The organism is Paenibacillus sp. NPDC057967, from assembly GCF_042887015.1.
Taxonomy (GTDB): Bacteria; Bacillota; Bacilli; order Paenibacillales; family Paenibacillaceae; genus Pristimantibacillus.
On the sequence record NZ_JBHVQB010000005.1, the window covers coordinates 1 to 56,097 of the forward strand.

The following is a 56,097-nucleotide window of genomic DNA, read 5'->3' on the forward strand; positions in this document are numbered from 1 at the left end:
TCGACGGGGCTCCGTTATTCCATACGGGCGGTATCGTTGGACAACGCAGCTTCTCCGCAGGCGACATGCTTATGCCGGACGAGATTACGGCGATTCTGAGGCAAGGTGAAGTTGTGCTTACTCCGCAGCAAATTGCGGGTATTGTCGGAGGCCGCAGCGGTGGAACGACGGTTAATATCGAAAAACTCGTCGGCGTGGAGATGAACGATACTACGCTAGAGGACGAAATCGATGTACGCGCGATTGGCCGGACCGGCGTCGATATGGCTACGGAAATGGCACGGAATCAATTTATGGGAGGTGGCGGATAGTGGACTACGGCTTTACGTATAAAGGACGGCATTGTTCGGAGCTAGGCGTCCGCCTCCTCCGGTATACCGTTAATAGTCCGGACTTGCGAGAGTACGAGGACGAGCCAGCCGGAACGCCCGGCGTAATCGATTACGGGACCGAACTCGGTAAGCGCGAAATCGAGATAACGGTCGATATCGTCCCTGACTCTCGCATGTTTAAACGGAGGCAATCCGAGATATTATCGTGGCTTAAGCCGACAACAGCGGCGGGTATGCTCGTTTTTGACGATGTGCCTGACCGCTTTTTTACCGCCAAATTATCGGGCAACTTGACGCCGGAGCAGATTGGTAAATACGGCGAGCTACGTTTTGCGATGAAGTGTACGGACCCGTATTCCCGGTCGGCTACGTTGTCCGATAACGTTATACTCGATTCTACTATCGTACTAGACACGGAAATTCGTTTAGATGATACGTGGAGTTACCGTATTGACGGGACGCAAACCGTTGAGGTAAACAATTGGGGATACGAAGACGTTACCCCTACGATTACCATTACAGGGAGCTGCGCAAACCTCTCCATTTCCGCAGGCGACAAAACGTTCGTGTACAGCGGTACGTTAAACAACGAAACCTTAATCGTTGACGGCGAACGAATGACCGTCAAAAAGGGCGGGTCGAGTACGCTTCAATATTCGGACGTTGAGTTTATAACGCTAGAACCCGGCATTAATTACGTGACTATACAAGGGACACCGCTTAGTTGCGATGTCTCTTTTTCATTTCGCGCAAAATATCTATAAGGAGGTACGCCCATGGCAGACTTAAAACCGATTGATGGTTCGATGACACTCGAAGAGGCGTGGCCGAAAATTCGCGACAATAATACAGCGGTAAATGAGGAAATCGTCGAACACAAGTCCTCGACAGAAGCTCACGAAGCCGAAAACATCACATATGACGGAGCCGTTGCCGGGGCTAGCACGGTCAAGGATGCAATCGATACGCAAAATCAACGTATTGACAACATCGTGGCTAGCTCCGGCGATAGTAACACGGAAATAGTAGACGCGAGACAGCCCGAAGGCGGAGCCGCATACTCAACGTTAAAAGGTCGATTAGACGCGGCAGATGGTGTCGTTACTGAAGGCGGATTAGATCGCATTGGGGCTACGTCAAAGTTTGTATCGACGATGCTTTCGTGGATAGGGATCGTTAACACGAAGTTTTCCGACTCCGCGACGAGGTTTTACGTGCTGGCGAAAGGCAAAGTAACGACGGGTGTCGGCGGGTGTATAAAACTATTTGCGGATGCTTATCACTTGGGACAGGCTTACCGTGACCTCGGAATCTACTTTCACGCGGATCAAGAGGGAGATAAAGGGTATTATGGCCAGGGTGTGTGGTGGTTTAATAGTAAAGTTCTAGAAGGTAGCGAATACGACAACAAGAACCCCGACCTCGGTTTTTCATTCCAGGATGGAAGGGTAGTAGGCGGCCGCTGGGTTGCTTTCTTCAACTCGGTAGCCCGCGCAGTATTAATGATTGGCCCAGGACTGCCACAACATGCGCCGTCTAATACGGAAATTGGGTTGGAATCTTCAAAAGCAATTGCGTTACATCACGAACAAAAGCTCTATATGTATACGGATTCGCCGGGCGTAATGAACAGCGTCCGTACACAAGGTAAAAAAGTGCTACACTCGCTTGCTGCGGCCGGCGGCGAAGAAAAGTATATCGCAGGCGATAAGAAAACCGATCTCACCGAGCAGACGTACGAAGTGAGGAATGCATTCGTTACGTCCAGCAGACGTAATATACTGAGTAATACGTCAACAATCGATGCAACCTCCGTTAATCGCGTTGTAATGAATCAACCGGATGCAAATACGATTACGGCCATTACGGGCGTTGACGGGCAAGTAGTTACGATTCTTAACGTTGCCGGTAACGCGAGTCCACAGAAAACTACGATTGCAAATAATGCTTCTATCGTACTTAAAGGCGGAGCTGATTTGCCGCTGGCGTACAATCAGACGATAAAACTAGAAAAGATAGGGGCATCTTGGTATGAAGTGTAAAATAGAAAAATATTGATAGTTTTATGGAATAGGGGTACAGTAGAGGAAAAACAAAGGAGATTAACATGATTAAGAAGTTAACCCTAGTTATTGCTCTACTGCTTGCTTTTCCATTGATGGTTAATGCGTCAGGACCTCAAATGCTGCTAAACAGTAAGATGATTACTAGCCCGGAAAATAGTTATTTGGGACTTGAAAATACACTATATAGCGGTGATAATGGCACACGTTTTTATTTATTGCCTAAAGACCGTGTAACGACGGGAATCGGCGGTGCGTTTAAAGTTTTTGGCGATGCTTACCATAAAGGACCGTCAAGTTATCGAGACTTAGGTATATACTTCCACGCAGACCAAAACGGAGATAAAGGTACGAATGGTAATGGAGTTTTTTGGATTAACTCCAAATCACACGGACCGCTTTATAACGAAAAGGCTTCCGATATCGCGTTCGGATTTCAAGATGGTCGGTTTGTCGCAGGACGGTATAGTCTTACGAGTTCGGGAACGGTCTTTACAATCGGTAAAGGTAACCCAACCGTCGCTAAGCTAAATCCAAACATACGGGCCGAGGTACAAGGCAACTTAGCGTTTCGCAATAACGATTATATCCAATGGGCGAGCGTAGATGGTTCGAGACTTTTCGGCATCACTGGCGACGAGAAAAACAAGCTGAAGATATCGTCCATAAACGGACTTTCATATTTTAACAACGGAGTCCTAATGCTAGATTCGGACGCTACAAAAACGGACTTCAAGCACGCACTGGTAACGAGCAAAGTTAATACGGTGGCTACCGCTACTGCCGACGCTACGGGTGCCAATCGCGTAAAGTTAACGACTGGTAACCTGATTACGTCGATTAAAGGCGTTGACGGTCAGAAGGTCACGGTATTATTCGCACACGCCAGCGCTACAGTGCAAAATAACAAAAGTATTAAACTGCAAGGCGGCAAAAACTTTAAGGGTGGCGTATCATCAACGCTAGTCATCGAAAATATCGAAGGTGTTTGGTACGAACTATCTCGAAGTATCAACAATTAACGCCAACAAAACGGTGTGTCCTCGTGACATGCCGTTTTTATTTTGCGCGAAAGGAGGTATGCGACATTACGACGAAGTTTAGAAGCCGATTACAGCTACGGGCGATAGTCGGAGAAAACGCCGTGCATTATCTTCCGACCGCAGCCGAAGTAACCGTAAAGGAGTCGCTGAATGGTCCGTTCTACGTAACGTTCACGTACCCGAAGCTGCCGGACGACAAAGAACGCTACGACGCGATAATCGAACGTAACGAGGTCCGCTTTCCTAGCGATCTATCTGACGTTGGGCTCGCTGGGCAGGTATTCGTGATTAAGCGGGTGGACGAGGAGCGGCGCGGCCTCCGGATTTATAAACGTGTCGAGGCGCATCACGTCGCGTTTGAACTTAACCGTTACTATCTCGATGATTACGTAGACTTTACGGCTAACGTGTCGCCTACGTATCAGCTCGGACTTATCGGTAATAATACGCCCTTCGCCTTCGCGGTGGAGGGCTCTTTTAATTCTACGGATGTATTTGAGTTTGGCGAAAAACGGAAACACGAACTCCTTAACGAAGTCCGAACGCTTTATAACGGCGATTTATCATATGACAATACGAGTATAACGTTGACCACGCGCAAAGGAGCGAACAACGGTGTCGTAATTCGTTATCGTAAAAACCTAACGGGGATCGTACGTAAGAGTCACGACATGGAACGTATTACGCGGCTGTATGGTTACGGGAAGAACGGGCTTACAATCGAAGGTTTGCCGGGCCACTCCGTTAAGTATATCGATAGTCAATATATCGACGTCAACCATATATTCGAAGGGTCTATCGACTTCCCGGAAATCGAGGATCAAAGCCGTTTGTTGGCGGAGATGCAACGATATATCACAACGGTTGAGCTACCGAAAGTATCGTACGAAATTGACTTCGTCGAACTCGAAAAGGTTGACGCAGAGTTTCAGTCGGAGGCGATCCGCGAAGTAGGCGATACGATTACGGTCATTGATGAGTCTATGGGATATCGGTTTGACGCGAGGATAATGGAGTATGAGCGTTACCCATTTGAACCGAAACGTGGCCGGGTTGTGCTGGCCAATTTCCGAGAGATGAAAACGTCCGATTACATCTTCCAAGCAACCGTCGGATCACGGAAGGCCATGGTATACACGTCCGAAAACGCCGTACTAAAGGGCATCAAATACGACGACTCTATAACGTTAGTCGACGGCTTGGGCATGGCGGTATCCGACGAACTCAATCGCGTGCGCGTCCGGCTGGGCCAAGTTGAACCAGGCAACTACGGATTCGCGGCGTACAATAAAGCGGGCAAAAAAACGTTATGGCTCGATGCGGATACGGGAGACGCGCAATTCAGCGGTAATATTATCGCATCCAATTTCCGGACGAATCCCACCGGGTTCCCATTCGTGGAGTTGTCGTCGGATACCAACGTCTTTAGAGCGGCAAAGTCGGAAACGAGCTATATCGAGATCGAGGCGAATCCGACCTCGTATGCGTCTCCGATACTCAAACATATTAGCGGGAGTACGGCGGTTTATAGCGGGATACAGAGCGGCGGCTACTTTACGCTGGTATCCGGTGGGGATTACGATATTGGCGCGAATGACGGGGCGGTGAGGATTAACGGCGGGAACGTACAGATTACCGGAAGTCCTATAACGTTAATAGGTAACGTTCAATTACTATCTCCTTACAATCTTACGCTACCCGGAGTAAGTAATATATTTTTTGGTACTATGTCCCTTGGTAGCATCCTTTCCGGGATTTATAGTAGACTTTCGGCGCTGGAAAATCCGTAAATGCAACTTTATGTTATAATTTGCGTAATTGTATTTATAACATAAAGGAGGATGGATTTTTATGAAAAAGGCACTAACCTTATGTTTACTAATCTTGCTATTAAGTAGTACCGCAGTAATATACGCAGACTCTAAAAGTCTAATTGGACGCACAATAAAGTCTGAGGCAGCCGTCACGCTTAACGGTAAGGATATTGGGCAAGCGTTGATTATCGACGGTGTATCATATGCGCCTGTAAGGGTAATTGCGGAAGCTTCCGGGCTTGAAGTCGGATATAAAAAGGGTGAGGTTATCTTGACGACAGAAACGGATGTAACAATCGATAAGCAGGCTGCGGATATTGAGCCTGTATCGATCGAAGCGATGCAAAAAGAGAAGAAGCGTCTAGAAATTGAATCTCAAACGTTATCTAACTACATTAATGATGCGGATAAGGTAATCGCTATCCATAAGGACGCGTTAAGTAAGGTTGACGATACTCTAAAAGAGACATACGAAGAAATGATAGATAAAGCGGAAGAGGAAAAGGCCGGATACCAACGCAGGCTGGCCGAAATCGAAAGTAGACTGGCCAAAATAGAAGTAGCCTTGTCTGCCTCAAATAAATAACCCGAATAAACAACGTAAGCCCTAGCCGTAAATGGCCGGGGCTTTTTTGCGTTCAAATTTAATCACACGGAGGTATCACGTTACATGGCGAAAGTCACGCACAAACTCGAATTTCTCGTTAACGCAGCCGAACCGGTTCCGGAAATAAACAACGTCATCCTAGCGTTCCTACAGCTTCATCCCGGTAAGGAGTCGCAGATTCTAGCGGAGTTGCAAACGGAAATCGGCAAGGCTCTTGTTCACTATAATGCAGACGGTGATCCGGCTGTGACGGCAATTAAACATTATTCCACGGAGGCGGATGCGTAATGAATCTCGTAACTATTAACGGTATTACAGGGGCGGTGGCGAGTGCAGCCGGAGCAGTTATCGGATTTGCATTCGGGCATTGGACGGAAGCGCTGACGTTCCTATTAATCGCTATCGCAGCGGATATTATAACAGGCACGTACGCGTCCGTTAAAGAGGGTCGTGGGCTTAACTCGGCGGTCGGTTCGGTCGGGCTGGCGAAGAAGGGATTAATGTTCCTCGTTATCCTACTTGCACATCGAATGGACGTGTTGCTAGATATGCAGGCAGTTACAATGTCGACGGTGGTTTATTTTTACATCGCTAACGAAATGGTTTCGTTCGTCGAGAATATTGGCCGGGCAGGTCTTCCATTGCCAGGTGCAATTAAAAAGCTGATTGAAGTTCTTAAAGATAAAGGCGGAGTCGAGGATAATAAAAAGGGGAGTAACGTATGAAGATCGTAATTGACGCAGGACACGGCCTAACTACGGCCGGTAAACGTTGCCCGGACGATTCTATGCGCGAGTTCCATTTTAACTCCGCAGTCGCCCGATATATCCGCGAAGAGTTGGCGGGATACACAACGGTCACTGGCGGGGATTTGACCGTTAAGTTCGTACATGACGAAGCCGGTAACGTCGACGTTTCGCTGTCTCAGCGCGTGGCGACCGCGAACGGTTGGAATGCGGACGTTTACGTATCGATTCATGCTAACGCATTCGGCTCCGGATGGAATGACGCAAACGGTATCGAGACTTTTGCGGCAACGGTAGCGAGTCAAACGTCCGTCAAACTGGCGCAGGCCGTACAGCGTCAACTAATCATTAAGACCGGTCGAAAAGACAGATCCGTCAAGCGTGCGGACTTTACCGTTATCGCGAAAACGACCATGCCCGCTATACTCGTCGAAGCCGGTTTTATGACGCACCGCGAAGAGGCCGCGTTGCTGAAGACGGACGCCTATAGGCGCAAGGTCGCGTCAGCTATCGTTGAAGGGCTGGCGGAGGTTTACGGGCTGAAGCGGAATGTTGTAACGGAGCCGACAAAACCGACCGAACCGTCCACGCCAGTTAATACGAAAACTGCTACGTTGTCGCCCGTAAACGTCATCGTCAATGGTACGAAGCTAAACGACGGTCATATTACGAATAGTACAACGTACGTTCCCGCCCGGGAAATTGCGGCGGCGATCGGCGGTATGTGCGGCGTAGACGTTAAGGTGACGTGGGATGCCGCGACGAGGACGGTTAGTATAACGAAATGAATATGAAGCCCGGCCTTAACGGCTAAAAGCCCGTCATTATTTCGGATCGATTCCGAGTAATGGCGGGCAATTTTTTTGTGCCTTGAAACGGTGCCGTTCGATAGTGTAAAATGGGAACAAACGTTCTTATTCGGAGGTGTTCGAAATGTTAGACGATACAGCACGGAAGCTGCACCGTATATTCTTCAACTTATACCGGTCGGCATCGGCAAGGGTGGACGTTAATCGGTTGGCGCGACTATCCGGCCGGACGCCGGGGCAGATTACGGCAGCGATGCGAGAGTTGGCGGACGAGCGTTACATAACGTGGGATGAACGGACAGGGATCGTTCAGGTGGTTGAGCCGAATGAGCGACGGGTGTATGCGATGGTGGGACGGAGTAGGGCGGGTTGATTATACGTAAGTAATTCGCTATATTGCGAATTACTCTCCGCAATGGTAGAATGACCGTAGTGGTTATAAGGTACGCTTTTCACGAAATATACGAACTCAGGCGCGTAAATATCGTAAGCCAACGATAAGCCAGCGTATAAGCTAACGGAAAAGTGTTATACGAGTCATACCGAATATTACGTACTGGCCCGGACAGGTAACGCCATACGACGCTAGGCATAGACGCTTTTAAGCCTCCGTCGTAATACTTAAAATCCTGCGGTGGGTGACCACCGTACGGGTTCGATTCCCGTCCTCGGCACCACATAAGTATTGCGAAATCCCTTGATATGAGAGGGATTTTTTGTTTGTCTTTTTTTGACACTCATGAGGAAGGAGTGTCTTTTTTTCTTTTTGGGGACGGAGTGGGGACAAACCTTTAGCTTGAAATGTAATCATTCTTAAAAATGTAAATGAAGCACTTCCTTTCAGATGATTAATCCGAAGTGCATCAGTATGCACATATGGAATTGCTGTTCGCCACAGAAACGCTGCTTGCTTACTATGTGGCAGGTAAATAAAGAAAAATTACGAGATTTGTCCGTCTGAAATTGCTATTAACTTTCGAATAGTATAGAAGGCACACAACTGAAACCAACAGGAAGGGATTGAGCGGGAATGGAACGCCTTATCATTTCAGAAGATGATATGGTGCAGGAATCGATAGAATTCGCTAATGTATACCCGATTTTGATAAGTGAAATTGATCATATTGAAGCCGTGCGGGGCAAGCTGAACGACTTTCAGCTGATGCTGGCCGTATCTCGGGCCAAGGATGCGGTGGGGATTCTGGGCTGGGAGCGTCGGCTTACCGTAAACGCGGCATTGGAAAAATACGCAAGCATCTATCGGGAATTCGGCAGGGAAGAAGCGGATGACTGGGTTGCTGGAACGTTCGGTTTTATGATTAACTGGAGCCAGACCACCGAACAGGCAATACCCGAGGAGCAGCAGCCATCCTCGAATGCGGATGTCGATGCGTTGTCGAACGACGGAACCTTCGAGCCTGCTGGACCTCGTCTGGAAGAAATCTCCGAGAGGATCGCGGAGAAAGAAACGGAGCTGCTGCAGCTTTACCGGGAGTATTATCGGCTTGCCAATCAAGATTCATAAGAGACGATAGGAGAGAGTAGGCAACGTAATGGTGGCTTTTCTCTATGTTTGAATTGAGGTAAAAGCCAATGCTTAAGCCAACGTATACGTAGGCACCGTAAAACTAAGCTTCAATCCATAGAGAAATTGTCCGATTGTACGATCCGAGTATAACACGTCAGTTTAATGAAACAGCGATAGCCTAGGACTTTATTTTCACGTCCTCTGCTATCGCTGTTACAATTACTAAGGTGAGTCTAAACCCTATGTCGTCGTAGCGTGTACGGCAGTCAGCGCCGTCTACAGACGGTAAAACTGGTGGTTCGACTTGATATAAGTGACATCGTTGTCGCAGGTTACGGAGTGCTCGCCGTGGGTGACGATCCGAATATTGGCGTCCAACAGTTCTTTGTCACGGTACACGGCGATAAGCTGGGAGAAGACGCGCATTCTCTCGAAATCTTGATCCGATACGAGTTGACGATTTACTTGTTTCATAACTTGGCCCCTTTATTGGTAAATGGGTTGGAAAAAAGATATAAGTCATATTTATTGTAACAGCTCACCCGTCTAATGAAAATAAACTATCATTTTTCCGCCATTGTGCCCCATTTCCGTAAAAACGCACATATTCCCCTTAATATCGCCAATCATTGCGACCGGGATCTTATCCTATAATGAGGTTAACTCACAAAATAGGAGGTCTTGGAAAATGTTGATGCTACGTAGCAGAAAACCGATATCGCTACTGCTGGCGATTGTAATGCTGCTGTCTACGCTGGTTGCCGGACCGATGTAAGCTCGCATTGGGCGATTGAAGACGTAATAAATGGAAACGCTTCCAATTTCATTCGCGCCAATCGACAGGACAGTACATATCGGCCGCGGACATTGCCGGACGCAGCAGCGCGCTGAAGCTGACGGACAAATAGACGCTTCTGGTCGGCCAAAGCTAGAGTGAATGACAAAAAGAAACGGCGTCTGAACCCTAAGAGGTTCGGACGCCGTTTTGCTGTGTTCGACTTTCGGCTGGAAGCTGTAACATGATATACCTGCTGCACGCTCGAGGAGAGATCTGGAGGTGGCCTTCATATACAATCTCCTGAACGCAGAGTTCATGGAACATAAAAAAGTTCCTTTAACCCGCATGCTTAAAGGACTCCCTCTCCAATTTGCTTGACCAAGAAGATGGTGTATGAAGACCGTTGCAAAATTTATAATCCTGCGGTGGGTGACCACCGTACGGGTTCGATTCTCGTCCTCGGCACCACATAAAAATGAAAAATCCCTTGATATGGAAGGCTCTTTTATTTATGACACTCTTGAGGAAGAGTGTTTTTTGTTTTGTTAGAGCTGCTCTCTAAGATATACTGCAGAATTAAAGTGCTTACCAATGTCAAGAACATAGTGATTCATCTTCTACGCTTTAACAATGAGTTTCAAATAACTTGGATCCATAATTAGTTCCCATAGACTATTTAACATATTTGGATATAATAGTATATTTAATGTGTAAATTTGTTATTGAGAACAAAATTATCGGAAGGTGGTAAATGAATGAAGAGAATCGGAAAGAAATTGATTATCGGCGTGATGGCTTTAGTCATGTCATTGGCAGGCGCAACGTCAGCATTTGCTTATGATGGATGGGCAGACAGCTTACCAACTGCGTATCAACTTCAGGCTCCTATATTAGGAATATCGACTTATATTGATTCTCCGGCTGACGTAGATTGGTTTTCATGGACAAACAATACGGGAAGCAGAAAGTCTTTTGAAGGCAAGCTGATTTCCCCAAACGGCAAAAATTATGATCTTGTTATGGTCGTTTTCTATAATGGGACACCGATTACTGTTCCAGTAAGCGATAATGGAGTAGGTAATAGTGATCAAGGCGGAGGTAGTGCCGATCCAGGTGAAACCATCTATTTCCAAGTTAGAGGACATGATTTAACTCAATTTTCTAGCACTCAAACTTACAATTTTACGGTTAGCTATAAATAGTAACGCCGAAACAGCACCCTAGGTAGCAGCTATGGGTGCTTTTTTTATAGAACTTTTTTTTCTAATCAGACTCAGCATATTGGGAAGCGACTATTCAGTTACATTCAAGATGGGTTTTGGTTAAAATTAGGAATGAATAAAATCATGGGGTGAGTCTAATTTATAGTGGTGAAAAATTTATCTGGGCAATTTTTGTTGCAGATTCTACTAGAAGTTTTCCTAACTTCTATCCGATTGGAATTTTTTTATCGCGTGAAGGAGCAGTATCAGAAATGGAAAACCTGCCGAAGGATCATCATTACCAGTTGCTAAAGCTGCCAGTTAATCAGTTGTTTCCTTATTATCATAAAGCGACCGGAAAGATTGTGGGAATGGAAGGAATTCATCATGAGCATTTTGAAGGCAATGAATGAGAAGAACTCGACGTAGGACTCTGTTGATTTCCCACAAGGTTATACGCTTGAAGCTGTTCGAGCGGCGATAAGATATTTTTCAATGTGGATATGACCGGATGTCATTTTTGAAGATGTAGCAGTCCATAGATATAGAAGTTCGAATATATGAAGAAAGCGTAGAGCTCGTTTACGTTTTAACTAGTATAAACAATCGACTCATTATTTTAAGAAATAAGAATGACAAGGTTTATGGTGACGGAGTTCTAAGATGAACATGAGGAAGCCGACAAGATGGGTATGTATATAGTAGCAGTTTAGGATTACCGGAAAGAATGGTAAATTCATCGTTAGTGGAAGCAAGGGGGTAACGTTTGAGACGTTATGAGGCCTTTATACTGATGAGAAAGAAAAATATTAATACGAGCAAGCAATCGAGCACCCTCTAAGAGTTATAACTTGTAAATGAGTTTAAATGTGAAGGAACAGCAACTTACGTAAAACCCTTAAGCTGCAGCCGATAACCGCTTGTAGTGCACTCCCTAGAATAGACATTGGATAACCTAGGTTATCCGATGAAATTCTTGGGAGTGCATTTTTTATGACGATCAAGAGGTTTTTCCGTACTCCATTATTCACAAGCAACCCCATCGCCATCCCGATCCAGCTTTCTGCTGTAGCCGGGTTCGCCTTCATGAAGAGGCGCTTTGCCGGCTGCTCTGACAGCGGCACAGTTGGCGTATACGATAACCTCATCCATTATTTTATCACCTAGAAGCTCCTCTGTTATAGGTGTCTCCACTGGAGCATCTGACGGCTTAGCCGTCACGGGATGATTCGGGAACAGCACCTTCGGCTTATCTACGATAAACAATACTTTTGCTCCGTTCGGATAGTCCGACAGCTGGTGTCCAACCCAGCTTCCAGCCCCGCGATTATCGCTAGAGTCTATGTATGCCACGCTAGCTCCTTTACCGCCTTCCTCGCACATGGCCATCGGCCACTCGTCCCGATCATAGCCATCTCTTGTGTCAATGCCGGCAAGCGATAGCTTGCGATTGGCTTCAGCCCCGCCTCGATCAATCGTGCAAATGCTGGAGTATCCTTGTGCGATTGCCCCATGAATATGGAGTGCGGTCTCCGGATATTTGTCGCTAGGGAATACCAATTCGTATTCATACTCGGTTGATAGAAGCGTCTTGGTTTCATACCCTCCGCAAGAAGTAAGCAACAGGACCATGATGAATGAGAATATGATGATTTTTTTCAAAGCTTTGAAAATCCCCTCTCCGTTTAATCAACTCTAAGCTTACAACATTCATAGTTAATTGGCGATATTTGAAAGAATACAATTTCGTATATGATTCTTTTATTTTATAAAATACGTTGCACATCTCCTGTTTAGACAAAATGAGACAAATATACCTAATTGCCATATAATAATAGGATATTCAGTTATCCAATTGTTGGGTAGAGGAGAGAGTGCATGAGACGCAGCAAGACGATAAAGAGCCTGTCGGTTATAATCGCATTCCTGGTGTTGTTATCCGGATTGCCGCAAGCAGAGGCAGCTGTACAACCGGGTCCTACCAATCAGATCAAGAAACTGACCGCAACCGAGGTTCTTGCCAATCAAAAAAAGCTATCTTCAAACCAATATCATTATATGACGGTCAAAAACAACGGTTCAGTTGCCGTATGGGGTGATCCATTTGTTGGTGAGCCTAAGACACCTGCTAATGTGCGTGACGTTGTCGCTTTAACCTCGTCCGGCAAAATGGCTTTTGCCCTGAAAAAGAACGGCATGATCGTCAAATGGGGCAGCGGAGATAGTCTGCAGAGTATTTATGCAGGAGTTGATCCTGCAAAGGTTAAGGATGCCGTAGCCATATCGGCAAGTGCGGGCACGTTGCTAATCGTACATAAGAACGGCAAAGTATCCTACCATCGCTATCGCGATGACGGAGGCAGCCCACTGACGGCGATTCCGAAGGATTTGGCAGGTGTAACGGATATCTCTGGCGGAGCCTATCATGCGCTGGCTTTGAAGAAAAACGGAACCGTAACCGCCTGGGGCAAAGATTACAGAGGAAATACCAAAGTTCCGAAAGAAGTATCCCACGCCGTTGCTATTGCTGCGGGTTCGCAGGTATCTGCGGCGCTTACGAAAGACGGCAGGGCTATTGCCTGGGGCAGCGGCTTCGAGAAAACCGAGCTTCAAACAGCGCCTTACCGGGATATCGTTGGCATAGAAGCGGGATTTGACGAGGTTTACTTGCTGCGGGCTGACGGCTCTATTGCCGTTTGGAAGGAGGGCAAGGTTTCGTTGCTACCGGACATGACTAAGCTCTCTGCAATGGTGGCCGACGGGGAAGCGGGTGCTCTTGGTTTGACGCAGGATGGTCAATTCGTACAAAGGTCATCCTCGTATTATGGCGGCTTCGTTCCAGCGCAAGCTGCTTCATCGATCACATCCGTTGCCATGAATGATACGGAGTATGTAGCGGTTCGTACAGACGGAACGCTAACACAATGGTCGAAGTTCAGTTCACCCCAGTTGAAAAAAATCCCTGCTGCAACAAAGGAAATTGTGTCCGTCTCCGTGTCCAGTAACCAGCATGCGCTGGCCGTGAAGAAGGATGGAACGGTAATCGCTTGGGGCAACAACAATTATGGTGAGGCGACCGTTCCGTCTGGACTGCGGAATGTAACGGCAGTAGCTGCAGGGTATGAATATTCATTGGCACTGAGCCAAGATGGGAAAGTTACGGGTTGGGGAAACAACCGACTGGGCTTTATCGAAGTGCCTGAAGGTCTTGAAGATGTTGTTGCGATAGCGGCTGGAGTTCCTAATCTGGCCATGAAAAAGGACGGCACAGTCGTTGCATGGGGATATAAAGCAAAGATGATGCCAACCCAAACGGCAAAAGCAACGGCCATTGCAAGCGGCGGATCGTATGCGGCCATTCTACATGAGGATGTCACTGTTACGATATGGGATGAATTTGGCCATTCTGCTCGAATTGACACTTTGAAAAATGAAAAGGCGAAGCCAGGTTCCATCAGCTTCGGCGTTCATTCTGAAGCGTTATGGGTGATGATGGACAACGGAGCGGTCATTGCATTTGACGCGTATACCGGCAAAGAATTAAAAAGATATGACCAAATGGCATTCCGCCAAGTAACTGGCGATATTGGCGTGTTGACGAACGGGGACATTATCGTACTTGATCCGTATGATTTCAGTGGCAATAGTCAATTGAAGAATGTGAAGAACGCGGCATTCCTGTACAAAAATAATGAGCTAAGTTTTATAGTTGGCAAAGATAAGCGGATTTCCGTACAAGGAAACAGCTACATCATGGCTGATGCTCCCGAATGGGCAGACGGATTGAAGAAATATGCTTTTTCAAGTATACATGCGTTGGTTTTAAAAGAAAACGGAATGGTTGAAGCATGGGGCGGCCATAACGGCGTTGATTTGGAGGGCAATGTCACTCGTACACCTACAGCAAGCGTGCCTACCGGATTAAAGGACATTATCGATATTGCCGCAGGCCCGGATTTCTCGCTTGCCCTGAAGAAGGATGGAATGGTAAAGGCTTGGGGATGGAGCGGATCGTCCGTGCTCAAAGTTCCTGCCACTGTCAAAAATGCCATAGCGATTACAGCCGGTGAATACTATGCAGCAGCGCTTCGCAAGGATGGCACAGTTGTGGAATGGGGCGATGTTTCTGGACGATCATCCATGCCAAAAGGCCTTAAAGATGTAAAAGCCATTGCCATATCCGGACAAAATACGATGGCTTTGAAAAGAGACGGAACAGTAGCCTGCTGGGGCGATGACTGCAAGACACCTGCCAGCATCAAAAACGCTGTATCGGTTACAGGTGCGGTTGGACACTTTGTCATCTATTGCTCAGATGGAACTATAATCGACTATGATACGAGAACAGGAGTGGACCGCTTCTACCATCCCGCGAAAATTCAAAATGTCGATCGCATCTTTGCCCTGCATGGAGCGACCTATGTGCTCAAGAAGGACGGCACATCTGTCGTATGGGGAGATAGGCTTCCATTCCAAATCCAGCTATAATAGAATAAAGATTCATAGGATATGGAGGCTCGAAGACATTGATTATGTTACCAGACAATGATTGGCAAGAACATCTAAGCGATGAGCTGTCCAAGCCATATATGGAGAAGCTGCTAGAGACGATAGAAACTCAGTACCAGGAAGAAGCGATTTATCCGCCAAAAGAACATTTATTTGCCGCACTTAAGTTTACGCCACTTGCGAATACGAAGGTTGTCATTCTGGGACAAGATCCTTATCATGGTCCTGGACAAGCCCATGGCTTAAGCTTCTCCGTCCAAAGGGGAGTGAAGCTGCCGCCTTCGCTGCGCAATATTTATAAGGAGCTGGCTGCGGATTTGGGCTGTACCATACCGACTCATGGCAATCTGGAGTCTTGGGCGCGCCAAGGCGTGTTGCTGCTGAATACCGTACTGACTGTACAGGACGGGAAGCCGGCTTCCCATCAGAAGATGGGGTGGGAGACGTTCACGGACAGGATCATTGAATTGCTTAATGAACGGGAGCAGCGGATTGTGTTCGTATTATGGGGCAAGCATGCACAGGAAAAGGCTAAATCGATTGATACGAATAAACATGGGATTATCGCATCTGTGCATCCAAGTCCGTTGGCCGCGAGAAATGGTTTCTTCGGAAGTAAACCGTTTTCCAGAGCGAATGAGTTTCTTGCGGAAAGAGGCATCCAGCCTGTAGATTGGCAAATACCGAATGAATAGCAAAAAGGGCGGCTCTCTAAACCTGGTTTAGAGAGCCGCCCTTAAATGCGATGAGACTATTCGTTCACAATGCCTTCGCTGCTGGAGGAAGAGCTTCCGTCCGTTTTTGCAGGAAGGACAGGCTTGAATGCTGCATCTACATAAGTTGTTACTTTTACTTCGGTAATGACTTGCGGGTACATTTTATCCGGATCTGGCAGAACTGGCTCTGTATAGATGACTGCTTGCTCACCATCGAATTGAATCGATGCGATACGCAGGCCGTAGCCCGGATGCGGCATTTGTGCTGTGATCGTTACTTTGTTGATCGAGTCGTTAACAGCTTCAATCGTAAGCTTTTGCTCAAATTCAGGAAGCTCAGGCTGAGGCTCGATTGGCTTGGTTTCAGCTACGAATTTCATACCGTCATGCAGCCAAGCAGCAGCTTCGCCGCGCGTAATCGGCTGAGTTGGGTAGAAGTTATTGTCTTTGTCGACCGTTGCGATGTTACTGATAAGCAGCTTTTGGATGCTGTTCATATAAGCGCCGTTCACATCGGCTTCGTCTTTAATGATTTTGTAGATTTCGATAAACGCGTAGTCGCCTTTCGTCATCATGGCTTGGAACAGGTGATGAGCGAATTGCTCTTTAGTGATCGGATCGTTGGGTTTTACATCTTTCGGTATTTCAAGTCCATGGGCCTGTGCAACAATGAATGCATGGGAGTACCAAGCGTCATCGCTCAAATTCGTGAAGAAGTCGCTTGCTTTTGGTTCCTTAATAAAATCAAAGAGGTTGAGATTGAGATCCAGACCTTTTACCAGCATGGAGATACCGGATGCGTAAGTAAGCTTGTCGCCGGGTTTGAACTGATCATTCGCAACCCCGCTTAAGATTCCTTTCTCCTTTAGCGCCTTAATTTTGTCTCCGTAAGGGTTGTTCGCTACATCGGAGAATGCCATCACGGTTTGTCCTAGCGTAAAGATCAGGATGACTGTAAGGGCCATGATTAACAATGGTTTCTTCTTCATGTGCTCACCTCGTTTTGTATTTGCAGCTGCATATTCTTTGACGGAAGCTTTGACCAATAGGTTGCAAGGTATTCCTCTAGAGGAAATTTTTTTGGAAAGAGCATGCTCGAAGTGTTGACCTGTACTCGTTTATTTGATATATTATATCTTGTCGCTAACGTGATCTGTTAGCTCAGCTGGGAGAGCACTATCTTGACAGGGTAGGGGTCAGTGGTTCGAGCCCACTACAGATCATAGCCGAGAAGCCTTGTGTGTATCAAGGCTTCTTTTGTTTTTCAAGAAAGTGCAAAGACCTCGATCTATCTTCTCCACACCAGTTATCTTCCATTTTCCCATCTTCTTCCCATTCACTTCAGACATTTCGATGTCACGGCCACTACGTGAAATTTCTCCTAATCAAAAAATCTTGGGTACAGACCTTCGACGATGTAAAGACACTCATTAAAGATGAATGAATGGCAGCTAAAAACAACAGATGGATATTAGACTGAATCCTTTTTTTAACAGGTGAGAAGCTAGAGACTTGTCAGGGTGTAACAAGTCATTAATCTACTGGATTTGAAATCGATTTAGCTGGACGTTCCGGTCTAGTAAATTTAGTTTGAAACTCTGCAAAGTTCTTTATTATGTTCTCATTGGGTGGCTAAATTTGAATAACCGCCGCGCAATCACCGCAGTAAAACGCTTCCCTTGCAATCAGTCCTTTAAGAGAGATTGCTATTTTAGCATTACAAATGGCAGGAAAAAATGTTTTTAACATCATCAGAACTTGACATATATCTACTCCTTTTCGACACACCCTGGCAAAAACAATTTCGACATTCTTCCAGTAAAAACCTTTTTAACAAATTGTTAGACGTGAATGGTAAGACAGTTGACTTTTCAAATTATGGAATGGTTAATTCATACTAATCGGTTTTTTCCTCTTGTGAGATAATTTCCCCTCTGATTATAAACTCTGCCACCTTGACGATCGTGTGTTTACCGCGCTGAATTAATGACTATGAAGGGGCTGGATACGGTTGTGTTGCCGCTTGAAGAAGTCGGTTCCGTTGCTTCACAACACTTCCAAAAGCTGTAGCAATCATAATAATTAATATGAATATGCACCGACTAATCAAAATGATCATTTCTAATTCTCCATATATTTATCTTTCACCATTTTCACATTCTGTAAATACTTGTTTTTTATATGGTATTACCGTATATTGTTTATATCACCACTTGATGGAGGTGGTTCCATGTTATCGCTAGAGAGGCATCGGATGATCGCCGATAGAGTAGGGGGAGAGGCAGCATTATCTATTCTTGAATTAATAGCAGAGATTGAGAGATTACAAGGTCTGACTGATCTGCCGGATGTCACGGCTTTAATCGGAGCCAAGGAAGTTGCGGACATCCTCCATATACATCCGAAAAACATGCATCACGCCAGAAAAACGCGTTTTTTTCCTGAGCCCTATCTCCATATTGGCAAGCGGCCGATGTGGCTCGCAGAGACGATACGGGAATACAAAGAGAAAAAGGAAGCATGGAGTGGCAGAACCAGCAATAATTCATAGGAGATTCTCGAGCTCCAAAAGGAATGGTGGATGTGTGGGACACAACGTTGTCTATGCTGTTCGCAGCTCTGGAAGGTTTTGCAGTGTACGCATTGATGCTTTATGTGTTTCGTTTTGAATTGAAGAACTACATCTGGCATGCTCTTGTCATCGTTATGCTATCTAACCTTCAGGGGCACTTCATGTCAGAAACGGATTTATCTTATATTTCCCCATTGATCAATATCGTTTTCTCAGTCCTTTTTATGAGATTTGTAGTTCAGCTGCCGTTAATAGGGGCGTTGGCATCGGTCATCATCGGCTACTTTGGTTACGCTCTGCTGCAGTTTCTCGTTATTATCGTCATGTTCGGATCGCTTGAAGGGCTGAATGACGCTTATCACACTCGTTGGCAAGTGCAATTGATAACAGGGGTCATTGGAATCGTCTTTGCTCGGCTGCTCTATAAATTTGGAATCGGATTCACCAATGACTTTGACAAATTTATATTCCCGCTCGAAAAACAGATTATGACCGTGCTGGCGATTCTGTTCAGTATTGGGCTTTCCGTCGTATTGTATAGCCAGAATCTCATTTTGGCAGGTATTTTCTTTATGGTGGCCATGTTCATCTTTGTCTATTATGCGGTGCGAAAAGAAGCTGAGGAGTGAAACCGGAACCTATGCGTATAAGCGTACTGGCAACGCGCCTGGCAGAAGGAATTGTGAAAGAGGCGCCCGAGTTTTCGAATCGAGTGGGACGGATCAGGCACACCCTCGTATTTTTGCTCAATATTGTTCCTATCATTCTGCTGACAACCATAATAGGGCTTGTGACAGGCAGATTGATAGAGATGTGGACCGTGCTGCTTTCATTTGCCATATTGCGGCAGGTGTCGGGCGGAATACATATGGGCACGAGCGAGATGTGTATTTTGGTGACAACGATCGGCGCGACCGTTTTGTCATTTGCCGAATTCCATCTTGCAGCTATACATATCATGACTTCGATTAGTCTCATTCTTGTATTGATTTACGCTCCCTCAAGAATTGAAGGGAGAACCTTGTTTCCCAAAAAGTACTTCAAATATTTAAAGATTGCTGCTGCGATTCTGATTCTATCTAACTTCTTTATTCAGTCCTCTGTGATCGCTGCCGCTTTTTTGGCTCAATCGTTCATGATCATTCGTTTGAAGGGAGATGAATCGGGATGAAGCATACATTATTTGCAGCGTTGGCTACCGTGCTTTCTGCAGTAGCAGTAACTCTTGTCAAAGGACCAAGCTGGGTTTTTGTACATCAAGAAGACTTGCCAGAGGAATTTCTTGCTAAGATTGAATAACTGGAGTTGGTAACATGATCATATCCGTGAATGGAGAAAAAGGTCTTGTTCTCGTTAATATCCGTGATATTCACTTTATCCAATGTGACAAGCGCCAAAAAAATGTGTTGTTCCACACAGCGGATGAGATTTTCAACTTGAATGGAACATTAAGTTATTGGATGGAAGTGTTGAATCAGCAAGGCTATACGTTTAAATTATGTGATCGAACTGCTGCAGTAAACATGGACAATATTATGTTCCTTGATCCCGTTTTTTCACGGGCATGTTTCGAGAAAGAAGTGGGGTCAACTACCAAATGGTGTACGATGTCGCGGGCAAAGTACAAGGCGATTATGGACGAGCTGATCATAAAAAATCCGCAAATTCAATTAGAGCTCACTTAATGGAATGAGGCTGGACCTATACAGGGTCAAGCCTCTTTTTATTTTGCGAAAATGGATAGTATATCATCATTCCACTACGGTGTATGTCATATTATGTCGATTAATTTAAAAGATTGGGGACACGAACGATTCTTGCCTATCTGGTTAAGGTGGGGTTAAATGGCAATAACAGAAATCATAACAGGATATGAAAGGGTCGATGGATCATGGAGAAAAGCAGTGGCATTGATGTCTCGACTTTTCTATATAAGCTTGCAAGTTCTTCGGAATCCAAAAAAGATATGATTGAATCGTTTTTTAATCATCTTGATCAAGAAGAAGCTGGGCCATCACGTACAACTTCTTTTTTGCTTCGCGGTTTAATGGTTTCCCGTTGCGCTCGAATGGCTGCTCAAGAAACGCTGCTAGATCGTTCGAATTAACGGCTTTAGCCGCGATTTTTTCCATTTCGGAAAGACTGGATGTGGGATTATTCATGTGCCCGCGCAGCCAATCTGCTGAAACTTCATAGAGGTCTGCCAATGTACGGATATGACTGGGGTCCGGTACACATGCGCCAGTCTCTAATCCGCCAATTGTATTAAGGTCGATCCCCGTTGCCCCACTGACTTGAGCTGGCGTCAGCCCGCTCCTCATTCGTGCCTCTACTAGACGAAGCTGTAATCTAGTCATGTACCCTCACCTCTTCCTTCTATATTATCATATAATCCTATTAAATAAATATTTTCCCATATCATATTTTGGATCCTTTCAAAGGATTCCCGAGAATCGCTGCCGAATAAGAACTACATGATCAGTGGGATGGATAAATAACGAATTAGACTTGAGGCTGTTATTTTTTGGCATGATTGATTTGGAGGTCTTTCATGAAAACGTATATCTACATGGTCAGGCACGGCGATTCGCCCTTGACGGAAGATACAGAAAGAATGCGAGGTCTGACGCCAAAGGGGATAGCGGATGCGTGCAAAGTATCGGAGCTGCTATACACGGAAGGGATCGAGGTGTTCGTGTCTAGTCCCTATCAACGGGCTATCTTGACGATTCAGGAATTGGCGGATCGCTCGGGGAAAGGCATCATACAGATAGAGGATTTAAGAGAGAGAAGCTTTGACGGAATGGACATTCGGATGCCTGATGAAACGTTAATGCCACTGCTGGAGCAATCTTATGCTGATCCTGAATTTGCATTAGAGGGCGGCGAATCCAATCAAGCCTGTCAGAATCGGGCCATCGCAGTTATTCGCAGCCTGTTAAAGGTCTATCCAGGCCAAAAAATCGCGATAGGCACGCATGGCGCCATTATGGCCTTAATCTTGGGCTATTACGACAATCAGTACGGCTTGAGTTTTTTGCTGCAAGCATCCAAGCCAGATATTTATAAAATGGCATTTAACGGTCAGGAGTTAACAGGAATCGAAAGATTGTGGGGTGCGCCAGCCCGCTAACACACATTAAATGGAAGAAGTGTGCCAGTTCAGTTAATGCTTGACGTCATAAGAAGGTTTTAGAGGATGCATGTCGAAGTGTCTCGTATGGAGGTGAGTATTAATGAAGACCCAAATTAAATTGTTCGCAGGAATTATGCATCCCGAGCTCACGACGAAGGTGAATACCTTTCTTGCTGAGATTCCTTCCGAGAACATTGTAGATATTAAAGGCTGGAGTACAGGCAATCCGGAAGGCTCCAACAACTCGAACAATTACGATACGATCATGATTATTTATAAAGCCGAATAGCCTGAACAAGAGAGCTCCCGATGGGTGCTCCTTTTTATTTTGCAACCTTCCAATACCTATCCTCGTCTATCATGGCATCCCAAGTGAAAGGTGCCGACTAACATGAGCTACAAAAAAATCGTTTTATCCGGATTAATATTTGCAACTGCAGCGACTTTCCACCATGTTCCTTATTCTTCAGCTGCGGAGGCTGCACGTTCCGTCGAGTTCAAAATCAATGAAGCTTCTTATGTTAATCATACCGGGAAGCATGCCTTGGCATCTGCTCCCTTTATCCTGAACGGGAATGCCATGGTGCCGGTCCGGGCATTGGCCGAGTCGCTGGGAGCAGATGTGAGCTGGAACGATAAGGAGAACTCCGTTACCCTGTCCAGAGATAAGGTTAACCTGGTGAAAGTGACCGATCGCTCCAATCTTGCATGGAATGAGAAGGGTGAGCAGATCAAGCTTCCCGAAGCAGTCCAGCGAGTAAAAGGCATGTTGTTTGTACCCGCCCGCACCCTGGCATCGTTGATGGGAGCCAAGGTCGAGTGGGGGGCTTCGGATCGCAAAGTTACAATCTCAGCGACATCCGCTGAAGCTATCCAAGTCATGTACAAGTTTGATCAGGATCAAGAAGGATGGAAGGGCGGATTCGCCGACCTGCCGGTCAAATACGAAAAGGATATTTACGAGCTCGAGTATGCTCGCGAGCTTTTGCCTGATCAGGGGAGCACCTCCAACTATGGCCTGAAATTAAAAGGGCATAATCGAAGCGATGATTTATTTATGTTTCTTACCCGTGGTGTTGAAGGCTTCGAGCCTAACACGATCTATGATGTGAAGCTGGACTTTGCGCTTTATACAGCCGAAGCGGGAGGAATGGTAGGCATCGGCGGGGCACCGGGCGAAGGCGTCTATGTGAAAGCCGGTATTCTGAGCAAGGAACCGGCGGCTGTTCCGACTCCGCAAGCAGGCGAGGAATACTTTAGAATGAACGTCGATATCGGTAACCAATCGCTTAGCGGCAAAGACGCAAAGGTACTTGGCAATGTCATCAAGCCTGACTCGGAAAAAGAGGGCTATCAGCGGGTCGATTTCCAGTATAGCGCGCAAGTGAAAGCGGACGAAAACGGCAAGATCTATCTGCTTATTGGTACAGACTCCGGTTTCGAGGGCTTAACGACACTGTATTATGACGAGATCAAAGTAACGGCAACGAAGGCTTAATCAAACCAAAACATGTATTAAATTCATTATCAAGATCACTTCTTTTTCCTGGGAAGCCCCATAAAGCTTAAAACAACAGTGATGGCGATGGCCACAATTGCCCATATCAATTAAATCGCTCCCTTCATTGGACATACGCTGCTTTTAAAGCGGGGTTTCATAAAATTTGTAAGACACAAGAGCGATTGGGGATTAGGGAGAGTGGTGAAGATTCGTACCAAGTATGGAGGGAGCCGCAACGAACGCCCCTCTTCGTTAGAACAAAAACTCCGGATGTGAGAGCCTCGCAACCTTTTATTAAAGTAAGCGCAACGAAGGGATAATAATAAGCAAGCCAATAGATAAGAGCACCACATCGAGATTATCGATAGAGTGCTCTTTTTGTTGAGAAGTTTTCTGCTTTTCTAGGTCGTTCTCCTATAAAGAGAGTTATACAAGTTCTTGACATTGTCCGGGATGATACGATTAGACTCCATTTTACTTCACGCGTTGTTTTACAATACTCTCAATGATAAGTCGGTGTCCAACCCTGGACCCAAGCCGAATCAATCCAGTCGTTCTTCCAGAAATGATATGTCGGTGTCCATCGGCAACGTTCGTTTGTATCCGAAAACGGTGAAAGTGATTTCTTCCGGTTCCAATGTTTAGTCCTGTTTGACCAGAATAGGAATGCCGATGACCTTGAGCCGTAGTGGTAGTACCCCTGAAATTATGACGGTGTTTTCCATCCTCGGGTATGAATAGGTCAGTCAGATTTCCAAAAGAATGTCTATGCCCATCCACGAATGAGGTCAAACCTTCCATGCGATGTCTAAATTGCACAGGCCCTCCGTTTCCTGATGCTTGCTTGATTCTTACCATTGTCATCATCCTTCCATTAAGGGATGATGGTAGAATATGCGGTTTCCGTAGGACTGGATTGGACGGAGAAGATCAGCAAGATGGATGAGCTAGGCAGAATTATCATTCGGTCAATTCATGGAATCTTGGTCATCATCCTGCTCGGACATGGAGCAGTTAAAACAGCGAAGAACTTATCCTCATATACAACTCCATCTAAAAATCCGTCTCGGCAATAAATCTATTTTTCCGCATTCTTTGCAATTCCCTACGTGCTCTCTCAACTCGTTCACATCCCTATATGAAAATTAACATTGAATGACTGTTCATTGCGTCAAATCCAAGTATACTAATGATATCATGGATAATACTGGATGAACGATGAAGGAAAGAAGGGGGAGAGCTGATGGCTCCATTATCACATTTTACGCAAAATAACGGTGTAAGCATTCACTATCTGGATTCAGGAGGGTCTTCCCCGCTAACGCCGGTATTGATCTGCCCGGGGCTGTCCGAGACGGCAGCGGAATATGAGGATTTGATCGCTTATTTGGCGCCTAGAAGATGCGTCGTATTATCGTTCAGGGGGAGAGGGCAGAGCGGCACGCCACTTTCGGGCTATGATTTGGGGGATCATGTCTCTGATATCGAAGCCGTCGTGCGAACCAGCGGACTGGAGCATTTTCATCTGTACGCCTATTCTAGAGGCGTGTCCTATGCGCTAGGTTATTTGCAGCAGCATGGTGACCGCGTCCAGTCGGTGATCGTCCAGGACTATCCGGCCCAGCATAAAGCGATGACCGAAGAATGGGCGGAAGATTATATTCATAACTATCTGATTCCCTACGAGCGGATGAACTATATTCGATCCGAGGCGGTGTGGGGCATTCAGAAGGAATCGCATCAAATACCATTTGAGTACCCCGTCGACCAAGCTGCACTTGTGCTCAGAGGACTGCTGGAGGGAAGCTTGTTGGACGATGAGGATGTGCAGCATTACACGCGAATGGCTAAGCGCATAACCGTCGAGGACTTCGAGCATTCCGGTCATGATATTCGCTCAGCGGAGCGGGACAAGCTCTTTGATGTGATCCAGACCTTTTTGAGCCGTAATGATGAATAAATGTTGGTATGAAAAGAAGCGGGGGGACTAGAGATTCTCTAATCTCCTCCTCCACCGCCATCCCCGCCGCTGTCTCCGGATGAAAGATCCGAGCTGTCGCTTTCCGCAGAACCGCCCTTGGACTTTCCGTGTCCGGATACGTCACCACCGGGAATAATAGGCACGCTACTGCTATCCTTATGTTGATTCGGATTGGAAGGGTTTTGTTTGTTTCGTTTGTAAGCCGAGATGATAATCATAAGGAATATCAAACCTAATAAGACGAATATGAGTGCCATGTTCAACCTCCTTTGACCACTTCAACTTCATCATAAGCTTAATAGAATGGTTTATGCAATCATGGGCGAGAAATAGGTAGGGGTCAATCGCATAGGGCAACCTTTCCTATCCCCTTTGCGTTTTAAAGGGTAATGGTTTAGATAAAGGAGAGGGCTTGGCGTGCGTAATCATATTCGGTTTCCGCTTGTTTTTATCGGAGCATTGTTACTCTGTATGTCGCTGGCAGCGGGCTGCTCCAATGATGAGTTTCACATGAAGCTTCGCTTGCTTGATCAGGAGTGGATCGAGAACAAGCTTATACAGGAAGGCTTTTCATTTGAGGAGAAAGATTTGTTTGAAATATATCGTCTGGACGTAGAGGGATTGCGATCGCAGAAGGCCTACGAACTGGACGACAATGAATCAAGTCTCTATATGTACATATTTGATTCCGAAGAAGAGCAATTCCAAGGACGGAAGCAGTTGGAGAGGCAGACGATTGCATTAAGCTACAAGCCCGCTTATTATGACATTAATAATGCGCTGCTCATTTATACAGACGGGGGCGTTCAGGATGATTCGTACAAGGAGCGAATCGATGAGCTGGCTCGCAATATGCGGAAGAAATAGGAAGACTGGCAAAGATGTCGATGAGCTTGATTCCCAAGCATTTGACGCTCTCCATATACCCCAATGAAAGGACTCTGATAGACGCCTGCACAGATGTCTATTGTGGTTGAAGCCATTAATGATTAATGCTGTGAAAGAAGGCGGATGCCTGTTTTTCTGCTCATCAGCCCAAACCAACTGCGCCTAACTGAATAGACTGCTATCATCATAGTACGATGGGCGGGGTAAGGCGATGTCTGGATCCGGAGATGATGACAACAAAGGACTATCAGCGGACGACCTGGCTCTAATTGCGGCCGTCGTAGTCGTGATCGGGGATATACTAGGCTTATTGGCGGTGCTTGCCGCAAGAAACGAGAAGTCAGAGGACGAGTCGGCGGAAGCGCAAGTATCCGGCAGAAAGTCCAGGCGTAAGAAAAAGAAGCGCACATCGACGTAATGGAAGCCCTCTCATCTGCATACCTTCATAGAAAGGAAAGGGTGGGAGGCGAGTGGGATGGCGGCTGAATACGCTTATTTGGCCTTTAGCTCAATCATCATGTTCGGCATCATAGGCGTCGTGATCGGATCTCTGGCGGCATTCATGAAGACAGATTCCAAAGATTATGATGAACAATTCGTCTGGCAGCGGAAAATTCAGGAATAAGTATCGATTAGCGGGGTATGCTACTTCTTGATTGCCCAATTGAAGGAGGTAGCGAAGCATGGAGTCAACGAGCAACCAGCAGTCGGATACGAGAGAACAGATTGTAGCGGTGCAGAAGAATGGCGATGGAGATTTGACGGCGTTCAAGACTTCCGCCGGACGCGTACTCGATTATGCCACGGCGCTTCAAGATGTACAGGCTGGACGAATCGCAGGCGTGAACGCGTTCAAAGGCCGCGATGGCGAGACTTACATCCGTGGCGATGCCGACGGCGATCCAACCAACAACCTGGATCAGCTTCCCATATTTGAATAGATAGCGGCAAATGAAAGAACAAAGGAGCCGGATGCCATTCCCGCCTGAGGAGTGCATCCGGCTCCTTTTTCATATCTGCTTAAGGCTCTCCATTCTCGAATACCAGCTTTGCCTCGCCTTATACCTCATAGGTTTTCCTCTGCTCCACGAACTGCATAGGGCCAGTCTGGCCACTGTGCTGCTCCATGGCGTCCCCATAATGCATCAGCCATACCTTCTGCTGAATAGCCTCTGGCAATTGCAGCAGCTCGTCGAGCGTGGCATGTACGACGCCTGGAGGTTCCAGCTGGCAGTCGTGGAAGATCGTCTCCACGCCGTCCTGCACAAGCTCTTCCAAAAGAGGCGCATCGAATTTCATATCCGCTGTATAGAAGAAGCGACGGTTGAATCGGAAGGAGAAGCTCGCTTTGCCATCAATATGTTTTGTCTGTATCGGCTCCACCTGGATTCCCGGGGCCAGCTCCACCGTTTTGCCCGGCGCAAGCGCCCGGACATCGAAGAAGTCCGACAACTCCTGCAGATTCCCCTGTGTCAGTCCGCCTCTCAGCGTATGCTCCCACAGCGGCTCCACTAATGGCTCGGCAATATAAAGCACTGGCTTGCGCTGATGCTTGAACAGCATCTGAAAGGCGTATTCCTCAAGCCCGCCTACATGATCGCCGTGAATGTGGCTGATCAGCACGCCATCTAATTGCGAGAAGTCCAGATCGGCTTCATGCAACGCCTTGGGCAGCGTAATGCCGCAATCCAGAAGCAGCCGGTAACCGCCGGCTTCAATCAGGGCGTTATTGTTGTAATAGCGTTTGGCAAAAGCGCTGCCGGTTCCAAGCATCGTAATCTGCATGATTTCTACCTCTCCCTTATGTAATCGCTCCCCTTCAATGTAACAAAATTTATAGGACAATGCCAACATCGGAAGCAAATTTGCCCATACCGACATACACTGTCAGAGCAGCAGGAAGAGTGGAGGAGAGTGGCCCCAGATGAGCAAGGGAAAAGGCAAGGTATCGAAGAAAAAGCAAATATCCAATGATCGGAAGCAAGTCACCTATAAGCTGGTTCTGTCCGATACATGCGCCGTATGCAAGACGCCTTGCGCGCGCGGTTTGAACTATTTGTCCCGTATGCAGGAACCGGGTGCGGTAGGGAAGGGCATACCTTGTATCCTAACAAAAACGTACGTCTGATTTCCCTGAATCATTTCCCAGGCAAGCGCAGATTTCAACAGCATTTGACAAAAGGGAAATCATTTGATCTCACGGTCAAAAAATGTTCCGAACAGCCGCAACTTTGTACAAGAAGAAGAGTATAACCTTACATTCAGAATATGCGGATGGGGGTTATGGCAGCCATGAATTTCAAGAAAGTGGCCATCTGGCTGATGCTGCTGTCTCTTTGCGGAGGGACGATCATCTTTGCGAATGCTGCTGCTCAGAAGGTGCGGGTGCTCATTAATGGCACCGAACTCGATTCGGGCGGCATTATCGTGGATGGCACGACATATTTGCCATTAAGGCAAGTTGCGGGTTCGATGCAAGCGATTGTGGAATGGGATAATGCAAGCAAGCGGGCAACGGTGTACAAGCCGAATGTCCATATGTTCATGTACCAGGGCAATAGCCCGTTCGGGGTTGTCAACAAAGGCTTCTCGGGCAAGATCAAAGTATTCTCCCAGATCGATAATTTGCAGACGGATATCAAATCTGTAAAAGTGACGATTACGGACCCAAGCGGCAGAGAAAAGCTCATTCAGAGCGAGAACGTGACGTCGTCGAATAACTTTTGGTTTGTTACAGAAGAATTCGATTATAAATTTGATGCCGTCGGAACCTATACGGTGCGATTCTATATGAAGGTAACGGATGCCGACGATTGGGCGGTTGTCTCCGAGAAGGAGATTCCAGCTATTGTGCCCAAAAAATAATGAAATGCTGCCCCGTTCATGACGGGGCATTTGTTTGACCTTATGCATCCTGACATGGTACGATGGGCAAGTATGACTACTTAATTGAAATGGGGTAACAAACATGAGCGAGCATAAGCACGAGCATGGGGAAGATTGCGGATGCGGACAAGACCATGAGCATGAAGAGCATGTCTTTATCGTAACAAATGATGAAGGCGAAGAGCGCGAGATGGTAATGGTATACACGTTCGAATCCGAGGAAAAGGTATATGCTGTTCTGCTGGATCGTCAAGATCCTGAACAAGACGGCGTTATCTTCCGCATCGAAGAAGAAGATGAGGAAGCGTTCCTGGTCGGCATCGAGGATGACGAAGAGTGGGATCGCGTAACGGCTATCTATGAAGAAATCGCTCGCACAGAGAACGAAGACCAATAAGGTCCAGTCTCCATCTGCGACATGACAGAGGGGCTCTCCCGCAGGATTATTCCTGGCGGAGAGCCCCTCTTTGCGATCATTAGCCAATCTAGTGCTGCGATTATTTTCTGGGATTGTAATAGATCGTCCGGCCATTGAACATGGTTAGCTCGGCTGCAAGCGACTTCGCCATATACCGGCAAAGCTCATTCGCCTTCGCCTTGTCGCCATGCGTCGCTTCGTCCGGAAGCACGACCTGGATGCAAGGTACTTGCTCGCCCGCGACGGATTGTGCCATGCCCGGGCCGATAATCATATGTTTGTAATGAACGTTGATGCCTTTCAGGTAGAACCATCGCTCATCCCCGGAGGATTCGATCGTATAGGGGAAGGCGGCTCCGGCATAATCCCAGCCAAGCTGCTCGCCGGTCTTGGCTGTCTGTTCCTGGTAGCGGAGCAGCGTGCCTTGAATATGCTCGAGCGTCAGTTCCTGGTCCTCGGAGCCTTTCACCAGCTTAATGTAAGCGCTCTGACTCATCGCCGATCACCTCAAGCCCATCATAGCATGGGCCCGAGGAAGCTGGCAATAAGAGGAAGCATTAAGAAATCGCAGTTTCTTCCACGATAACTTTTACGAACTGGATGCTGCGGTCTTCCGGTCCTTTGACTGGCAATCCGACTTCCACGTGATCGACGATGTAGTCGATATTTTTTTGCGAGATAACCTCACCCGGCAGCAGAATCGGAATGCCCGGCGGGTAGACATAGATGAATTCAGCGATGATCCTTCCTGCGGATTCCTTGAACGGGACAACCTCCGTCTGGGCGTAGAACGCATCGCGCGGCGTAAGCGACAGCTGCGGAATATCAGGTATCTTCACCACAAGCTCGCGTGCTTCGGCGCCTTCGTAGAAGGCAGCGGACAGGCCTTTTAGCGCCTCCACCAATTTTGCTACCGATTCGGAGGTATCTCCAGGCGTAACTAGGCAAAGAATGTTATACATATCGCTCATTTCGATTTCCAAATTATAGTTGTCTCGCAGCCAATTTTCCGTCTCGTAGCCCGTAGTGCCGAGATGACGAACATGGATAGTCACTTTCGTCGGGTCGTAATCGAATGTAGCTTCATCGCCAAGAATTTCTTCGCCGAAGCAATACAGGCCCGGAATCTCGTTAATCTGCTGACGCGCGCTTTGAGCGAGTGCAATCGCCCGTTCTGCGATGTCGCGGCCGTTCAGCGCCAGATTGCGGCGGGAAGTGTCCAGCGATGCCAGCAATATATAAGAGGTCGAAGTTGTCGTCAGCATGCTGATGACGGTCTGTACGCGCTGCGGATTGACGCGCCCTTTGCGAATGTTAAGCACGGAGCTTTGCGTCATGGAGCCGCCCAGCTTATGGACGCTTGTAGCAGCCATGTCGGCGCCGGCTTGCATCGCAGACATCGGCAGCTTGTCGTGGAAGTGGATCAGCACGCCATGCGCCTCGTCAACAAGGACAGGGATGTCGTAGCCATGGACCAGATCAACGATTTCCTTCAAGTTCGCGCAGATGCCGTAGTATGTTGGATTGATGACAAGCACGGCTTTGGCGTCGGGGTGCCTCTCAAGCGCCTTGCGGACCGAGCGCGTCGTAATGCCATGGTCGATGCCCAGGTTATTGTCTCTGGCAGGCGAGATGAAGACCGGTCTGGCGCCTGCGAAAATAATCGCGGCCATGATCGATTTGTGAATATTGCGCGGGACGATAATTTTATCGCCTGGCGCGCAGACGGACATAATCATCGTGATGATGGCGCCGCTAGTTCCTTGCACCGAGAAGTACGTATAGTCGGCTCCGAATGCATCGGCAGCCAGCTTCTGTGCTTCCTCGATCACGCCCGTAGGCTGATGCAGGTCATCCAGCGGGGCTATATTAATGAGATCGATCGACAAGGCGTTGTCGCCGATGAATTCACGAAACTCGGAATCGCTTCCGAGGCCTTTCTTGTGGCCCGGAATATGGAACTGAACGGGATTCTGCTCCGCATGTTGGCGAAGCGCAGTGAAGAGCGGGGTTTTTTTATGGTCCAACGCTATCATCCCTGCCTTTCCTGATAAGATGTACAAACAAAATAGAGTATAACAAAAACAAAGGGGATTGCAAGAAGCTTTTTATGAGGAAAGTACGGCTTGGAAGGGCAGCTTGGCATTTGTTCTTGAATTGTTCATAGATTGCTACTTTTGGGATATGGTACGATAGTTTGGTGGAGGGATAGCAGGATGAAAGACAAGCGATTACTTATAGTGATGTCCATACTTATGATTACCTTTATTGGCTTCGGCATTATCATCCCGGTTATGCCGGAAATTATTCAGGCTGCGGACCCTAGGAGCGCGGAGATCCATACAGGGAGAATGCTGGCGCTCTACTCTCTGGTTTCGTTTATTTTATCTCCAATATGGGGGACCTGGTCCGACCGGATCGGCAGACGCCCGATTATTTTGACAGGCCTGATCGGCTTCTCTGCGAGCTTTCTGTTATTCGGGCTTGCAGGAGACAATCTGACACTCATGTATGTTTCGCGTGCGCTTGGAGGCTTGTTCTCCGGAGCGGTCGCATCTGTCATCGTCGCTTATGTGGCGGACATTACGCCGCCGGAGCAGCGGACGAAGGGGATGGGGCTTGTCGGCATGTCCATCGGCCTCGGGTTTACGCTTGGGCCGGGAGTAGGCGGCTTGCTGAGCGTCTTCTCGCTGAGTACACCGTTTTTTGCCGCAGCAGCTTTGGCGCTGGTCACGTTCGTACTTGCCTCGTGGAAGCTGAAGGAGTCGCTTACGCCTGACAAGCGCAAGCTTAAGTCGGAGAAGCGGGTGTCCAGATGGACGGCCTTTAGGGGTCCGCTCAAATATTTGTACGTTCTTGCCTTTTTTGTAACCTTTACACTGGCGGGCATGGAAGCTACACTTCAGTTTTTCGGCATGAAGCGCTTTGACGTCACGCCGCTTCAAGTAGGCCTCCTGTTCTTCGTATGCGGTCTAGTAGGCGCGCTTGTACAAGGCGGTGTCGTTCGCCGCATGATCAAGAAGGGCGAAGAGCCGAAGTATATTGCTATCGGCCTGGTTATTTCAGCGCTAGGGTTTTTCCTGTTGCTGTTCGCACATTCGCTGTGGTGGGCAATTATGTCGCTGGCCGTATTCGGCATTGGCAATGCGCTGATCCGTCCTTGCGTTACTTCGTTAATTACGCAGAAGACGACAGTGGGACAAGGCGTCGCCTCCGGACTCAGCTCGTCTATGGACAGCCTGGGCCGCATTGCTGGGCCGCTGCTGGGCTCCCTGCTCTTTACGGTGCAGATGGGCCTGCCGTATTTGCTAGGTGGCATCTTGTGCCTGGCGGCGCTGCTGCTGGTCGTCAGATTCCGGTTTCTCGACGGCGCGCAGGAGAAGGAAAGAGCCGTTTCCTCCTAATCGCTGGAGCAGTACATCATAAATAAATCTGTATGAGAACCCGCAGGACAAGCCTTATGGCTGGTCTTGCGGGTTTTTCTTTAGCAGGGGGCCATCATGTTCGAGTTTTGTCTGCTTGCTGATGCATGTCGGTCTTTGGAATGCCTATTTTCCCCGACCAAAGTCTAATTCAGGCTCCGCCCAGCGAAGAGGTTCAATAACCGTCTCGAGACGTTTTTCCTGTTCTTTTCCAATCCGTATGATTAGAACAGACAAAACAGATCACCAAAGTTGGAGAAGGAGATTGAGCCTGAATGATGCACAAAATGACAAAATGGTCTTTCCGTAACAAGGCGGCGATCGGCTTATTGGTCGTAATGGCGCTAGTTATGGGGGTGATCAGCTATTTCCGGCTGCCGATGGAATTTCTGCCGTCGGCGGACAATCCGCAGGTTGTGATTGCGGCTATGGGCCAAGGTAGCGATGCCGGCACCATGGAGAAGCAAGTCACGAATCCGCTGGAGGAAGCGGTAATGTTCGTGAAAGGAAAGACGTCGGTTTTCTCTACAACGGGAGACGGCTATTCGCAAATTATTGTACATTACGACTCCAAAACAGACATGAAGGAAGCGAAGGCGGAGATCGAGACTGCGATAGCTGCTGTGAAGTTGCCGGCAGGTGTCATGAAGCCATTCGTCGTTCAGCAGAACACCTCGATGATTCCAATCGGCTGGATGATGCTTTCCTATGAAGCTGGACTTAGCCAGACGGAGAAGGAGAAGAAGCTGGAGAGCGTTCTTGCTTCACTCAAAAATATCGAAGGTGCCGGGCAGATTGTGGTCACAGGACGGTCCCATTCGACGGTAACGGTAAAACCCGATGCCAAGAAGCTGGAGGCTGCCGGCGTTCCTGTTCAAGCCTTGCTGGGCGTGCTTCAAGGCAGAGGTGTGTCGGTATCCCTCGGTGAGAAAAACATCGAAGGCACTCTCGCCAATGTGAATGTCGTCGATACCGTATCCGGCAAGGAAATGCTGGAATCGCTGCCGGTAGTGCCAGGAATAAAGCTTGCCGATGTGGCAGAAGTGGAAATTGGGGCTTCCCAGGACAGCATAAGCCGTATGAACGGCAAGGAAGCGGTCATGATTACGATCGCCAAGTCGGGAGAAGCCAATGCGGTGAAGGTCGGCAACGGGATCAAGGAGAAAATGGAGCAGCTGAATGCGGAGCATGACGGGATTGAATTGACGCTGCCGCTAAGCACCTCCGAGTCGATCACGCATTCCGTCAATAGCATGATGAGGGAAGTGCTGCTCGGCGCATTGTTCGCAACGATCGTCATTCTGCTATTCATGCGCAATTTCAAAGCGACGATCGTAACGATCGTTTCGATTCCGCTATCGCTGGGTATCACATTGTACTTGCTGCAAGTATCCGGCGTGTCGCTCAACATCATCACGCTGGGCGGCGTGGCTGTCGCGGTCGGCCGGCTGGTGGACGACAGCATTGTCGTCATCGAGAACATCTATAGAAGGCTTCAGCGAGAGGCGTTCTCCATCAAGCTCATTACGGACGCGACGAAAGAAGTAGCGTCGGCGATTACATCGTCCACGATCGTAACCGTAGCCGTCTTCCTGCCAATGGGCTTGCTTCGCGGCTCGCTGCAGGACTTCCTGCTTCCATTCGCCCTGACCGTCACGTATTCCTTGCTTGCTTCGCTGCTTGTAGCCTTGACGGTTGTGCCGCTGCTAAGCGCCGTATTGCTGCGGGGAACGAAGGAGGCGGCGCATACGGGTTCGCCGCGCTTCTCGGCCTTTATCGCCTGGAACCTGAAGCATAAGTGGCTGCCGCTTGTCCTGTCGGTTGTGCTTCTCGCTGGCTCGGTCGGCGCCTATGTGGCGATGCCCAAGGGGGCGCTGGATTCCTCCAGTGCGGAGAACGTAAGCGTCGAGCTCCATTATGCCGGCGATACGCCGTCCAGCGAGGTTAGAAGCGCGGGTGAGAAGCTTGAGAGCTATATGCTGAACCATGCCTCAGTAGAGTGGGTCATGATGTCGCTGGGCAATAGCGCCGACAGCGCGCAATACGGGCAAGTCGGCTCGCCTACCCTGGTCTCGTACATTATTGACTTGAAGGAAGGAGTAGATGCCGAAGTCTTTATGGAGGATGTGCGCAATCAGAAGCCGGAGTACGCGAAAGCCGATCTTCAGGCAAATGCCGTGGATCTGATGATGGGCGGCGGATCATCGACGATCTATGTCGATGTGACTGGGGATCATCTGGACCAATTGGCAGAGACGGCTGCCAAGCTTCAGCAGGAGATCGCATCTATTACAGGCGTGCTGAAGGTAGAGAGCAACCTGGAGGAGCAGAAAACCGTGTATACGTATCATCTGAAGCCGGAGAAGGCGAGCGGGGAGCAAGTGGCGATGCAATTGCACAGCCTATTGAATCCGACGCCGATCGGCGCTATACAGGTAGACGGAGAAGAGACGGGGGTGCTGCTGCTTCCTGTTGCGAGTCCGGGCAGCCGGACTGAACTGAACGCGCTAACCGTTATGACGGATGAAGGTCCGCAGCCGATCGGCTCGGTAGCGGAACTGACGAAGTCAGAGCAGCCGTCGCTGTATTATCACAAGGATGGCAAACCCTATCTTCGCGTCACTGCCAGTGTAGACCCGAAGCAGCTTTCCGTTATTGGCGCCGATATTACGAAAGCAGTGACCGCCCTGGCGCTACCGGATGGCGTCAAGGCATCGGTAGGCGGGGCCTCTGCGGATCAGATGGATGATTTTGCGGATTTGGGCTTCACCGCACTGATCTCGATCGGCCTCGTATATCTGATTATGGTGCTGACGTTCAAGACGCTTAGAGCGCCGCTTGCGATTATGATTTCGCTGCCGCTTGCAGCCATCGGCGCGATTACAGGGTTGCTGGTCTCCGGGATCACACCGGACTTCACGTCGATGTTCGGAGCCCTCATGCTGATCGGCATCGTCGTGACGAATGCGATTGTACTGATCGACAGGGTGAAGCAGAACGAAGCGACCATGACGGTGCGCGACGCTCTTATCGAAGCGGCAACGACCAGAATGCGGCCCATCGTCATGACCGCGCTTGCTACCATCAGCGCCATGCTGCCGCTCGTATTCGGCAATCATGAATCCGGCAGCATTGTATCCCAGAGCCTAGCCATCGTCGTCATTGGCGGCTTGACCGCCGCCACGCTGCTGACGCTCATTATCGTTCCATGCGTGTATGAGCTGCTGTTCTTCCGGAAGTCCCGCAGGCAGAGAAGGGACGTCCATCGCGAAGGAGTGGCAGAAGCAGCGGCGGCATCCGAGATTTAATAAGCTGTCGGAAGTGCGCTCTATGAGCACCCTATAAAAAAGGCTGTCCGGGAAACAATGCCCGGGCAGCCTATCTCTACATATGAATACCGTTTCATTAAACCGAGCAAGCCATCCGATAGATCGGCATGAGCTGCTCATACGTGGCCGATGCGTAAGCGAGCAGAGCGTCGCCGTCATGCAGCAGCTTATCGTCGGCCTTGACATGGCGACCGATGAGCAGCTCTGCTTTCTGCACGTCGCGGAAGCGGATAAGCGCCTGCTTCCAGTCCTCATCGGACATATCACCGATGACCGTGCAATCCTTCTTCATGTGGTCCATCGACAGCACATAATCGGCAGGCACAACAGCCTTTACCTCATCCAGATGGTTCATCAGATGAGCGGCAATTCCTTTTTTGTTCGGCACCTCATAGATCAAGGCAAGCCACAGGAACAGATGGTCATCGAACAGCCCCAGCTGGAAGTGGGGATGAGCCTTGTAGCCTCGTTTGTTATCGCATATCGATAACCAGGTGTCCTTCGGCGGATTCACCTTGCGGCGCGCATGCCGGGCGATATGCAGATGCATCTCCTTCCCGGCTGACGGAGCAAGCTCGGCCGTTAGTCGCTCGCCCAGCGCCCGGAATTTGGGCTGGATTCTCTCCTGAATCCCTTGCATGCGCTCCTCAAGGCCTTGCATCTGGAATACATCGAAATCATGGGATGTAAAGCCCTCCAAGGAGGAGGGTAAGGCGGTGGATGTGGTCGTCATGATCAGAGCTCCTTTATACGAAATATTGGTTATATGAACAATAACGTATCTCAAAAAATAATGATTATCATTATAGGCTAATTCGAAGTTCTTATCAACCGGATGGGCAGCAGAGAGCCTTTTTTTGAACGTAAAGACGGTCTCTTCGGAAAATTAGTCAATAATCCAAGTTGCCATAACATATGATGGAGTATAAGATATTAATAAGAACAAATTATCAGAACATTTCGTCAACTATACTAACCAAGGGAGGGATTGCCGTGAACAAAAGCTATGAGGTCGAGTATTGCAATTTGGAGCTGCGATTCGAACGCCGGCAAATCCAAAATCTCATCCGTGATCTTATTCAGGAAGGGTACTCCTTGTATTGGAGCGAGACGGAGGGACAGTTTCTGGTGTCGATACGCACCGGACGCAAGCTGGTGAAGCTGCATTTCCAACGTATGAAAAACCGGTACAAAATTGTGGGCGATTATGTCATCAAGGATGAAAAGCTCTCGGAACTGCTGGAAAAGCTGATTAATGACACACGTGGACATGCGGTCGTGAAGCGGATCAAGGATCGTCAAATCGTAATCGAGAATATTATGTTCGGTGAGATTATACGACTTGTGGAGGTGTCAGGAATGGAGCACCGGATTATTTATCAGAAGAAACCTTTTATCACGATAGAAGAAATGATCAAGGCCTTTCAATCGAAGCGGGCGGAGGAGCGGGTTGCCGTGCTTAGGTATGAGCTGGACTACGAGTTGTCTGTCCTGCACGAGGCTTTGGAGGCCAATGACGAGGAAGCGGTTACATTATCGAAGGAGCGGCTGACTGCGCTTCGGTCAGAGATGCTGCAGCTGGAGCTGTAACGGATGATTGTCCATCGCCAAAGTCTTCAATTAGAACGATCTTATGCCGGACGCCGGGGGCGAAAAGCATGGGGTCGTTTTTATGTGCGAATGAGCGGATATAAGAAAAACTTTGGACTTCAGTTAAGAAAACTAATGGCTCACAGCGACATTTTTCGGAGCAAACGGTTTTCATATCCGTTCAAAAAGAGTAGAATAAAGCTATTGTGACTAAATATAATGACGAAGGATGGAAGAACCAGATGTCAAAACAACAGATTGGCGTAATTGGAATGGCCGTCATGGGCAAGAATCTTGCTCTTAATATTGAAAGCAGAGGTTTTACGGTATCCGTATTCAACCGTTCCCGCGAGAAGACGGATGAGCTGATGAAGGAAGCGGCCGGCAAGAACCTGGTGCCTACTTTTACAATTGAAGAATTTGTACAATCCCTTGAGACGCCTCGCAAAATTCTAATCATGGTACAAGCAGGCGCAGGTACGGACGCAACAATCGATTCCCTTGTTCCGCTTCTGGATCAAGGCGACATCATCATCGACGGAGGCAACGCGTACTTCCCTGATACGCAGCGCCGCAGCAAAGATCTGGAGGCGAAAGGCTTCCGCTTTATCGGTACTGGCGTATCCGGCGGTGAAGAAGGCGCACTGAAAGGACCGTCCATCATGCCTGGCGGCCAGAAGTCCGCTTATGAGCTGGTTGAGCCGATTCTGACGGCTATCTCTGCCAAAGTCGGCGAAGACGCATGCTGCACGTACATCGGTCCGGACGGAGCGGGCCATTACGTGAAGATGGTTCACAACGGCATCGAGTACGGCGACATGCAATTGATCTGCGAAGCTTACGACCTGCTGAAGAACGTACTGGGCGTCAGCACCGAAGAACTGCATGAAATTTTCACAGAGTGGAACAAAGGCGAGCTGGACAGCTACCTGATCGAGATCACTCGTGATATCTTCTCGAAGTATGATCCAGAGACGGGCAAACCGATGGTTGACGTTATTCTGGACTCTGCCGGCCAGAAGGGCACAGGCAAATGGACAAGCCAAAGCTCCCTTGATCTGGGCGTTCCGCTGTCCATCATTACTGAATCCGTATTTACGCGCTTCTTGTCCGCTATGAAGGATGAGCGCGTCGCTGCAAGCAAAGTGCTGAAAGGACCAGCGAAGGTTCCATTCCAAGGCGACAAGGCAGCGTTCATCGAAGCGGTTCGCAAAGCGCTGTTCGCGAGCAAAATCTGCTCGTATGCACAAGGCTTCGCACAAATGCGCGCTGCATCTGAAGAGTACGGCTGGGATCTGCGCTACGGCGACATCGCGATGATCTTCCGCGGCGGCTGCATTATCCGCGCCCGCTTCCTGCAAAATATTAAAGACGCGTATGACCGCGATCCTGAGCTGCGCAACCTGCTGCTTGATTCGTACTTCCAAAATATCGTGGAATCGTACCAAGGCGCATGGCGTGAAGTGGTTGCAACAGCTGTGACTAGCGGCGTTCCGGTACCGGCGTTCGCAAGCGCGCTGGCTTACTTCGACAGCTACCGCACAGAGCGTCTGCCAGCGAACCTGCTGCAAGCGCAGCGCGATTACTTCGGAGCTCACACGTTCAAGCGTGTGGACAAAGAAGGTTCGTTCCACTTCAACTGGCTGCAATCCTAAGACTCACGGTCCTGGATAAGGCCATGGGAAGCTTGCTTAAGCCAGAGTCTTAACCGGTCAGCTTCTTGATCGCAGTAATGCCTGCGCTGAATAAGCGCCATGGAGGCTTCGGCAAAGTATAGAAAGTTTTGCAACAGGCGTGGCTGCGACAGTCCCATCAACGATGGGTCTTCGTCAGCCACCTTTTTTTTGATATAACCCAGCATCCATACCACATCATCTCGGCATAGGGGATGCTCGGGGTCAAGGATGAGGTCGATTCTTTTTTGCGTTAAGAATAGGGAATTGGGGTAGGATTCGCTTGACATAAGCGCAGTCACTCCGATCATGGAATATGCATCAGCTATGCATCTTTATCATCCATACGGCATAATCAACTTTTTTATACCCTCTTCTCGCAAAAAAATGATATGATATGGAAGAATTCACGCCTTTAAAGGGCAAAAGGATGATGATCTTGTCAGTATCCCCGAAAGGAAAGGTAATATTGATCGGCTTCATGGGGACCGGCAAATCCAGCGTAAGCCGGTTGCTTGCGGAGAAGCTGGAATGGAGCTGTGCCGATTCGGACGAAGAGGTGGAGCGCGCGGCAGGCCGCAGCATCTCAGACATCTTCGCTGAAGACGGAGAGCAAGCGTTCCGCGATATGGAATCCCGTGAGCTGCGCAAGCTGCTGGAGCAGCCCTCGCATGCTGTTATCGCCACTGGAGGCGGGGCTGTGCTGCGCGAGGAGAACCGCAGCGCCATGCTGAAGCATGGCTTCGTGGCCGCGTTGTCCTGCGATCCGGAGAGGATCATTGCCCGGGTGCTGCTGGACAAGTCCAGACCGCTGCTGAAGGGCGCTGTTCGCGAACGCGTCTACGGGCTCCTGGAGACGAGGAAGGGCGCTTATGATTTTGCCCACTTGACAGTCGATACGACGGAACTGTCGGTCGAAGATGTCGTTGACCGTATTGTAATGGCGTGGAAGCAACATTCCACTTTCCCATAAATCATAATGTTGAAGGAGAGCTATTGAAGATGGATGTAATCGTAACGCCGACTCCAAAGCTGCAAGGAAGAATTGAGGCCCTGTCCTCCAAAAACTATACGACACGCTACCTGCTTGTCGCCGCACTGGCGGAAGGCACGAGCACGATATATTATCCGGCTCATAGCGAGGACAGCGATGCGATGCGCCGTTGTATTCGCGATCTGGGCGCAACCGTAGAAGAAGACGATGAGAAAATTGTCATTACAGGATTTGGCCGCCATCCGAAAGCGGTCGATCAATTGGATGTTGGCAACGCCGGCGCTGTGCTGCGCTTCCTCATGGCGATTGCATCCCTATGCCCTGACGTAACCTTTATCAATCGTTACCCGGATTCCCTCGGCAAGCGTCCGCATCATGATTTGATCGAATCGCTTGGCAAGATGGGCGTTACAATTGAGCATAATGAAGGCAAGCTGCCGATTACAATCAAGGGCGGACAGCCGCGCGGGGGACATATTCAAGTGTCTGGGAATATCAGCTCCCAGTTCCTGAGCGCGCTTCTGTTCCTTACGCCGCTTCTGGACGAGGACAGCGAAATAGAAGTGTTGCATGATCTGAAGTCCAAGGTTGTAGTGGGACAGACGCTTGAAGTATTGGAGCAAGCGGGCATTGTTATACATGCCGATGAAGATTACATGCGCTTCCGTGTGCCGGGCCGTCAGAGCTATCAGGCGAAGACGTACCATGTTCAAGGGGACTACCCTGGTTCTGCTGCAATTCTGGCAGCGGCTGCCGTTACAGATTCGGATGTAATCGTGAACCGTCTGATGGAGAACAGCAAGCAAGGCGAACGAGCGGTTGTTGACGTACTGAAGATGATGGAAGTGCCGCTTACGCATGAGAACGGCGTAGTGCATGTGAAGGGCACTGGCAAGCTGAAGGCAGTGGAATTTGATGGCGACCATGCGACGGATGCGGTGCTGGCTATGGTAGCAGCAGCTGTGTTCGCCGAAGGCACATCGCGCTTCTACAATGTAGAGAACCTGCGCTACAAGGAATGCGACCGCATTACCGATTACTTGAACGAGCTGCGCAAGGCGGGAGCCAACGTGGAAGAACGCCAAAGTGAGATTATTGTACACGGGCGTCCGGAAGGCGTTGAAGGCGGCGTCGATATCAATGCGCATTACGACCATCGCGTTATTATGGCGTTGTCTATTGTCGGCTTGCGCTCGAAGAAGCCGATTCGTATCCATGACGCACATCATGTAGCCAAGTCCTACCCGATCTACTTCGATCATCTGACGGCGCTCGGCGCTCAGGTGGAATGGGTCGAGGGATCGCACTAACAGATTACCCACTTTTTTGGAGGTGCAGCCATGTCTTTTCAAAACCCGGACAGAGAGCAGATCAAAGAGATATTGAGCGGCAGCGATACGATTGCGGTTGTCGGCTTGTCCGATAATCCTGAGCGAGTATCGTATATGGTGTCAGAGGCGATGCAGGCCAAAGGCTATACGATCATTCCCGTTAATCCCAACGCGGATACAATCTTGGGCCAGAAGAGCTATGCCAAGTTAAGCGACATTCCTGTTCCTGTCGATATCGTGAACGTCTTCCGCCGCAGCGAGCATACGCCGCCGGTTGCGGAAGAGGCGGTGGCGATCGGCGCGAAGACGCTTTGGCTGCAGCTTGGCATCTTGAATGAGGAAGCGGGCGAGATTGCAGCTTCGGAAGGTTTGAACGTGATTATGGATCGCTGCATCAAGGTAGAAGATTCCATTCTTCTGCCGGGCGGAAAATCCAAAACCTGACGCTCATAATTCAGACGTGTCTACTCCACAATAAGAAAGGCTTCTGAAGTGAAGGGGAATGACCGCAGCTATAGGCGGCTTTCGCTTTGCTTTCTGAAGACTTATGGTGAAACCCAAGGAGGACACAACGTGAATCAATATTCGCAACAGCCGGCACAGTACCAAGGCGGTCAACAACAACAGTTTTCGAATGCAGGCCAAAACTTCCAACCATCTGGCTTTGTTCAGTCCCATTACCAAGGACAACTTAGCTACCCGTCGTTTGGCCGGGAATCCCAATCTATTGTAAGCCCGTCTTACAATAACGCCGGGTCCCAGCATTCGTCATATGGCTACCAGCAGCATGCTGCTCCAGCCATTCATTCCTACTCGCAGCCGGCCGTTTCGAATCACGCGTACCAATCCCATGGGCCGGTGCAAAGCCATGCAAGCTCGCCTGCTACTGCATTCGGCGACGTAGGTCCGGTTATTGCGCGCTATGGCTACCAAGCTGGTCCAGATGCACAAAACCAAAGCTTTAGCCAGCAACAATACGGCCAACAATCGTATCAACCGGCTCAATATTCGCAACAATCGTATGGCCAAGCGGGATACCAATCTCATGGACCTGTCCATTCCAACACGTCCATTAACCCGGTATACCAAGCGACGAATGCTTACGAGCAATCCGGCCCGGTTATTGCGCGATATGGTTATCAGTCCTCCAGCGCGCAATCGAATCAATACTCCCGTTAAGAATCCGTTCGTTACGGGATAGAATCATCAACGAAGGACGGGCCGAAAGGCCCGTCTTTTTATTTTGACAAATGGGGAGCGAGAGCTTAACATCGTAATAGATGTGAATGAGACAGACTAAGCATATACATGCGATTTGACGTTTTAGGAGGTTCAGAATGACATTCATAGGGAGCTTGCAGCAATTGGGCAGAGCTTTCATGCTGCCAATGATCGTGCTGCCTGGCGCGGCTGTGTTTTTAAGCTTGAGCCAGCTGCCCTGGGATTACATAGGTTTACCCGGCATGCCTGCGCATCTTCAAGCGGCGAGCGAGATCATCTTTATGTATTTGCCGTTTATCTTCGCGCTTGGCGTCGCGCTTGGTCTAACCGGCAATGCGTTAGCTGCCGGAATGGCCTCTTTGATCGGCATGATTATTTATACCGGCATTACAGGCTCTGCGGACGGGAACATTGAGCCAACGGTGATGATCGGAGCTATTATTGGCATTATATCGGGCATCAGTCATGAACGGTTCAAGGATTTAAGATTGCCTGAATATATCCAGTTTTTTGGCGGTCCGCGATTTGTTCCGCTTTTTGTCAGCTTTATCGCGTTGTTATTTTCAATTGGCATGATTAATGTAGCACCTTATCTGGAAGCCTTGCTGGTCAAGCTGGGTGATATCGTCGCATCGGGAGGCGGCTTCGGCATATTCCTTTACGGGTTTATCCACCGGATCTTAGTCGTCTTTGGCCTGCATCACTTGGTCAGCCATGTGTTCTGGTTCCAGATTGGCGGCTATGAGACAGAAGCCGGGAATATGGTGTACGGCGACTTGCCGAGATTCTTTGCCGGCGATCCTACAGCGGGAAGCTTCATGGCCGGTTTGTATCCGACGATGATGTTTGCGCTGCCGGCTATTGCATTTGCTATCATTCATGAGGCAAGGGAAGACCTCAAGCCCAAGATTCGGAAAACGTTTCTCTATGCTGCACTTGCTTCGTTCCTAACAGGCGTGACGGAGCCGGTTGAATTTGCTTTTCTTTTCGTAGCACCGTATTTGTACGTTGTGCATGCGATCCTATCCGGCATTATTATGTGGGTTACCTACGAGTTAGGCATTTTGCACGGCTTCTCCTTTTCGGCTGGAGCGATCGACTTTGTCATTAATGAACATCTCGCCACGCGGGGCTGGCTGCTGATTCCGATCGGTATCGTCGTGGGGATCGTCTATTATGTCTTGTTCCGTTGGGCGATTCGCCGCTTCCGCATTCCGACGCCTGGACGCGAGGAAGGCTCCCAGCTCGATGAGTGGGCTGGCGATATACCGTATCGCGCTCCGCTCATTCTGCAAGCGATTGGCGGCAAGCAGAACATTATACAGATGGAATCCTGTATTACCCGTCTCAGGCTGAAGGTATCCAATGAGAAGGTGCTCGATATTAACGCGCTTCGCAATCTTGGCGCGGCGGGCGTCATTCGACTGGGCGGAGGCCATGTCCAGGTCGTGTTCGGCACGTACTCCGAGCTGATTCGCGAGGAAATGATGAAGGCCATTCAGAGAGACCAGGCGCAGGTGCTGTTCCATTCGCCGATGCAGGGACGGATGATTCCGCTAGAGGAAGTGCCGGATCCGATCTTTGCCGGCAAGCTGGTAGGAGAAGGTGTCGCTTTCCTGCCGGACAAGGGCGAGCTTGTCTCACCTGTAAAGGGAACAGTCATCCATATTTATCCGACGATGCACGCGATTGGGATTAAGACAGAAGAAGGTCTGGAAGTGCTGCTGCATATCGGCATCGACACGTCCAAGCTCGCCGGGAAGTCGTACTTCCAGGCGGTCGTGAAGGAAGGCGACGAGGTGACGCCGGGGATGCTGCTGATCCGCTTTAATCTGCAGAAGGTGCGCAAGGAGAGCAAGTCTCTTGCCACGCCAATGGTCATCACCAATTCCGATCGGGTCCGCTCATGGCGCTTTGCGCCGTTCAAAGCGGTGAAGAAAGGACAGTCTTCGGTTATGTCAGTTGTGCTTAAAGAGAGCAACGGTGGAGGGGAAACGCAATGATTCAAGGAATAGGCGCCTCGTCAGGCATCGCGATCGGAAAATCGTTCGTGCTGCCGAACTGGGAGTGGGAAGTGCCGGACCAAAAGATCGATGTAGCCGACTTCGCCCGTGAGTTCGAGCGGGTATATGAAGGCATTCGGACATCGAAGCATGAGATCGAGCAGATCAAGGATGAGCTGAGGGAGGTCGTCGGCTCGGAAGAGACGAATATATTCGACGCTCATATCGCCATACTAGACGATCCGGTCTTCATGAATGAAATTCAGGGCATTATCCAGCGACAGTACAAGGCGGCCGAAGTGGCGGTGAAGGAAGCGATCGATCACTTCGTCACGATGTTCGACTTGCTGGACGACGATTACATGAAGGAGAGGGCGCTTGATATTAAGGATGTCGGCAATCGCCTTCTCAAGCATCTGCTCGGCGTACCGGAGATTGCGCTGCCGGTGGACACGCAGCCCTTCATCCTTATTGCGAAGGAGCTGTCGCCTTCCCAGCTCGCCCATATTAACCCGGATCATGTGCTTGGCATTGTGACGCTGGCAGGCAGCACGACCTCGCATTCGTCGATCATGGCCAGAGCGCTGGGCGTTCCGCTCGTGGTAGGCGTGGAACAAGGATTGACAGAACCGATTATGACTGGTCAGACCATTGTCATTGACGGCAGCGACGGCACAGTCTATATCGATCCCGTAGAGGCTGTCATCGAACGCTATAATCAACTGCATGACACGCAGAAGGAAGAGAAGAAGAAGCTTCAGCATTTCGCCACGCGTCATTCGGTGACACCCGATGGCAAAGCTTTGCGTCTGGAGGCGAATATCAGCTCCATCAAGGAGCTGGAGATTGCACTGTCGAGCGGTGCGAATGGCGTAGGGCTATTCCGAACCGAGTTTCTATATATGGACCGCAATCGTTTTCCACGGGAAGAGGAGCAGTTCGAGGTGTACCGCAGCGTCGCCGAGAAGCTGGACGGAGATCCGCTTGTTATTCGGACGCTGGATGTAGGCGGAGACAAGCAGCTGGATTATTTTGAGCTGCCAGAGGAAGACAACCCGTTCTTGGGCTACCGCGCCATTCGCATTTCGCTTGACCGCACCGATCTCTTCAAGACGCAGCTTCGTGCGATCCTTCGCGCAAGCGTATACGGGCAGGTGAAGCTGATGTATCCGCTAATCTCGTCGGTAGACGAAGTGCGCAGCGCCAATCGAATATTGAACGAAGCAAAGATGGAGCTGGAGCAGGAAGGTATTCCTTATGACAAAGGGATGAAGGTCGGCATTATGATCGAAGTGCCTGCGGCCGTCATGATCGCGGATTTGCTGGCGCAGGAGGTCGATTTCTTCAGCATCGGGACCAATGATCTCGTGCAATTCACGCTTGCGGTAGATCGTATGAATGAAGAAATTTCCCATCTGTATGAGCCTTTTCATCCGGCGCTGCTGCGGATGCTGAAGCTGACGGTGGATGCTGCGAAACGATCCGGTATTACGGTAGGCGTATGCGGCGAGTTGGCCGGGGACATGCGAGCCCTGCCGATCTGGCTGAGTCTGGATGTCGATGAGCTGAGCATGTCGGCCCATTCGATCCTGCATGTGAAGGAGCGGCTTCTCGGGACGAAGCAGGAGGAGAGCAAAGGATTACTGGATCAGCTGCAGCTGTGCCGCACGAGCTCGGAAGTTATCGCTATGCTGGAGGCTTTCAAGCGCGAGCCGAAAGAAAAAACAGCGAATGGTTAACCCATTCGCTGTTCCAATGCGTCCACGAACGCTTTCGCATAAGGCGGAAGGTCCGGCGGACGGCGCGCGGAGATGAGATTGCCGTCGACGACCACCGGCTCATCATGCCAGGTCGCGCCTGCATTCTCCATATCGTCGCGTATGCCGGGAGTGGACGTCACCTGGCGGCCCTCCAGGATTTTGGCGGAGATGAGCACCCAGCCGGCATGGCAGATTTGCCCGATCGGCTTGTTCGCCGCATTCAGCTCCTGAACGAGCGACAACACTTTAGGATATCGTCTCAGCTTGTCCGGCGCCCAGCCGCCCGGCACGAGAAGACCAATGATTTCCTCGCTGTTCACTTCGTCAAATGCCAGATCGGCAACGGCCGGTACGCCGTATTTGCCAATATGGGTTTTTCCCTTCTCTGGACCGGCATATAAGACGGTAGCTCCGGCTTCGCGTACGCGGTAGACGGGATACCATAGCTCCAAATCCTCGAATTCATCGTCTAGCAGGCAGATAACCGTTTGGTTCTGCAAGGACATGAGATCCCCTCCCTCTCCATGAAATGGTTACATTCATATTGTAGCGAAGGAGTATATATGAATCAAATGAGTTATAAAAAAAAGCTATTGTCAGGGCGCCGGCTTATCCGGTTCATACCCGCCGTGCTTTGGATGGCTGTCATATTTACGCTGTCGTCCCGAACGGGTGATCAAGTGGGAACGGTGCTGCCGTTTTTTCAGAAGCTATTTCCCAATATGACGGATTTTAATTGGGGACATTTTGTCAGTTATTTTATTCTTGCAGCCACTTTTGATTATGGCTTCGGCGTACGCTCAGATAAGCTGTTGATGAAGATTGCCATTGTGCTGTTATGCGGCTTGTATGGTGTGACCGACGAGTACCATCAGTTGTTTGTAGATGGAAGAATGATGGATATCATGGATGTGCGCAATGATATGATCGGGGCAGCCATATGGACGATTTTGGTGTCGATTCCGGTCATTCGCCGAATGTGGCGGCGCATAGCGGCTTGACCGCCTTTCATGACTTTTAGTAGTAAAAATTACATAGCCGTATAAGCAGGAGTTTTGCCAAAAAAGGTCGAATATTTTACTCACTCTCAGTAGGAATACGATTAGGTAAGATAGCGGTTCTGCCGCTATGAGAAGGAGCTGACCATCTTGCGTAAGACATGCCATTGCGGTGAGACGATGACGATGAAGCTGCGCACCGTCATCTATTCAGGAAAGGTTGAGATCGACAATGTGCCGATCTTCTCTTGCACGACCTGCAGCAGAAGCGAAGTGATTCCGGAGGTAAAGCCGGATTTGACCGGATTGATTGCCCAGCTCGGGGCTGAGCCAAATAAAGGCACGTTCCTGTTTAACGAATGCAATGAATGGGCAGATTTGTTAGTGGAAGCCAAAGCGAACAAGCAGCAGCCAGAGTTGCATGAAGTTGAGGCGCTGATCGAGCAGCGGGTGAATATGCTTCTTGATCTGCACTTGCTGGCACAGTCGCTCGAGGATGAGGCGTGGATTGCCGACATCAATAAGCGGCTTCAGCAAATAAGCAGAAGAAGGCTTCATACATAACGTCCTGCGCTCTATAGCGAATTATTTCGCTTGTACGGCTCTGATAATAAGGCTTCCGTGACGGCATGACCTTCATGCGTTTATTGACGCGGCGGGACATGGGCTTCAACATTCGCACATTCGGATGGCGCCCGCTCTGGCGTACATTGCGAAAAGTAATATTTTGTCGTATCATTACTCTAATATGTGGCGTACGAAAAAATAAAATTCTGAGCAAATGGAGAGAGAATCCGTGACGGTAACCATTTATGATGTAGCAAGAGAAGCAGGTGTGTCGATGGCTACGGTATCCCGGGTCGTGAACAATAACCCGAACGTTAAGCCAGCGACGAGAAAGAAAGTGTACGAAGCCATTGAACGTCTGGGCTATCGACCAAATGCGGTAGCTCGCGGACTTGCGAGCAAAAAAACAACGACGGTAGGCGTAGTCATACCGGATATTTCCAATGCGATTTTTGCCGAAGTGGCACGCGGAATTGAAGATATCGCGAATATGTATCATTATAATATTATTTTGTGCAACGCCGACAAGAAGAAGGATAAAGAAATCCGCGTAATCAATACGCTTCTGGAGAAGCAAGTCGACGGCCTGTTGTTCATGGGCGGCGCAGTTACGGATGACCACTTGCAAGCGTTCAAGACAGCGAACGTTCCAATTGTGCTGTGCGCGACAAGTGACGACAACAACCAAATTCCTTCCGTGGACATCAACCATGAAGAGGCGGCTTATGATGCTGTCATGAAATTGGTATCCCAGGGACATAAGCGCATTGCCATGATTAGCGGCACGCTGCAGGACCCTTCGAATGGCTATGCGAGATTCCAAGGCTACAAGCGCGCGCTGGAGGAATCGGGCATTACATACGATGATACTTTGGTTCGCATCGGCAATTACCGGTATGAGTCCGGCGCTGAAGCGATGAAATATTTTATCGATCTGGCGGAACGCCCGACAGCCGTATTCTCCGCTACGGACGAAATGGCGATTGGCGCGATTCATTGCATTCAAGATTCCGGCTTGCAGGTGCCTGCGGAATTTTCCATTATTAGCGTAGACAACAGCCGCATGGCGTCCATGGTTCGTCCGCAGCTTACTGCTGTCGCTCAGCCGATGTATGATATCGGGGCGGTATCCATGCGTCTGCTTACGAAGCTTATGAAGAAGGAAAATGTCGAACAATCCAAGGTTACACTGCCGCATGAGATTGTAAATCGTCAATCGGTAGGGGGAATATAATAAACAATGGCTATATCGAAAATCGGCATCATCGGCGCAATGGCGGAGGAGATCGAGCTTCTTCACCAGCATGTCGCCGTCGCTTCGGAATTTACGAAAGCGGGCATCACGTATTATGAAGGCACCCTGCACGGAAAGCAGGTTATCTATTGCAAGTCGGGCGTTGGCAAAGTGAATGCCGCGGTTTGTACTCAAATTTTGCTGGATGCGGGCGCAGATTGCGTTCTATTCACGGGCGTGGCGGGAGCGCTGGACCCTAAGCTGGATATCGGCGATATCGTCGTATCGGAGAGCTGTATTCAGCATGACATGGATTGTTCGCCGCTGGGCTTTGCCAAAGGCGTCATTCCGTTCCATCCGCGCTCTGAATTCGCAGCGGACAAGCAGCTTGTCGAGCTAGCGTATGCAGCAAGCGAGAAGCTGTTCCCGGGTCGCAGCCTGAAGGGCAAAGTTCTGTCCGGCGACCAATTTATCGCCAGCCGCGAAGCGGTGGAGGCGCTGCATCAGACGATGCAAGGCGCTTGCGCCGAGATGGAAGGGGCCTCCGTCGCTCAAGTATGCGACATGCACGGCGTTCCTTATGTTGTGATCCGCTCCATGTCGGACAAGGCTGACGGCTCCGCACATGTCAACTTTGCGGAATTCACGGTGAAAGCCTCGACGAATTCACATCAGATCATCGACGAGATGGTCAAACATATCTAAGCACTTATAGGGCCGCTTCGCCATCGCAAACGATGGTGGAGCGGCTTTTTTATGCGGTTGATTGAGCCGGGCTGAGAAAAGGCTTGACCAAAATACATTGGAATAAATTAAATTTAATTAGCGATGCAAGGTATCGCTATACTCACTTAATGCTTCAACAGGCAAATTAGCGTTGCAGGGCATCACTAAATTCACAAAACACGACAAATCGGCCGAATAGCGTTGCAAGGCACCGCTAAATTCACATAACTCATCAAATCGGCTAAATAACGTTGCGAGGCACACTAAATCCACAAACCCCCTCAAAACGGCAAAACAACGTTTCGTAGCACCAATACATTCACAGACGCGACAAATTATCATGCTCCCGATTAGAAGCACCGCTAGTTCCTTATCGCACCAACCAGCTATTGTTATACTCCTTACTCGCACCCTTACTGCAAAATAGCTATCAGCCAGAGCGTTGTGCGCTGGCCGATAGCTATTCGGGTTGCTTACCGTTATAGAGCAAATGACGTTCCTATGATACCTACATTCACATAATTCCTACAACATGTTATAAATCCTGTATCACAATCGACTGCGTATTGCGGTTCTGCTCGTTAATGATGTCGCGGCGCGGGATCGGCGGGATGGCGGAGCTGTCGTCCTGCCAGTCGTCTGGCAGCGGGACGGGACTTTTATCCCTCCAACGCTCCAGCCAGGGAGCCGGCAGCGCCTTTACTTCATGCGCCCGGATGGCTGCAGCCAGCGGATGATCCGTCATCTCCAGCCATACTTGGGCCCATGCCCGTGGAACGACGCGCCATATATCGTAGCCGCCACCGCCAAGTGCGATCCAGCGGCCTTCTGTATACGTGTGTGCCAATTCATGCAGAATAGCGGGAATCTCCTGATAGATGCGCATGCTGCAGTGGATATGCGACAGCGGGTCGTACGCATGGGCGTCACAGCCGTGCTGGCTTAGAATCACATCAGGCTTGAATGCCTCAATCACCTTTCGGATCGTCACATTAAAGCTCTCCAGCCACGATTCATCTTCGGTGAACGGCTCCAGCGGCACATTAAAACATGTGCCAAAACCTTTGTCTACACCTTTCTCGTACGCATATCCGGTACCGGGAAACAGGTATTTGCCGGTCTCGTGAATCGAATACGTACACACATCGGGATCATCGTAGAAAGACCACTGGACGCCGTCTCCATGATGGACATCCGTATCGATGTAGAGAACGCGGGCGTTATACTTGTTGCGAATATGCGTGATGGCAATCGCAGCGTCATTGTACACACAGAAGCCCGAGGCGCGGTCTGGGAACGCGTGATGCAATCCCCCGGCAAGATGGAAGGCGTGCAAGGTACGACCGCTCATAACGGCTTCTGCGGCTTCTACAGAGCCTGTTACGATCGCGCAGGCCGCTTTGTGCAGTCCGGGAAAAAAAGGCGTGTCCTCCGTTTGCAGTCCGAATTGCTCGGCAAGCACCGCTTTGCTGCGGGGATCATCTTCCGTATCCAACATTTTGACGGCTTGCACATAATCGTGGCGGTGCACGAGCTTAAGCATATTATCATCAATTAGATAATCAGGCCGTATGATCTGTTCGTTCGTAAGCGCTTGCGTTTCCTTCAGCAGATCGATCGTTAACGCTTGACGGATCGGATCGAAGGGATGGTCATCATGAAATTTATAGCCGGATGAATCGGGATGATGAATGAATACAGCGTTTGATACCATTCTGAGCTCATTTCCTTTCCCTGCAAAATGTACGGCTTAATACATGAATCGATTGCGAAACCGGACTCGGTCGAACTTCTCGATGGAGCTGAGCGGCACTTCTTTGCCGATACGGACCATGAGGCAGTTCGCGGGATGCGAGCAAATCTCCGGATCATCGGTGGCATACCAGATCATGTCTGCTGATTTCATTAAGTTTTCCATCATGGTGCGGTAATCCCATACGTTCAGGCCTGTGCCCTCGAGATCCCAGTGCCAGTAATATTCCGTTGTGTATACAATCATATTTTCCAGCTGTTCCTCGGCAAAAGCCATGTTGATCAGACGCTTGCCCAGCCCGTAGGACCGGTAATCATTGGCGACCTCAATCGCCCCAAGCTCGACCAGATCTTCCATGCCGCCTTCGGACCAGCGCTCGAGCTCATCCGGGTAGTGGAACGTTACATATCCGACAATCAAGTCGCCCTCGCGGGCCAAAATAATACGCCCTTCCTCCAATCCGGCAATTTCCACGAGCGCTTCATGCTGGTCCTTCGGTCTGCGGAAGGCATCCAGCGACTGATGCATCGTGTATGTGGCCAGGCGATCGGGAGGGACAGGCCCCTCAATAATCAGCTCGTGGTTGTCACGGGTCGTAATCATGTCTCTCTGCAGCCGCTTTCGGTGCTCCATTCAGTGGTCCCCTTTCATTTCAACTGTCGCGAGAAAACTGATTATTTCTTCCTCCAAATTGATTATTTCCTACTATTGTTTATAACAAACAATCAAGAAAATGAAAAGCGTAGTCGAAAGGAAAGGTGTTGTGGTATAATGATAGAGGATTTTTGAAAGCGCATACCTATACAATGTTTTACAGATTTGATGGGAGAGTGATAGAATGATCAACTTGCATCAAGAGCGTGTACCGGCAACAGCGACGAACCCGAATTTGAAAAATTACGAAGAAGCGGCAGCAACCTTCCAATGGGAGCAAATCGAGAAGCAGTTCAGCTGGCATGAGACGGGAAAGGTGAACATGGCTTATGAAGCGATTGATCGCCATCTCGAGCTTGGTAGAGGCAATAAAGTAGCGCTTTACTACAGCGACAGCGAACGCGATGAATCGTATACATTCGAGCAGCTGAGCAAACAATCCAACCGTTTCGCCAATCTCCTTCGCAAGCTTGGAGTCGGCAAGGGAGAGCGAGTCTTCATCTTCATGCCGCGTACGCCTGAACTGTATTTCAGCGTTCTGGGGACCCTGAAGGTTGGCGGGGTAGTAGGACCGTTGTTCGAAGCCTTTATGGAGACGGCGGTCAAGGACCGGCTGCAGGACAGCGAAGCGGTCGCAATCGTGACGACACCTGCGCTTCTTCATCGCATTAAGCGAGATGAGCTGCCTGGTCTGAAGCATATTATCGTCTACGGCGACGATATCCCTGCTGAAGAAGGAATTGTAAACTTCAAAGAAGAGATCAGCAAGATGTCTGACGAAGCCGAGATTGAATGGCTGGATCGTGAAGACGGGCTGATTCTGCATTATACATCCGGATCCACGGGCAAGCCAAAAGGCGTGTTCCACGTGCAAAACGCGATGGTCCAACACAAATATACAGGTCAAGTTGTTCTGGATCTGAAGGACGACGACATCTACTGGTGTACGGCTGACCCGGGTTGGGTAACGGGTACGTCTTACGGTATATTCGCTCCATGGCTGAATGGCGCGACGAATGTCATTCGCGGCGGACGCTTCAGCCCTAGCGACTGGTACAGTGTCATTCAGAAATATAAAGTTACCGTATGGTACAGCGCACCAACGGCATTCCGTATGCTGATGGGAGCGGGCGACGATCTGTCGAAGCAATTCGACTTGTCCAGCCTGCGCCATGTGCTCAGCGTTGGCGAGCCGCTGAACCCTGAGGTTGTGCGTTGGGGCATGAAGGTCTACAATCAGCGTATTCATGATACATGGTGGATGACAGAGACGGGCGGACAGCTGATCTGCAATTATCCGAGCATGGACATTAAGCCGGGCTCCATGGGCAAGCCGCTGCCTGGCGTTCAAGCGGCGATTATCGACGACAGCGGCAATGAAGTTCCGCCGTACCGCATGGGCAATCTGGCTGTGCGCGTGCCTTGGCCGTCCATGATGCGCAAGATTTATAACAACCCATCGAAGTACGAAGAGTATTTCCGCCTCGAGGGCTGGTATGTATCCGGCGACTCCGCTTATATGGACGAGGATGGCTACTTCTGGTTCCAAGGCCGTATCGACGATGTCATTAACACGGCAGGCGAGCGCGTAGGTCCATTCGAGGTCGAGAGCAAGCTTGTTGAGCATCCGGCGGTTGCGGAAGCTGGCGTTATCGGCAAGCCTGATCCGATGCGCGGCGAGATTATTAAAGCATTTATCGCACTTCGTGAAGGCTTCGAGCCAACAGAAGAGCTGAAGAAGGAAATTTCCCAGTTCGTGAAGGTAGGCCTCTCCGCACATGCTGCGCCAAGAGAGATCGAATTCAAGGATAAGCTGCCGAAGACGCGCAGCGGCAAGATCATGAGAAGGGTATTGAAGGCATGGGAGCTTAACCTGCCGACTGGCGACCTCTCCACAATCGAGGATTAATAAGCAATTCATATCGAAGCCTCTAGGTCTATTCGTAGATCTAGAGGCTTCTTCTTTATTTGTTCACATACCGTCAGCCGAAACACAGCAGGGAAGAAACAAGTGAAGAATAGAAGAGAGCAGTCATCGAAAAACGCCAAACCTAAAAGCAGCGCCCCCAGAAGGAGGCGCTGCTTTGTTGACATATGCTAGGGGTACGATACCGCCGATGTGTTATTGCCCAACCGTTACTCTTGCTGATGGCGACGATACGCCCGAGCTATTCTCAGCCGTGATCTGATAGCTGCCGCTGGACAGAGGCGCCAGATGCTCGAAGCTGGTCTGAGAAGTGGTTCCCAGCTTGACGTAATTGCCGTCGCTGCCGGCACTGTAATAGATATGGTAGAGCGTAACTTGATCCGACACCGGGTTGGAAGCCCAGCTCAGCAGGATGCTGAGATCGGAGCTCTCCGCCGTTAATCCGGTAGGTGCGGAAGGCGCTGTGCCTGTCTCGCTGCCGTTATTGCCGTTGTTTCCATTATTGCTGCCATTATTCTCGCCGCCAGGTATACCCGGTACCCCCGGAATTTCAGGCAATTCCGGCAAGATGGAGCCATAATTCAGAATGGCGCTTGGAGCGGATTCCTTGCCAACGACATCGACGGCTACGACATAATACGTTGCCGCTTCTTTGTCCGAAGCCTTAAAGCTGAACTTGGTTTCGTCTCCAAGAAGGATGGATGTACCGAATTTCGCATAATCGCTTTGATTCGTTGAGCGGTACAGCCTGTAGCCGACTACGTCAGGCGACTTGCTGGCCGAGAATGTGATTGTAATGTCTCCTGCGCCTGAAGAGCTAAGCTTCGCATCGCCCGGCGTCTGTGGCGCAGCGCCGTCATCTGCACGCGGATCGGTTTTGGAAGGCGCGTCATTCTGCGCGTCCATAGGGACATAGACTTCAAGCGGCCTTCTGTTTTTGGCAGGCAGCTTGGATTGCGCTTCCTTGATTTCGTCCATCAGCACATCAAGCGGTTTCTTGCGCTTGATAACGACTTTTTCCTTCAGCATGTCGTCAGGCGTCAGCTCGTTAGGGACATAGTTAATTCCTTCATACGTAATGTATTTCATGCTGACGAGCGCATCGTCTGCTTTCTTCGGCAAATATTGTTTGTTGAACCAATCAGTTACGAGCAATCCCGCTGACTTGGTCAATCCCGTCGGCAACAGGCCGCTTGCCTTGGATACGGTCGCTTTCACGACGCCATCCGGCTTCGCGAAGCTGTCTGTTACGAATAGCTCCGGCTTCTGTTCCGTCAGCTTATTCATAATAAGCGTCCAGATGGAGCGGGCGCGGGTCTGGCCATTATTGGAGAGGGAATTAATCTGCTCCTCATAACCCGCCCATACACCAAGCGTGACGTCAGG

The 56,097-nt window shown here is 49.3% G+C and carries 61 protein-coding genes, 1 tRNA gene and 1 pseudogene (1 of these 63 only partly in view); 47 read left to right on the plus strand and 16 right to left on the minus strand.

Translation table 11 applies throughout. The features are described from left to right. The 11 genes from ACFVSO_RS13510 to ACFVSO_RS13560 all read left to right on the plus strand — a co-directional run. Positions 1–311: hypothetical protein (locus ACFVSO_RS13510; protein WP_387474299.1), on the plus strand; the 311-nt coding region annotated here is incomplete at its 5' end. Continuing rightward, positions 311–1,096: a distal tail protein Dit gene (locus ACFVSO_RS13515; protein WP_387474301.1), complete on the plus strand. Its 786-nt coding sequence runs from the start codon at positions 311–313 to the stop codon at positions 1,094–1,096. The genes ACFVSO_RS13510 and ACFVSO_RS13515, both read left to right, overlap by 1 nt. A gap of 12 nt (positions 1,097–1,108) precedes the next feature. Beyond that, a complete protein-coding gene (locus ACFVSO_RS13520; RefSeq protein WP_387474303.1) occupies positions 1,109–2,374 on the plus strand; it encodes a hypothetical protein in 1,266 nt (421 codons plus the stop codon). Positions 2,375–2,439: 65 nt separating this feature from the next. Then, entirely contained in the window at positions 2,440–3,417 is a 978-nt protein-coding gene (locus ACFVSO_RS13525; protein WP_387474305.1) for a hypothetical protein, read from the plus strand. Between the two features lie 122 nt (positions 3,418–3,539). Beyond that, entirely contained in the window at positions 3,540–5,228 is a 1,689-nt protein-coding gene (locus tag ACFVSO_RS13530) for a phage tail spike protein (protein ID WP_387474307.1), read from the plus strand. Between the two features lie 61 nt (positions 5,229–5,289). Continuing rightward, positions 5,290–5,838: a stalk domain-containing protein gene (locus ACFVSO_RS13535; RefSeq protein WP_387474309.1), complete on the plus strand. Its 549-nt coding sequence runs from the start codon at positions 5,290–5,292 to the stop codon at positions 5,836–5,838. 84 nt (positions 5,839–5,922) lie between these two features. After that, on the plus strand, positions 5,923–6,147 hold the full coding sequence (locus ACFVSO_RS13540) for a hypothetical protein (RefSeq protein WP_387474311.1): 225 nt from the start codon (positions 5,923–5,925) through the stop codon (positions 6,145–6,147). Further along, positions 6,147–6,584, plus strand: a complete 438-nt coding sequence (locus tag ACFVSO_RS13545) for a phage holin family protein (RefSeq protein WP_387474313.1) — start codon at positions 6,147–6,149, stop codon at positions 6,582–6,584. The genes ACFVSO_RS13540 and ACFVSO_RS13545 overlap by 1 nt, the downstream gene beginning before the upstream one ends. Beyond that, complete coding sequence (locus ACFVSO_RS13550; protein WP_387474315.1) at positions 6,581–7,393, plus strand: N-acetylmuramoyl-L-alanine amidase; 813 nt, start codon at positions 6,581–6,583, stop codon at positions 7,391–7,393. Before ACFVSO_RS13545 ends, ACFVSO_RS13550 begins: the two co-directional genes overlap by 4 nt. 145 nt (positions 7,394–7,538) lie before the next feature. After that, positions 7,539–7,787, plus strand: a complete 249-nt coding sequence (locus tag ACFVSO_RS13555) for a hypothetical protein (RefSeq protein ID WP_387474317.1) — start codon at positions 7,539–7,541, stop codon at positions 7,785–7,787. Positions 7,788–8,444: 657 nt separating this feature from the next. Beyond that, the gene (locus ACFVSO_RS13560) at positions 8,445–8,939 is read left to right on the plus strand and encodes a hypothetical protein (RefSeq protein ID WP_387474319.1); all 495 of its coding nucleotides are present in this window, start codon (positions 8,445–8,447) and stop codon (positions 8,937–8,939) included. A 279-nt stretch (positions 8,940–9,218) separates the two neighbouring features. Here ACFVSO_RS13560 and ACFVSO_RS13565 read toward each other — a convergent pair whose 3' ends face one another. After that, complete coding sequence (locus tag ACFVSO_RS13565; protein WP_387474321.1) at positions 9,219–9,416, minus strand: hypothetical protein; 198 nt, start codon at positions 9,414–9,416, stop codon at positions 9,219–9,221. Between the two features lie 1,059 nt (positions 9,417–10,475). Here ACFVSO_RS13565 and ACFVSO_RS13570 point away from each other — a divergent pair. Together ACFVSO_RS13570 and ACFVSO_RS13575 are read left to right on the plus strand one after the other, a co-directional pair. Next, entirely contained in the window at positions 10,476–10,922 is a 447-nt protein-coding gene (locus ACFVSO_RS13570; protein ID WP_387474323.1) for a hypothetical protein, read from the plus strand. 149 nt (positions 10,923–11,071) lie between these two features. Beyond that, positions 11,072–11,335: a hypothetical protein gene (locus ACFVSO_RS13575; protein WP_387474325.1), complete on the plus strand. Its 264-nt coding sequence runs from the start codon at positions 11,072–11,074 to the stop codon at positions 11,333–11,335. A gap of 610 nt (positions 11,336–11,945) precedes the next feature. Here ACFVSO_RS13575 and ACFVSO_RS13580 read toward each other — a convergent pair. Together ACFVSO_RS13580 and ACFVSO_RS13585 are read right to left on the minus strand one after the other, a co-directional pair. Then, positions 11,946–12,074 carry an excalibur calcium-binding domain-containing protein gene (locus ACFVSO_RS13580; RefSeq protein WP_387475323.1) on the minus strand — a complete coding sequence of 43 codons (129 nt, stop codon included), beginning with the start codon at positions 12,072–12,074 and terminating at the stop codon, positions 11,946–11,948. 102 nt (positions 12,075–12,176) lie between these two features. Further along, positions 12,177–12,554 (minus strand): annotated as a pseudogene (locus tag ACFVSO_RS13585) (excalibur calcium-binding domain-containing protein); the annotation flags it as partial. A gap of 246 nt (positions 12,555–12,800) precedes the next feature. Here ACFVSO_RS13585 and ACFVSO_RS13590 point away from each other — a divergent pair. Together ACFVSO_RS13590 and ACFVSO_RS13595 are read left to right on the plus strand one after the other, a co-directional pair. Beyond that, positions 12,801–15,410 (plus strand): RCC1 domain-containing protein, encoded by a 2,610-nt coding sequence (locus ACFVSO_RS13590; protein WP_387474327.1) that lies wholly within the window; start codon positions 12,801–12,803, stop codon positions 15,408–15,410. 44 nt (positions 15,411–15,454) lie between these two features. Continuing rightward, the gene (locus ACFVSO_RS13595; RefSeq protein WP_387475325.1) at positions 15,455–16,126 is read left to right on the plus strand and encodes a uracil-DNA glycosylase; all 672 of its coding nucleotides are present in this window, start codon (positions 15,455–15,457) and stop codon (positions 16,124–16,126) included. A gap of 56 nt (positions 16,127–16,182) precedes the next feature. Here ACFVSO_RS13595 and ACFVSO_RS13600 read toward each other — a convergent pair whose 3' ends face one another. Next, positions 16,183–17,136, minus strand: coding sequence for an S-layer homology domain-containing protein (locus ACFVSO_RS13600; protein WP_387474329.1), 954 nt, complete (start codon positions 17,134–17,136; stop codon positions 16,183–16,185). A gap of 161 nt (positions 17,137–17,297) precedes the next feature. Here ACFVSO_RS13600 and ACFVSO_RS13605 point away from each other — a divergent pair. The 6 genes from ACFVSO_RS13605 to ACFVSO_RS13630 all read left to right on the plus strand — a co-directional run bounded on the left by ACFVSO_RS13605 (position 17,298) and on the right by ACFVSO_RS13630 (position 20,404). Next, positions 17,298–17,370: transfer RNA gene (locus ACFVSO_RS13605), tRNA-Val, on the plus strand. A gap of 1,007 nt (positions 17,371–18,377) precedes the next feature. Further along, on the plus strand, positions 18,378–18,698 hold the full coding sequence (locus tag ACFVSO_RS13610; protein WP_387474331.1) for a hypothetical protein: 321 nt from the start codon (positions 18,378–18,380) through the stop codon (positions 18,696–18,698). Between the two features lie 47 nt (positions 18,699–18,745). After that, on the plus strand, positions 18,746–19,348 hold the full coding sequence (locus ACFVSO_RS13615) for a hypothetical protein (protein WP_387474333.1): 603 nt from the start codon (positions 18,746–18,748) through the stop codon (positions 19,346–19,348). An 11-nt stretch (positions 19,349–19,359) separates the two neighbouring features. Continuing rightward, positions 19,360–19,890, plus strand: coding sequence for an accessory gene regulator B family protein (locus ACFVSO_RS13620; protein ID WP_387474335.1), 531 nt, complete (start codon positions 19,360–19,362; stop codon positions 19,888–19,890). Continuing rightward, on the plus strand, positions 19,887–20,018 hold the full coding sequence (locus tag ACFVSO_RS13625; protein ID WP_387474337.1) for an AgrD family cyclic lactone autoinducer peptide: 132 nt from the start codon (positions 19,887–19,889) through the stop codon (positions 20,016–20,018). The genes ACFVSO_RS13620 and ACFVSO_RS13625 overlap by 4 nt, the downstream gene beginning before the upstream one ends. Positions 20,019–20,032: 14 nt before the next feature. After that, positions 20,033–20,404 (plus strand): LytTR family DNA-binding domain-containing protein, encoded by a 372-nt coding sequence (locus ACFVSO_RS13630; protein WP_387474339.1) that lies wholly within the window; start codon positions 20,033–20,035, stop codon positions 20,402–20,404. Positions 20,405–20,701: 297 nt separating this feature from the next. Here the strand turns inward: ACFVSO_RS13630 and ACFVSO_RS13635 are convergent, their stop codons facing one another. Then, the gene (locus ACFVSO_RS13635) at positions 20,702–21,076 is read right to left on the minus strand and encodes a helix-turn-helix domain-containing protein (RefSeq protein ID WP_387474341.1); all 375 of its coding nucleotides are present in this window, start codon (positions 21,074–21,076) and stop codon (positions 20,702–20,704) included. A 194-nt stretch (positions 21,077–21,270) separates the two neighbouring features. Between ACFVSO_RS13635 and ACFVSO_RS13640 the strand changes: the two genes are divergently transcribed. The 3 genes from ACFVSO_RS13640 (at position 21,271) to ACFVSO_RS13650 (ending at position 23,353) form a co-directional block, all read left to right on the plus strand. Further along, positions 21,271–21,852 (plus strand): histidine phosphatase family protein, encoded by a 582-nt coding sequence (locus tag ACFVSO_RS13640; RefSeq protein ID WP_387474343.1) that lies wholly within the window; start codon positions 21,271–21,273, stop codon positions 21,850–21,852. Positions 21,853–21,955: 103 nt separating this feature from the next. After that, the gene (locus tag ACFVSO_RS13645; RefSeq protein WP_387474345.1) at positions 21,956–22,144 is read left to right on the plus strand and encodes a hypothetical protein; all 189 of its coding nucleotides are present in this window, start codon (positions 21,956–21,958) and stop codon (positions 22,142–22,144) included. 102 nt (positions 22,145–22,246) lie between these two features. After that, positions 22,247–23,353, plus strand: a complete 1,107-nt coding sequence (locus ACFVSO_RS13650) for a copper amine oxidase N-terminal domain-containing protein (protein WP_387474347.1) — start codon at positions 22,247–22,249, stop codon at positions 23,351–23,353. Between the two features lie 477 nt (positions 23,354–23,830). Here ACFVSO_RS13650 and ACFVSO_RS13655 read toward each other — a convergent pair whose 3' ends face one another. Beyond that, complete coding sequence (locus tag ACFVSO_RS13655) at positions 23,831–24,223, minus strand: YmaF family protein (protein ID WP_387474349.1); 393 nt, start codon at positions 24,221–24,223, stop codon at positions 23,831–23,833. A gap of 376 nt (positions 24,224–24,599) precedes the next feature. Between ACFVSO_RS13655 and ACFVSO_RS13660 the strand changes: the two genes are divergently transcribed. Next, positions 24,600–25,316 carry an alpha/beta fold hydrolase gene (locus tag ACFVSO_RS13660; protein WP_387474351.1) on the plus strand — a complete coding sequence of 239 codons (717 nt, stop codon included), beginning with the start codon at positions 24,600–24,602 and terminating at the stop codon, positions 25,314–25,316. 38 nt (positions 25,317–25,354) lie between these two features. Here the strand turns inward: ACFVSO_RS13660 and ACFVSO_RS13665 are convergent, their stop codons facing one another. Then, positions 25,355–25,594, minus strand: coding sequence for a hypothetical protein (locus ACFVSO_RS13665; RefSeq protein ID WP_387474353.1), 240 nt, complete (start codon positions 25,592–25,594; stop codon positions 25,355–25,357). A gap of 160 nt (positions 25,595–25,754) precedes the next feature. Here ACFVSO_RS13665 and ACFVSO_RS13670 point away from each other — a divergent pair, with 160 nt between their 5' ends. From ACFVSO_RS13670 to ACFVSO_RS13685, 4 genes are all read left to right on the plus strand, one after another. After that, on the plus strand, positions 25,755–26,204 hold the full coding sequence (locus ACFVSO_RS13670; RefSeq protein WP_387474355.1) for a hypothetical protein: 450 nt from the start codon (positions 25,755–25,757) through the stop codon (positions 26,202–26,204). Between the two features lie 232 nt (positions 26,205–26,436). Further along, on the plus strand, positions 26,437–26,643 hold the full coding sequence (locus ACFVSO_RS13675) for a hypothetical protein (protein WP_387474357.1): 207 nt from the start codon (positions 26,437–26,439) through the stop codon (positions 26,641–26,643). Positions 26,644–26,700: 57 nt separating this feature from the next. Then, a complete protein-coding gene (locus tag ACFVSO_RS13680) occupies positions 26,701–26,850 on the plus strand; it encodes a hypothetical protein (protein ID WP_387474359.1) in 150 nt (49 codons plus the stop codon). Positions 26,851–26,908: 58 nt separating this feature from the next. Beyond that, the gene (locus ACFVSO_RS13685) at positions 26,909–27,166 is read left to right on the plus strand and encodes a DUF3892 domain-containing protein (RefSeq protein WP_387474361.1); all 258 of its coding nucleotides are present in this window, start codon (positions 26,909–26,911) and stop codon (positions 27,164–27,166) included. Positions 27,167–27,284: 118 nt separating this feature from the next. On the opposite strand, the gene ACFVSO_RS13690 is transcribed toward ACFVSO_RS13685, so the two are convergent. After that, a complete protein-coding gene (locus tag ACFVSO_RS13690; protein ID WP_387474363.1) occupies positions 27,285–28,010 on the minus strand; it encodes an MBL fold metallo-hydrolase in 726 nt (241 codons plus the stop codon). Positions 28,011–28,149: 139 nt separating this feature from the next. On the opposite strand from ACFVSO_RS13690, the gene ACFVSO_RS13695 reads away from it, so the two are divergent. From ACFVSO_RS13695 to ACFVSO_RS13705, 3 genes are all read left to right on the plus strand, one after another. Then, positions 28,150–28,353, plus strand: a complete 204-nt coding sequence (locus tag ACFVSO_RS13695) for a hypothetical protein (RefSeq protein ID WP_387474365.1) — start codon at positions 28,150–28,152, stop codon at positions 28,351–28,353. 164 nt (positions 28,354–28,517) lie between these two features. Next, positions 28,518–29,090 (plus strand): stalk domain-containing protein, encoded by a 573-nt coding sequence (locus ACFVSO_RS13700; RefSeq protein ID WP_387474367.1) that lies wholly within the window; start codon positions 28,518–28,520, stop codon positions 29,088–29,090. Positions 29,091–29,193: 103 nt separating this feature from the next. Beyond that, a complete protein-coding gene (locus tag ACFVSO_RS13705) occupies positions 29,194–29,508 on the plus strand; it encodes a DUF1292 domain-containing protein (RefSeq protein ID WP_387474369.1) in 315 nt (104 codons plus the stop codon). A 100-nt stretch (positions 29,509–29,608) separates the two neighbouring features. On the opposite strand, the gene ACFVSO_RS13710 is transcribed toward ACFVSO_RS13705, so the two are convergent. Both ACFVSO_RS13710 and ACFVSO_RS13715 read right to left on the minus strand, forming a co-directional pair. Then, entirely contained in the window at positions 29,609–30,025 is a 417-nt protein-coding gene (locus tag ACFVSO_RS13710) for a DUF1885 family protein (RefSeq protein ID WP_387474371.1), read from the minus strand. Positions 30,026–30,086: 61 nt separating this feature from the next. Continuing rightward, on the minus strand, positions 30,087–31,556 hold the full coding sequence (locus ACFVSO_RS13715; protein WP_387475327.1) for an aminotransferase class I/II-fold pyridoxal phosphate-dependent enzyme: 1,470 nt from the start codon (positions 31,554–31,556) through the stop codon (positions 30,087–30,089). Between the two features lie 189 nt (positions 31,557–31,745). Between ACFVSO_RS13715 and ACFVSO_RS13720 the strand changes: the two genes are divergently transcribed. Both ACFVSO_RS13720 and ACFVSO_RS13725 read left to right on the plus strand, forming a co-directional pair. Then, a complete protein-coding gene (locus ACFVSO_RS13720) occupies positions 31,746–32,933 on the plus strand; it encodes an MFS transporter (protein WP_387474373.1) in 1,188 nt (395 codons plus the stop codon). A gap of 293 nt (positions 32,934–33,226) precedes the next feature. Next, the gene (locus tag ACFVSO_RS13725) at positions 33,227–36,259 is read left to right on the plus strand and encodes an efflux RND transporter permease subunit (protein ID WP_387474375.1); all 3,033 of its coding nucleotides are present in this window, start codon (positions 33,227–33,229) and stop codon (positions 36,257–36,259) included. Between the two features lie 97 nt (positions 36,260–36,356). Here the strand turns inward: ACFVSO_RS13725 and ACFVSO_RS13730 are convergent, their stop codons facing one another. Beyond that, positions 36,357–37,013 carry a DUF1054 domain-containing protein gene (locus ACFVSO_RS13730; protein WP_387474377.1) on the minus strand — a complete coding sequence of 219 codons (657 nt, stop codon included), beginning with the start codon at positions 37,011–37,013 and terminating at the stop codon, positions 36,357–36,359. A gap of 260 nt (positions 37,014–37,273) precedes the next feature. Between ACFVSO_RS13730 and ACFVSO_RS13735 the strand changes: the two genes are divergently transcribed. Then, the gene (locus ACFVSO_RS13735) at positions 37,274–37,870 is read left to right on the plus strand and encodes a hypothetical protein (protein ID WP_387474379.1); all 597 of its coding nucleotides are present in this window, start codon (positions 37,274–37,276) and stop codon (positions 37,868–37,870) included. Between the two features lie 242 nt (positions 37,871–38,112). Then, positions 38,113–39,525, plus strand: a complete 1,413-nt coding sequence (gene gndA, locus ACFVSO_RS13740) for an NADP-dependent phosphogluconate dehydrogenase (protein ID WP_387474381.1) — start codon at positions 38,113–38,115, stop codon at positions 39,523–39,525. On the opposite strand, the gene ACFVSO_RS13745 is transcribed toward gndA, so the two are convergent. Continuing rightward, the gene (locus ACFVSO_RS13745; RefSeq protein ID WP_387474383.1) at positions 39,522–39,833 is read right to left on the minus strand and encodes a hypothetical protein; all 312 of its coding nucleotides are present in this window, start codon (positions 39,831–39,833) and stop codon (positions 39,522–39,524) included. The genes gndA and ACFVSO_RS13745 overlap by 4 nt on opposite strands. A 149-nt stretch (positions 39,834–39,982) precedes the next feature. Here ACFVSO_RS13745 and ACFVSO_RS13750 point away from each other — a divergent pair, with 149 nt between their 5' ends. The 6 genes from ACFVSO_RS13750 (at position 39,983) to ptsP (ending at position 46,831) form a co-directional block, all read left to right on the plus strand. Continuing rightward, positions 39,983–40,516: a shikimate kinase gene (locus ACFVSO_RS13750; protein WP_387474385.1), complete on the plus strand. Its 534-nt coding sequence runs from the start codon at positions 39,983–39,985 to the stop codon at positions 40,514–40,516. Positions 40,517–40,545: 29 nt separating this feature from the next. Then, the gene (gene aroA, locus ACFVSO_RS13755; RefSeq protein WP_387474387.1) at positions 40,546–41,847 is read left to right on the plus strand and encodes a 3-phosphoshikimate 1-carboxyvinyltransferase; all 1,302 of its coding nucleotides are present in this window, start codon (positions 40,546–40,548) and stop codon (positions 41,845–41,847) included. 30 nt (positions 41,848–41,877) lie between these two features. Further along, positions 41,878–42,312: a CoA-binding protein gene (locus ACFVSO_RS13760; protein ID WP_387474389.1), complete on the plus strand. Its 435-nt coding sequence runs from the start codon at positions 41,878–41,880 to the stop codon at positions 42,310–42,312. A gap of 129 nt (positions 42,313–42,441) precedes the next feature. Then, positions 42,442–43,047 (plus strand): hypothetical protein, encoded by a 606-nt coding sequence (locus ACFVSO_RS13765; protein WP_387474391.1) that lies wholly within the window; start codon positions 42,442–42,444, stop codon positions 43,045–43,047. A 158-nt stretch (positions 43,048–43,205) separates the two neighbouring features. After that, positions 43,206–45,092 carry a glucose PTS transporter subunit IIA gene (locus tag ACFVSO_RS13770; RefSeq protein WP_387474393.1) on the plus strand — a complete coding sequence of 629 codons (1,887 nt, stop codon included), beginning with the start codon at positions 43,206–43,208 and terminating at the stop codon, positions 45,090–45,092. Then, positions 45,089–46,831 carry a phosphoenolpyruvate--protein phosphotransferase gene (gene ptsP / locus ACFVSO_RS13775; RefSeq protein ID WP_387474395.1) on the plus strand — a complete coding sequence of 581 codons (1,743 nt, stop codon included), beginning with the start codon at positions 45,089–45,091 and terminating at the stop codon, positions 46,829–46,831. The genes ACFVSO_RS13770 and ptsP overlap by 4 nt, the downstream gene beginning before the upstream one ends. Here ptsP and ACFVSO_RS13780 read toward each other — a convergent pair. Next, positions 46,828–47,358, minus strand: a complete 531-nt coding sequence (locus tag ACFVSO_RS13780) for a type 1 glutamine amidotransferase domain-containing protein (RefSeq protein ID WP_387474397.1) — start codon at positions 47,356–47,358, stop codon at positions 46,828–46,830. The two genes, ptsP and ACFVSO_RS13780, sit on opposite strands and share 4 nt — an antisense overlap. A gap of 66 nt (positions 47,359–47,424) precedes the next feature. Between ACFVSO_RS13780 and ACFVSO_RS13785 the strand changes: the two genes are divergently transcribed. The 4 genes from ACFVSO_RS13785 to ACFVSO_RS13800 all read left to right on the plus strand — a co-directional run bounded on the left by ACFVSO_RS13785 (position 47,425) and on the right by ACFVSO_RS13800 (position 50,356). Beyond that, positions 47,425–47,853 carry a VanZ family protein gene (locus ACFVSO_RS13785; protein WP_387474399.1) on the plus strand — a complete coding sequence of 143 codons (429 nt, stop codon included), beginning with the start codon at positions 47,425–47,427 and terminating at the stop codon, positions 47,851–47,853. Positions 47,854–48,000: 147 nt separating this feature from the next. Continuing rightward, positions 48,001–48,414 carry a hypothetical protein gene (locus ACFVSO_RS13790; protein ID WP_387474401.1) on the plus strand — a complete coding sequence of 138 codons (414 nt, stop codon included), beginning with the start codon at positions 48,001–48,003 and terminating at the stop codon, positions 48,412–48,414. A gap of 232 nt (positions 48,415–48,646) precedes the next feature. Next, on the plus strand, positions 48,647–49,651 hold the full coding sequence (gene ccpA, locus ACFVSO_RS13795) for a catabolite control protein A (protein WP_387474403.1): 1,005 nt from the start codon (positions 48,647–48,649) through the stop codon (positions 49,649–49,651). 6 nt (positions 49,652–49,657) lie between these two features. Continuing rightward, positions 49,658–50,356 (plus strand): 5'-methylthioadenosine/adenosylhomocysteine nucleosidase, encoded by a 699-nt coding sequence (locus tag ACFVSO_RS13800; protein ID WP_387474405.1) that lies wholly within the window; start codon positions 49,658–49,660, stop codon positions 50,354–50,356. Between the two features lie 556 nt (positions 50,357–50,912). On the opposite strand, the gene ACFVSO_RS13805 is transcribed toward ACFVSO_RS13800, so the two are convergent. Next, positions 50,913–52,091 carry an acetoin utilization protein AcuC gene (locus ACFVSO_RS13805; RefSeq protein ID WP_387474407.1) on the minus strand — a complete coding sequence of 393 codons (1,179 nt, stop codon included), beginning with the start codon at positions 52,089–52,091 and terminating at the stop codon, positions 50,913–50,915. Positions 52,092–52,127: 36 nt separating this feature from the next. Then, on the minus strand, positions 52,128–52,763 hold the full coding sequence (locus ACFVSO_RS13810) for a GNAT family N-acetyltransferase (protein ID WP_387474409.1): 636 nt from the start codon (positions 52,761–52,763) through the stop codon (positions 52,128–52,130). A 205-nt stretch (positions 52,764–52,968) separates the two neighbouring features. Here ACFVSO_RS13810 and acsA point away from each other — a divergent pair, with 205 nt between their 5' ends. Continuing rightward, positions 52,969–54,693: an acetate--CoA ligase gene (gene acsA, locus ACFVSO_RS13815; protein WP_387474411.1), complete on the plus strand. Its 1,725-nt coding sequence runs from the start codon at positions 52,969–52,971 to the stop codon at positions 54,691–54,693. A 213-nt stretch (positions 54,694–54,906) separates the two neighbouring features. Here the strand turns inward: acsA and ACFVSO_RS13820 are convergent, their stop codons facing one another. Further along, positions 54,907–56,097, minus strand: the 3' end of a protein-coding gene (locus ACFVSO_RS13820) for a transglycosylase domain-containing protein (RefSeq protein ID WP_387474413.1). The gene runs 1,920 nt beyond the window's last position; 1,191 of the gene's 3,111 nt are visible here — the last part of the coding sequence; its start codon lies beyond the right edge, outside the window; the stop codon is at positions 54,907–54,909.

Bases quoted from the DNA above. Each gene is read 5' to 3' on its own strand.
- ACFVSO_RS13660 (WP_387474351.1), top strand. From the start codon at position 24,600: ATGGCTCCATTATCACATTTTACGCAAAATAACGGTGTAAGCATTCAC.
- ACFVSO_RS13525 (WP_387474305.1), top strand. From the start codon at position 2,440: ATGATTAAGAAGTTAACCCTAGTTATTGCTCTACTGCTTGCTTTTCCA.
- ACFVSO_RS13610 (WP_387474331.1), top strand. From the start codon at position 18,378: ATGTTATCGCTAGAGAGGCATCGGATGATCGCCGATAGAGTAGGGGGA.
- ACFVSO_RS13520 (WP_387474303.1), top strand. From the start codon at position 1,109: ATGGCAGACTTAAAACCGATTGATGGTTCGATGACACTCGAAGAGGCG.
- ACFVSO_RS13680 (WP_387474359.1), top strand. From the start codon at position 26,701: ATGGCGGCTGAATACGCTTATTTGGCCTTTAGCTCAATCATCATGTTC.
- ACFVSO_RS13595 (WP_387475325.1), top strand. From the start codon at position 15,455: ATGTTACCAGACAATGATTGGCAAGAACATCTAAGCGATGAGCTGTCC.
- ACFVSO_RS13760 (WP_387474389.1), top strand. From the start codon at position 41,878: ATGTCTTTTCAAAACCCGGACAGAGAGCAGATCAAAGAGATATTGAGC.
- ACFVSO_RS13600 (WP_387474329.1), bottom strand. From the start codon at position 17,136: ATGAAGAAGAAACCATTGTTAATCATGGCCCTTACAGTCATCCTGATC.
- ACFVSO_RS13635 (WP_387474341.1), bottom strand. From the start codon at position 21,076: ATGACTAGATTACAGCTTCGTCTAGTAGAGGCACGAATGAGGAGCGGG.
- ACFVSO_RS13705 (WP_387474369.1), top strand. From the start codon at position 29,194: ATGAGCGAGCATAAGCACGAGCATGGGGAAGATTGCGGATGCGGACAA.
- ACFVSO_RS13655 (WP_387474349.1), bottom strand. From the start codon at position 24,223: ATGATGACAATGGTAAGAATCAAGCAAGCATCAGGAAACGGAGGGCCT.
- gndA (WP_387474381.1), top strand. From the start codon at position 38,113: ATGTCAAAACAACAGATTGGCGTAATTGGAATGGCCGTCATGGGCAAG.
- ptsP (WP_387474395.1), top strand. From the start codon at position 45,089: ATGATTCAAGGAATAGGCGCCTCGTCAGGCATCGCGATCGGAAAATCG.
- ACFVSO_RS13590 (WP_387474327.1), top strand. From the start codon at position 12,801: ATGAGACGCAGCAAGACGATAAAGAGCCTGTCGGTTATAATCGCATTC.
- ACFVSO_RS13580 (WP_387475323.1), bottom strand. From the start codon at position 12,074: ATGGATGAGGTTATCGTATACGCCAACTGTGCCGCTGTCAGAGCAGCC.
- ACFVSO_RS13695 (WP_387474365.1), top strand. From the start codon at position 28,150: ATGAGCAAGGGAAAAGGCAAGGTATCGAAGAAAAAGCAAATATCCAAT.
- ACFVSO_RS13650 (WP_387474347.1), top strand. From the start codon at position 22,247: ATGAGCTACAAAAAAATCGTTTTATCCGGATTAATATTTGCAACTGCA.
- ACFVSO_RS13535 (WP_387474309.1), top strand. From the start codon at position 5,290: ATGAAAAAGGCACTAACCTTATGTTTACTAATCTTGCTATTAAGTAGT.
- ACFVSO_RS13690 (WP_387474363.1), bottom strand. From the start codon at position 28,010: ATGCAGATTACGATGCTTGGAACCGGCAGCGCTTTTGCCAAACGCTAT.
- ACFVSO_RS13620 (WP_387474335.1), top strand. From the start codon at position 19,360: ATGCGTATAAGCGTACTGGCAACGCGCCTGGCAGAAGGAATTGTGAAA.
- ACFVSO_RS13730 (WP_387474377.1), bottom strand. From the start codon at position 37,013: ATGACGACCACATCCACCGCCTTACCCTCCTCCTTGGAGGGCTTTACA.
- ACFVSO_RS13785 (WP_387474399.1), top strand. From the start codon at position 47,425: ATGAGTTATAAAAAAAAGCTATTGTCAGGGCGCCGGCTTATCCGGTTC.
- ACFVSO_RS13745 (WP_387474383.1), bottom strand. From the start codon at position 39,833: ATGTCAAGCGAATCCTACCCCAATTCCCTATTCTTAACGCAAAAAAGA.
- ACFVSO_RS13800 (WP_387474405.1), top strand. From the start codon at position 49,658: ATGGCTATATCGAAAATCGGCATCATCGGCGCAATGGCGGAGGAGATC.
- ACFVSO_RS13545 (WP_387474313.1), top strand. From the start codon at position 6,147: ATGAATCTCGTAACTATTAACGGTATTACAGGGGCGGTGGCGAGTGCA.
- ACFVSO_RS13700 (WP_387474367.1), top strand. From the start codon at position 28,518: ATGAATTTCAAGAAAGTGGCCATCTGGCTGATGCTGCTGTCTCTTTGC.
- ACFVSO_RS13685 (WP_387474361.1), top strand. From the start codon at position 26,909: ATGGAGTCAACGAGCAACCAGCAGTCGGATACGAGAGAACAGATTGTA.
- ACFVSO_RS13780 (WP_387474397.1), bottom strand. From the start codon at position 47,358: ATGTCCTTGCAGAACCAAACGGTTATCTGCCTGCTAGACGATGAATTC.
- ACFVSO_RS13675 (WP_387474357.1), top strand. From the start codon at position 26,437: ATGTCTGGATCCGGAGATGATGACAACAAAGGACTATCAGCGGACGAC.
- ACFVSO_RS13770 (WP_387474393.1), top strand. From the start codon at position 43,206: ATGACATTCATAGGGAGCTTGCAGCAATTGGGCAGAGCTTTCATGCTG.
- acsA (WP_387474411.1), top strand. From the start codon at position 52,969: ATGATCAACTTGCATCAAGAGCGTGTACCGGCAACAGCGACGAACCCG.
- ACFVSO_RS13565 (WP_387474321.1), bottom strand. From the start codon at position 9,416: ATGAAACAAGTAAATCGTCAACTCGTATCGGATCAAGATTTCGAGAGA.
- ACFVSO_RS13710 (WP_387474371.1), bottom strand. From the start codon at position 30,025: ATGAGTCAGAGCGCTTACATTAAGCTGGTGAAAGGCTCCGAGGACCAG.
- ACFVSO_RS13550 (WP_387474315.1), top strand. From the start codon at position 6,581: ATGAAGATCGTAATTGACGCAGGACACGGCCTAACTACGGCCGGTAAA.
- ACFVSO_RS13810 (WP_387474409.1), bottom strand. From the start codon at position 52,763: ATGGAGCACCGAAAGCGGCTGCAGAGAGACATGATTACGACCCGTGAC.
- ACFVSO_RS13630 (WP_387474339.1), top strand. From the start codon at position 20,033: ATGATCATATCCGTGAATGGAGAAAAAGGTCTTGTTCTCGTTAATATC.
- ACFVSO_RS13720 (WP_387474373.1), top strand. From the start codon at position 31,746: ATGAAAGACAAGCGATTACTTATAGTGATGTCCATACTTATGATTACC.
- ACFVSO_RS13555 (WP_387474317.1), top strand. From the start codon at position 7,539: ATGTTAGACGATACAGCACGGAAGCTGCACCGTATATTCTTCAACTTA.
- ACFVSO_RS13645 (WP_387474345.1), top strand. From the start codon at position 21,956: ATGAAGACCCAAATTAAATTGTTCGCAGGAATTATGCATCCCGAGCTC.
- ACFVSO_RS13640 (WP_387474343.1), top strand. From the start codon at position 21,271: ATGAAAACGTATATCTACATGGTCAGGCACGGCGATTCGCCCTTGACG.
- ACFVSO_RS13570 (WP_387474323.1), top strand. From the start codon at position 10,476: ATGAAGAGAATCGGAAAGAAATTGATTATCGGCGTGATGGCTTTAGTC.
- ACFVSO_RS13805 (WP_387474407.1), bottom strand. From the start codon at position 52,091: ATGGTATCAAACGCTGTATTCATTCATCATCCCGATTCATCCGGCTAT.
- ACFVSO_RS13540 (WP_387474311.1), top strand. From the start codon at position 5,923: ATGGCGAAAGTCACGCACAAACTCGAATTTCTCGTTAACGCAGCCGAA.
- aroA (WP_387474387.1), top strand. From the start codon at position 40,546: ATGGATGTAATCGTAACGCCGACTCCAAAGCTGCAAGGAAGAATTGAG.
- ACFVSO_RS13625 (WP_387474337.1), top strand. From the start codon at position 19,887: ATGAAGCATACATTATTTGCAGCGTTGGCTACCGTGCTTTCTGCAGTA.
- ACFVSO_RS13665 (WP_387474353.1), bottom strand. From the start codon at position 25,594: ATGGCACTCATATTCGTCTTATTAGGTTTGATATTCCTTATGATTATC.
- ACFVSO_RS13560 (WP_387474319.1), top strand. From the start codon at position 8,445: ATGGAACGCCTTATCATTTCAGAAGATGATATGGTGCAGGAATCGATA.
- ACFVSO_RS13725 (WP_387474375.1), top strand. From the start codon at position 33,227: ATGATGCACAAAATGACAAAATGGTCTTTCCGTAACAAGGCGGCGATC.